Origin of the sequence: Cobetia amphilecti (genome assembly GCF_020217465.1) — a bacterium.
GTDB lineage: Bacteria > Pseudomonadota > Gammaproteobacteria > Pseudomonadales > Halomonadaceae > Cobetia > Cobetia amphilecti.
The window spans coordinates 3,048,514-3,106,184 of sequence record NZ_CP084115.1; the positions used below are offsets into that span (position 1 = coordinate 3,048,514).

Annotated in this window: 49 protein-coding genes (2 of these 49 only partly in view); 16 read left to right on the plus strand and 33 right to left on the minus strand. The window is 64.1% G+C overall.

The genetic code is table 11. The features are described from left to right. Nucleotides 1-543 carry the beginning of a Dol-P-Glc:Glc(2)Man(9)GlcNAc(2)-PP-Dol alpha-1,2-glucosyltransferase gene (locus tag LCW13_RS12820; protein WP_225347088.1) on the minus strand. The gene continues 891 nt to the left of window position 1, outside the view, so only the first 543 of its 1,434 coding nucleotides appear in the window; the start codon lies at nt 541-543; the stop codon falls past the left edge of the window. Nucleotides 544-808: 265 nt separating this feature from the next. Here LCW13_RS12820 and LCW13_RS12825 point away from each other — a divergent pair, with 265 nt between their 5' ends. Further along, nucleotides 809-2,539 (plus strand): proline--tRNA ligase, encoded by a 1,731-nt coding sequence (locus LCW13_RS12825; protein WP_225347089.1) that lies wholly within the window; start codon nt 809-811, stop codon nt 2,537-2,539. A gap of 175 nt (nt 2,540-2,714) precedes the next feature. Then, nucleotides 2,715-3,644: a lytic transglycosylase domain-containing protein gene (locus LCW13_RS17485; protein ID WP_318527662.1), complete on the plus strand. Its 930-nt coding sequence runs from the start codon at nt 2,715-2,717 to the stop codon at nt 3,642-3,644. Between the two features lie 132 nt (nt 3,645-3,776). Here the strand turns inward: LCW13_RS17485 and LCW13_RS12835 are convergent, their stop codons facing one another. The 4 genes from LCW13_RS12835 to yrfG form a co-directional block, all read right to left on the minus strand. Then, entirely contained in the window at nt 3,777-5,336 is a 1,560-nt protein-coding gene (locus LCW13_RS12835) for a phosphoenolpyruvate carboxykinase (protein WP_043331365.1), read from the minus strand. Between the two features lie 309 nt (nt 5,337-5,645). Further along, on the minus strand, nt 5,646-6,560 hold the full coding sequence (gene hslO / locus LCW13_RS12840) for an Hsp33 family molecular chaperone HslO (protein WP_052384283.1): 915 nt from the start codon (nt 6,558-6,560) through the stop codon (nt 5,646-5,648). A 154-nt stretch (nt 6,561-6,714) separates the two neighbouring features. Then, entirely contained in the window at nt 6,715-7,107 is a 393-nt protein-coding gene (locus LCW13_RS12845; protein WP_225347090.1) for an RNA-binding S4 domain-containing protein, read from the minus strand. Next, entirely contained in the window at nt 7,104-7,814 is a 711-nt protein-coding gene (gene yrfG, locus LCW13_RS12850) for a GMP/IMP nucleotidase (RefSeq protein ID WP_225347091.1), read from the minus strand. Before yrfG ends, LCW13_RS12845 begins: the two co-directional genes overlap by 4 nt. Before the next feature lie 201 nt (nt 7,815-8,015). On the opposite strand from yrfG, the gene nudE reads away from it, so the two are divergent. Then, a complete protein-coding gene (gene nudE / locus LCW13_RS12855; RefSeq protein WP_043331505.1) occupies nt 8,016-8,612 on the plus strand; it encodes an ADP compounds hydrolase NudE in 597 nt (198 codons plus the stop codon). A 237-nt stretch (nt 8,613-8,849) separates the two neighbouring features. On the opposite strand, the gene LCW13_RS12860 is transcribed toward nudE, so the two are convergent. Next, nucleotides 8,850-9,209, minus strand: a complete 360-nt coding sequence (locus LCW13_RS12860; protein WP_054555534.1) for a hypothetical protein — start codon at nt 9,207-9,209, stop codon at nt 8,850-8,852. Between the two features lie 647 nt (nt 9,210-9,856). Here LCW13_RS12860 and LCW13_RS12865 point away from each other — a divergent pair. Together LCW13_RS12865 and LCW13_RS12870 are read left to right on the plus strand one after the other, a co-directional pair. Further along, nucleotides 9,857-11,434, plus strand: a complete 1,578-nt coding sequence (locus tag LCW13_RS12865) for a helicase HerA-like domain-containing protein (RefSeq protein WP_225347092.1) — start codon at nt 9,857-9,859, stop codon at nt 11,432-11,434. An 830-nt stretch (nt 11,435-12,264) separates the two neighbouring features. After that, on the plus strand, nt 12,265-13,878 hold the full coding sequence (locus LCW13_RS12870) for a sensor domain-containing diguanylate cyclase (RefSeq protein WP_225347093.1): 1,614 nt from the start codon (nt 12,265-12,267) through the stop codon (nt 13,876-13,878). Nucleotides 13,879-14,081: 203 nt separating this feature from the next. Here the strand turns inward: LCW13_RS12870 and ilvD are convergent, their stop codons facing one another. Continuing rightward, entirely contained in the window at nt 14,082-15,926 is a 1,845-nt protein-coding gene (gene ilvD / locus LCW13_RS12875; RefSeq protein ID WP_225347094.1) for a dihydroxy-acid dehydratase, read from the minus strand. Nucleotides 15,927-16,356: 430 nt separating this feature from the next. On the opposite strand from ilvD, the gene LCW13_RS12880 reads away from it, so the two are divergent. After that, nucleotides 16,357-16,698, plus strand: coding sequence for a YegP family protein (locus tag LCW13_RS12880; RefSeq protein ID WP_043331370.1), 342 nt, complete (start codon nt 16,357-16,359; stop codon nt 16,696-16,698). 283 nt (nt 16,699-16,981) lie between these two features. On the opposite strand, the gene lon is transcribed toward LCW13_RS12880, so the two are convergent. The 9 genes from lon to nrdR form a co-directional block, all read right to left on the minus strand. Continuing rightward, the gene (gene lon, locus LCW13_RS12885) at nt 16,982-19,432 is read right to left on the minus strand and encodes an endopeptidase La (RefSeq protein WP_225347095.1); all 2,451 of its coding nucleotides are present in this window, start codon (nt 19,430-19,432) and stop codon (nt 16,982-16,984) included. A gap of 195 nt (nt 19,433-19,627) precedes the next feature. After that, nucleotides 19,628-20,908, minus strand: a complete 1,281-nt coding sequence (locus LCW13_RS12890) for a DUF945 family protein (RefSeq protein WP_043331371.1) — start codon at nt 20,906-20,908, stop codon at nt 19,628-19,630. A gap of 115 nt (nt 20,909-21,023) precedes the next feature. Next, on the minus strand, nt 21,024-21,497 hold the full coding sequence (locus LCW13_RS12895; RefSeq protein WP_043331372.1) for a phosphatidylglycerophosphatase A family protein: 474 nt from the start codon (nt 21,495-21,497) through the stop codon (nt 21,024-21,026). Next, nucleotides 21,494-22,582 carry a thiamine-phosphate kinase gene (gene thiL / locus LCW13_RS12900; protein ID WP_225347096.1) on the minus strand — a complete coding sequence of 363 codons (1,089 nt, stop codon included), beginning with the start codon at nt 22,580-22,582 and terminating at the stop codon, nt 21,494-21,496. The genes LCW13_RS12895 and thiL overlap by 4 nt, the downstream gene beginning before the upstream one ends. Nucleotide 22,583: 1 nt before the next feature. Further along, nucleotides 22,584-23,099: a transcription antitermination factor NusB gene (gene nusB / locus LCW13_RS12905; protein ID WP_054555539.1), complete on the minus strand. Its 516-nt coding sequence runs from the start codon at nt 23,097-23,099 to the stop codon at nt 22,584-22,586. Then, nucleotides 23,096-23,578: a 6,7-dimethyl-8-ribityllumazine synthase gene (gene ribH, locus LCW13_RS12910; RefSeq protein WP_043331374.1), complete on the minus strand. Its 483-nt coding sequence runs from the start codon at nt 23,576-23,578 to the stop codon at nt 23,096-23,098. The genes nusB and ribH overlap by 4 nt, the downstream gene beginning before the upstream one ends. 111 nt (nt 23,579-23,689) lie before the next feature. Then, a complete protein-coding gene (gene ribBA, locus LCW13_RS12915; RefSeq protein ID WP_054555540.1) occupies nt 23,690-24,844 on the minus strand; it encodes a bifunctional 3,4-dihydroxy-2-butanone-4-phosphate synthase/GTP cyclohydrolase II in 1,155 nt (384 codons plus the stop codon). Nucleotides 24,845-25,000: 156 nt separating this feature from the next. Then, entirely contained in the window at nt 25,001-26,155 is a 1,155-nt protein-coding gene (ribD, locus tag LCW13_RS12920) for a bifunctional diaminohydroxyphosphoribosylaminopyrimidine deaminase/5-amino-6-(5-phosphoribosylamino)uracil reductase RibD (protein WP_225348162.1), read from the minus strand. Between the two features lie 268 nt (nt 26,156-26,423). After that, on the minus strand, nt 26,424-26,912 hold the full coding sequence (gene nrdR, locus LCW13_RS12925) for a transcriptional regulator NrdR (RefSeq protein ID WP_043331377.1): 489 nt from the start codon (nt 26,910-26,912) through the stop codon (nt 26,424-26,426). A gap of 398 nt (nt 26,913-27,310) precedes the next feature. Here nrdR and LCW13_RS12930 point away from each other — a divergent pair, with 398 nt between their 5' ends. Further along, nucleotides 27,311-27,559 carry a GlsB/YeaQ/YmgE family stress response membrane protein gene (locus LCW13_RS12930; RefSeq protein ID WP_043331379.1) on the plus strand — a complete coding sequence of 83 codons (249 nt, stop codon included), beginning with the start codon at nt 27,311-27,313 and terminating at the stop codon, nt 27,557-27,559. Between the two features lie 363 nt (nt 27,560-27,922). Beyond that, nucleotides 27,923-29,821, plus strand: a complete 1,899-nt coding sequence (locus LCW13_RS12935; protein WP_225347097.1) for a sugar phosphorylase — start codon at nt 27,923-27,925, stop codon at nt 29,819-29,821. Nucleotides 29,822-29,909: 88 nt separating this feature from the next. On the opposite strand, the gene LCW13_RS12940 is transcribed toward LCW13_RS12935, so the two are convergent. The 10 genes from LCW13_RS12940 to LCW13_RS12985 form a co-directional block, all read right to left on the minus strand. Beyond that, nucleotides 29,910-31,121 (minus strand): glycosyltransferase family protein, encoded by a 1,212-nt coding sequence (locus LCW13_RS12940; RefSeq protein WP_107336217.1) that lies wholly within the window; start codon nt 31,119-31,121, stop codon nt 29,910-29,912. 41 nt (nt 31,122-31,162) lie between these two features. Further along, the gene (locus LCW13_RS12945) at nt 31,163-32,059 is read right to left on the minus strand and encodes an HAD-IIB family hydrolase (RefSeq protein WP_225347098.1); all 897 of its coding nucleotides are present in this window, start codon (nt 32,057-32,059) and stop codon (nt 31,163-31,165) included. Nucleotides 32,060-32,363: 304 nt separating this feature from the next. After that, entirely contained in the window at nt 32,364-33,665 is a 1,302-nt protein-coding gene (locus LCW13_RS12950) for a TRAP transporter large permease (RefSeq protein WP_043331381.1), read from the minus strand. Continuing rightward, nucleotides 33,665-34,321, minus strand: coding sequence for a TRAP transporter small permease subunit (locus tag LCW13_RS12955; RefSeq protein ID WP_225347099.1), 657 nt, complete (start codon nt 34,319-34,321; stop codon nt 33,665-33,667). The genes LCW13_RS12950 and LCW13_RS12955 overlap by 1 nt, the downstream gene beginning before the upstream one ends. Before the next feature lie 169 nt (nt 34,322-34,490). Next, complete coding sequence (locus LCW13_RS12960; RefSeq protein ID WP_225347100.1) at nt 34,491-35,573, minus strand: TRAP transporter substrate-binding protein; 1,083 nt, start codon at nt 35,571-35,573, stop codon at nt 34,491-34,493. Between the two features lie 92 nt (nt 35,574-35,665). After that, on the minus strand, nt 35,666-36,565 hold the full coding sequence (locus tag LCW13_RS12965; RefSeq protein ID WP_225347101.1) for a FadR/GntR family transcriptional regulator: 900 nt from the start codon (nt 36,563-36,565) through the stop codon (nt 35,666-35,668). A 222-nt stretch (nt 36,566-36,787) separates the two neighbouring features. Continuing rightward, nucleotides 36,788-37,069, minus strand: a complete 282-nt coding sequence (locus LCW13_RS12970; protein WP_153636358.1) for a DUF6506 family protein — start codon at nt 37,067-37,069, stop codon at nt 36,788-36,790. A gap of 277 nt (nt 37,070-37,346) precedes the next feature. After that, nucleotides 37,347-38,609, minus strand: a complete 1,263-nt coding sequence (gene glyA / locus LCW13_RS12975; protein WP_054555546.1) for a serine hydroxymethyltransferase — start codon at nt 38,607-38,609, stop codon at nt 37,347-37,349. Between the two features lie 232 nt (nt 38,610-38,841). Then, the gene (locus tag LCW13_RS12980; protein WP_225347102.1) at nt 38,842-41,565 is read right to left on the minus strand and encodes an ABC transporter permease; all 2,724 of its coding nucleotides are present in this window, start codon (nt 41,563-41,565) and stop codon (nt 38,842-38,844) included. After that, complete coding sequence (locus tag LCW13_RS12985; protein ID WP_054555547.1) at nt 41,558-42,361, minus strand: ABC transporter ATP-binding protein; 804 nt, start codon at nt 42,359-42,361, stop codon at nt 41,558-41,560. The genes LCW13_RS12980 and LCW13_RS12985 overlap by 8 nt, the downstream gene beginning before the upstream one ends. A gap of 92 nt (nt 42,362-42,453) precedes the next feature. On the opposite strand from LCW13_RS12985, the gene LCW13_RS12990 reads away from it, so the two are divergent. After that, entirely contained in the window at nt 42,454-43,194 is a 741-nt protein-coding gene (locus LCW13_RS12990) for an arylesterase (protein ID WP_225347103.1), read from the plus strand. Nucleotides 43,195-43,384: 190 nt separating this feature from the next. Beyond that, complete coding sequence (ppk2, locus tag LCW13_RS12995; RefSeq protein WP_225347104.1) at nt 43,385-44,305, plus strand: polyphosphate kinase 2; 921 nt, start codon at nt 43,385-43,387, stop codon at nt 44,303-44,305. 39 nt (nt 44,306-44,344) lie between these two features. Here the strand turns inward: ppk2 and LCW13_RS13000 are convergent, their stop codons facing one another. Beyond that, a complete protein-coding gene (locus LCW13_RS13000) occupies nt 44,345-45,265 on the minus strand; it encodes a DMT family transporter (RefSeq protein ID WP_043331386.1) in 921 nt (306 codons plus the stop codon). 144 nt (nt 45,266-45,409) lie between these two features. Between LCW13_RS13000 and LCW13_RS13005 the strand changes: the two genes are divergently transcribed. Further along, nucleotides 45,410-46,435 (plus strand): zinc transporter ZntB, encoded by a 1,026-nt coding sequence (locus tag LCW13_RS13005; protein WP_225347105.1) that lies wholly within the window; start codon nt 45,410-45,412, stop codon nt 46,433-46,435. A gap of 52 nt (nt 46,436-46,487) precedes the next feature. Here the strand turns inward: LCW13_RS13005 and LCW13_RS13010 are convergent, their stop codons facing one another. Then, nucleotides 46,488-46,811 carry a SelT/SelW/SelH family protein gene (locus LCW13_RS13010; protein WP_054555551.1) on the minus strand — a complete coding sequence of 108 codons (324 nt, stop codon included), beginning with the start codon at nt 46,809-46,811 and terminating at the stop codon, nt 46,488-46,490. A gap of 353 nt (nt 46,812-47,164) precedes the next feature. Between LCW13_RS13010 and LCW13_RS13015 the strand changes: the two genes are divergently transcribed. From LCW13_RS13015 to LCW13_RS13035, 5 genes are all read left to right on the plus strand, one after another. Next, nucleotides 47,165-48,472, plus strand: a complete 1,308-nt coding sequence (locus LCW13_RS13015; RefSeq protein WP_225348163.1) for an MFS transporter — start codon at nt 47,165-47,167, stop codon at nt 48,470-48,472. Nucleotides 48,473-48,735: 263 nt separating this feature from the next. Further along, the gene (locus tag LCW13_RS13020) at nt 48,736-49,176 is read left to right on the plus strand and encodes a PAS sensor domain-containing protein (RefSeq protein WP_043331389.1); all 441 of its coding nucleotides are present in this window, start codon (nt 48,736-48,738) and stop codon (nt 49,174-49,176) included. A 298-nt stretch (nt 49,177-49,474) separates the two neighbouring features. After that, nucleotides 49,475-49,720, plus strand: coding sequence for a PA3496 family putative envelope integrity protein (locus LCW13_RS13025; protein WP_225347106.1), 246 nt, complete (start codon nt 49,475-49,477; stop codon nt 49,718-49,720). Between the two features lie 193 nt (nt 49,721-49,913). Further along, entirely contained in the window at nt 49,914-51,575 is a 1,662-nt protein-coding gene (gene ettA / locus LCW13_RS13030) for an energy-dependent translational throttle protein EttA (RefSeq protein ID WP_043331392.1), read from the plus strand. A 343-nt stretch (nt 51,576-51,918) separates the two neighbouring features. Further along, nucleotides 51,919-53,268, plus strand: coding sequence for a DUF2254 domain-containing protein (locus LCW13_RS13035; RefSeq protein WP_225347107.1), 1,350 nt, complete (start codon nt 51,919-51,921; stop codon nt 53,266-53,268). Between the two features lie 157 nt (nt 53,269-53,425). Here the strand turns inward: LCW13_RS13035 and LCW13_RS13040 are convergent, their stop codons facing one another. From LCW13_RS13040 to LCW13_RS13060, 5 genes are all read right to left on the minus strand, one after another. After that, nucleotides 53,426-53,587, minus strand: coding sequence for a DUF1328 domain-containing protein (locus tag LCW13_RS13040; RefSeq protein ID WP_043331394.1), 162 nt, complete (start codon nt 53,585-53,587; stop codon nt 53,426-53,428). A 429-nt stretch (nt 53,588-54,016) separates the two neighbouring features. Then, nucleotides 54,017-54,400 carry a TlpA family protein disulfide reductase gene (locus LCW13_RS13045; RefSeq protein WP_225347108.1) on the minus strand — a complete coding sequence of 128 codons (384 nt, stop codon included), beginning with the start codon at nt 54,398-54,400 and terminating at the stop codon, nt 54,017-54,019. 8 nt (nt 54,401-54,408) lie between these two features. Then, nucleotides 54,409-55,326 carry an LpxL/LpxP family Kdo(2)-lipid IV(A) lauroyl/palmitoleoyl acyltransferase gene (gene lpxL / locus LCW13_RS13050; RefSeq protein WP_225347109.1) on the minus strand — a complete coding sequence of 306 codons (918 nt, stop codon included), beginning with the start codon at nt 55,324-55,326 and terminating at the stop codon, nt 54,409-54,411. 60 nt (nt 55,327-55,386) lie between these two features. After that, complete coding sequence (alr, locus tag LCW13_RS13055) at nt 55,387-56,538, minus strand: alanine racemase (protein WP_225347110.1); 1,152 nt, start codon at nt 56,536-56,538, stop codon at nt 55,387-55,389. A 379-nt stretch (nt 56,539-56,917) separates the two neighbouring features. Continuing rightward, nucleotides 56,918-57,671: the 3' portion of a TolC family outer membrane protein gene (locus tag LCW13_RS13060; protein ID WP_225347111.1), read on the minus strand. The gene runs 617 nt beyond the window's last position; only the last 754 of its 1,371 coding nucleotides appear in the window; its start codon lies beyond the right edge, outside the window; it ends in the stop codon at nt 56,918-56,920.

Sequence of the window (57,671 nt, forward strand, 5' to 3'; positions counted from 1 at the left end):
CCATGGGTCGGTATACACCAGCGCCAGATAGGGGAAGATGATCGGCAGCCATAACCACTGCCAGCTCTGACGATTCGCCTGTTGCTGGGCATCGCGCTCATCGAGCATGGGGGCCAGGCGCCGATAGACGCTCGGCAGCGCCCGCCAGACCATGCACGCCATGACACTGAAGCCGAGCAGCGACAGGCCCCGCACCCAGTTCACCGAGGGCATCTCAGGCCAGCGTCCGGCCAGGGTGTCAGCCGCGAGAGGAAGATTGAGCCACTCCCCCAACGCCTGGAGTGCCATCAGCGTCACCGCCATGCTGGCGTGATACAGGGTCAGGGTGGTCAGCTTGGGGTGCTGGCTCCAGTCGCCGGCGAGAAACTGGCGAATCTGTGCGAAATGCACTCCCTCATCGACGAAAGGGATCGGCAGGCGAAGGCTCACCAGCCACAGGGAGACGCTCAGGCACGCCCCCAATGCGAGCAACACAAGCCCCACCTTCAAGGGCCAGCGATGTCTGGCGCGCGCGTATCCCATGCGCTGATCGAGTGACGACATATCCTTGTCTCCTTGTCAGATCTCCCCGAGAAAGCCGTTCACGGCCCTCTCCAAAGGGAAATCCCGTGTCACCAGTATCGGCAGGCCGGCGCGGATTTTTCCAGTCTGGCCATGCACTTTGCCCCTCCAAGGCTCGCGGCAGTACAATGCGCACAGCCTGCTTCGTTGATACGCCTGCACAAGGCGTGCCGAAGACCTGCCTGTTCATGCTTCGCGACTGCGAAGCGTACCGATCAAAGCGACAAGTCGAGGGATCGCTGAGCCCATGCGTGCCAGTCAACTGCTGATTTCCACTCTCAAGGAAACCCCGTCCGACGCCGAAGTCGTCAGCCACCAGCTGATGCTGCGGGCCGGTTTCATCCGTCGCCTGACCTCCGGCCTCTACACCTGGATGCCACTGGGCCTGCGCACGCTGCGCAAGGTCGAGCGCATCGTGCGTGAAGAGATGGACCGCTCCGGTGCCCAGGAACTGCTGATGCCAGCCGTGCAGCCAGCCGAGCTGTGGCAGGAGTCCGGTCGCTGGGAGCAGTACGGCCCCGAGCTGCTGCGCGTGGTTGACCGTCACCAGCGCGACTACTGTGTCGGCCCGACCCACGAGGAAGTCATCACCGACCTCGCGCGTCGTGAGCTGAACAGCTACAAGCAGCTGCCGGCCAACTTCTACCAGGTCCAGACCAAGTTCCGCGACGAGATTCGTCCGCGCTTCGGTGTGATGCGCTCACGCGAGTTCGTGATGAAGGATGGTTACTCCTTCCACCTGGGCGAAGAATCCCTGAAAGAGACCTATCAGGTGATGTACGACACCTACGTGCGCATCTTCACGCGCCTGGGTCTCGACTTCCGCCCCGTCATCGCCGACAACGGCTCCATCGGTGGCACCGGCTCCCACGAATTCCACGTGCTGGCCGCCTCCGGTGAAGACGCCATCGCCTTCTCCACCGGCTCCGACTTCGCCGCCAACATCGAGAAGTGTGAAGCGCTGCCGGCACCGCTGGGCGAGACGCCTGAGCGCGCGGCACCGACCCAGGAGATGCAGCTGGTCGACACGCCGAACGCCAAGACCATCGCCGCGCTGGTCGAGCAGCACGGTCTGGACATCAAGAAGACCGTCAAGACGCTGATCGTCAAGGCGGCCGAAGGCGTCGAAGGTGGTCTGATCGCGCTGATGGTGCGTGGCGACCACGAGCTGAACGAGATCAAGGCCGAGCACTTGCCGCAGGTCGCCGAGCCGCTGACCATGGCCAGCGACGAGGAAGTGCGCGCCGCCGTCGGTGCCGGTTTCGGCTCCCTCGGTCCGGTCGGCCTCGAGATGCCGATCATCATCGATCGCAGTGTCGCGCTGATGAGCGATTTCGGTGCCGGTGCCAACATCGAAGGCAAGCACCACTTCGGCCTCAACTGGGAGCGCGATCTGCCGCTGCCGGAAATCGCCGATATCCGCAACGTCGTCGCCGGTGATCCGTCACCGGACGGCCAGGGCGTGATCGACATCGCACGCGGTATAGAGGTGGGTCACATCTTCCAGCTCGGCACCAAGTACTCCGAAGCCATGAACGCCACCGTGCTCGACGAGAACGGCAAGGCACAGCCGCTGTCCATGGGCTGCTACGGCATCGGCGTGACCCGCGTGGTCGCTGCTGCCATCGAGCAGGGCAACGACAAGGGCGGCATCGTGCTGCCGGAAGCCATCGCGCCCTTCCAGGTCGCCATCGTGCCGATGAACGCCCACAAGTCCGTGCGTGTCAGCGAGACCGCCGAGCGCGTCTATCAGGAGCTGACCGCCGCCGGTTACGACGTGCTGCTGGATGATCGTGATCTGCGCCCGGGCAACAAGTTCGCCGACGGCGAGCTGCTGGGCATTCCGCATCGCCTGGTGATCGGTGACCGCGGTCTCGACAATGGCGAGTACGAGTACAAGGGCCGCACCGACTCCGAAGCGACCATGATCGCCGTCGACAGCCTGCTGGACTTCCTGGCCGAGCGCAGCGCGAGCTGAACTCAAGCAGCCTGAGCCACTCGCTCACGGCTGACGCTATCGCAGTACCCAAGACAGCCCGTTCCTCTTCTCGAGGGGCGGGCTGTCTCGTTATCTGCCTTCCTTGAACATCCCATTACCGTCAACGCCGCGGTAACGGCATAATGGCGCCATGACTGATACGCAGGGACTGCGCATGACCATCTCATCGATTTCCCCTTCAGCGCCGCCCGTAAAAGGCGCTGCAGGCGACACCCCACACCGCCGCCTGCGCCCGTGGCTGGCCGCTGTCCTGCTGACGTTGAGCGCTGCGTCTACCGGACTGACAAGCCCACCGGTGCAGGCCGCCGCCGCGCCCCCCGAGCATGGGCTGTCGCCGGGGCTGCGTGACAGCCTGCGCGAGGCCTTGGCCGAGCCCGAGGCCTTCGAGGACCCCATCGATGCCCTGCACTGGGTATTGAGCATGCAGCAGCGTCTGGAGCGCTACATGCCCGACCGCGCCGCGCGCATCGACCTGCTGCGCAAGGTGCGCCGCGAAGCGACGCGCACAGGCCTGGCACCGGAGCTGATCCTGTCCGTCATCCAGGTAGAGAGCGCCTTCAAACCCACTGCTGTCTCCCACGCCGGTGCTCGCGGCCTGATGCAGGTCATGCCGTTCTGGAAGCGTGAGATCGGCGAACCCGACGACAATCTGCTCGATCAGGACACCAGCCTGCGTTACGGCGCCACCATCCTTGCCCACTATCTCAAACGCGAGAAAGGCGACATCACCGATGCGCTGGCACGCTACAACGGCAGCCTCGGCAAGACCTGGTACCCGGAGCGGGTGATGCGCGCCTGGACCACCCGCTGGTGGTATCAGGCGCCGGCGCCCTTCGTCGCCGAACGCTCGCCCGAAGGCCTTGTCGACACCGCCGACGAAGATGCGTCACGACGCGCCGAGACCAGCAGCACTGAGCCCGGCCAGTCCGAGCCACGCCACGGCCTCGAGCAAAGTGGTGGTGTTGAGCAAGGTGAGGGCATCGAGCAACATACCGGCGCTGCGCACGGCCAGGAACCGCTCGTCGCCGAGGACACCTTCGATGGCCCTGCCAACCGCTCGCTGGCCGCCGGTGGCAGTCCCTGACACGCCCTTACATGCCCGACAGCAGGTGATGACATCAGCTGTTGACGAGAAAAGCAGCAGACACGAAAAAGCCTCGCCCGGAACACCGGGCGAGGCTTTTTGCTTACCGCTTGCGATCAATCCCGCTGATCGTCAGACCAGGGTCGGGCCTGCCGCGATGATCGCCTCATCCACGCCGGCGAACTTCTTGAAGTTCTCGACGAACTTGGCTGACAGGTCACGCGCCTTGCTGTCGTAGGCAGCACGGTCTTCCCAGGTCTCACGCGGGTCGAGCAGGCTGGAATCGACGCCCGGCACGCGCACCGGCACATCCAGGTTGAGCACGTCGATGTGACGCGTCTCGATGTCCGCCAACGCACCGTTCTGGATCGCGCTGATGATGCCGCGCGTGGTCGGGATGGAGAAGCGTGAGCCGCCCTCACCGTAGGAGCCACCGGTCCAGCCGGTGTTGACCAGGTAGACACGTGAGCCGAAGGCATCGATGCGCTTGATCAGCAGGTCGGCGTATTCACGTGCCGGACGCGGGAAGAACGGCGCGCCGAAGCAGGTGGAGAAGGTGGCTTCGAGACCGGCGGTGGAGCCCATCTCGGTGGAGCCGACCTTGGCGGTGTAGCCGGACAGGAAGTGGTAGGCAGCGGCCTGCTTGCTGAGCACGGACACCGGCGGCAGCACGCCGGACATGTCGCAGGTCAGGAAGACGATGGCATTCGGCTCGCCGGCACGGTTTTCCGGCACGCGCTTCTCGATGTGCTCCAGCGGGTAGGCGGCACGCGAGTTCTGGCTCAGACGATCATCGCCGTAATCCGCGCCACGACGGTCATCCAGCACCACGTTTTCCAGCACGGCACCGAACTTGATCGCGTTCCAGATCACCGGCTCGTTCTTCTGGGACAGGTCGATGCACTTGGCGTAGCAGCCGCCTTCGATGTTGAAGACGGTACCTTCGCCCCAGCCATGCTCGTCATCACCGATCAGGTAACGCGCCGGGTCGGCGGACAGGGTGGTCTTGCCGGTGCCTGACAGGCCGAAGAACAGCGTGGTCTCGCCATCGTCACCGACGTTGGCGGAGCAGTGCATCGGCAGCACGTCCTTTTCCGGCAGCAGGAAGTTCTGCACCGAGAACATGGCCTTCTTCATCTCACCGGCGTAACGCATGCCCGCCAGCAGGACACGACGACGCGCGAAGTTGATCAGCACGACGCCGTCGGAGTTGGTGCCATCACGCTGCGGCTCGCAGGTGAAGTGCGGCGCGTTGAGGATGGTCCACTCACTCTTGTCCTTGGCATTGAAGCTGTCCGGACGCACGAACATGGTACGCGCGAACAGGTTGTGCCAGGCCGTCTCGGTGGTCACGCGGATCGGCAGGTAGTGCTCGAGGTCAGCGCCGACATGCAGCTCGGAGACGAAGCTGTCGCGCTCGCCGAGGTAGTCCTCGACGCGCTCCCACAGGGCGTCGAAACGCTCCGGGCTGAACGGGCGATTGACGCTGCCCCAGTCGATGGCGTCCGAGGTGGACGGCTCGTCGACGATGAAGCGGTCGTTCGGGGAGCGTCCACTACGGGCGCCCGTCTCCACGACCAGCGCGCCGTTGTCGGCCAGACGTCCTTCGCCGCGAGCCACTGCCAGCTCGATCAGCTCTGCGCTGCTGAGATTGGTGTGAGTGGTCACCGCACTGTCTTGATGCTTGCTCATTCGCGTCTCCGCGGCTCAGGGCCGCCCTCTCTCTTGATGGCTGAAGCCAGATGCCCGAGGTACATGCCACAGGCTTATTTTGTGATCGATCGTTGCTGCCCGATCGCGCATGACGGCATGCCATGACACCGTCGATACCACCAGCACAGGGCATCCGGCCCTGTGCTGGCAAGGCATTATGGCAAAAAGGGTGTCGGGCGGAAACGCCCATTGTTGCAACACTTTGGCGCAGTCGCCGTCGCCTGACGGACGACGATATGTCAGACAATCATCATCCCCGTGGCCAGCCGCCGGCGCGTCGGGAAATACTCAATGCACGACGGGGCTTTCGGCGTCAGGATCTTCGATGATCGCTTCCACTTCCGCGGCACTGAAGGAGTAGCGGGTATGGCAGAAGTGACACTGGGTGGCCAGCTCGCCCTGCTCGGCGACGATCTGACGCAGCTCGTCGGCGGCGATGCTGTGCAGGGCAGCGCCCAGACGCTCTCGTGAACAGGTGCAGCCGAAACGCAGCGCCTTGGGTTCATAGATGCGCACGGTTTCTTCGTGATAGAGACGATGCAGCACTTCCTGCTGGTCCAGCGTCAGTAGCTCCTCGGCCTTGAGGGTCTCGGCCAGGTGTACGACGCGCTCCCAGGCATCCGGGTCCTTGTTGGCGTCATCGTTGGGCAGCTGCTGCAGCATCACGCCGCCGGTGCGCTTGCCATCGGCCATCAGCCACAGACGGGTCGGCAGCTGCTCTGACTGGCTGAAGTAGCTCTCCAGACAACCGGCGAGGCTGTCCTGATCGATGGCCACGATGCCCTGATAGCGCTTGCCTTCACGCGGGTCGAGGGTGATCACGATCTGCCCCTGGCCGACCAGCTCCTGAAGGCTGGACTCTTCCGTCGGCAACACCGCTTCATCGCTGAGGCGTGCGATGGCGCGCAGCTCGCCGCCGGGGTTCGACTCGGCCATCAGCTGGCGCACGATACCGGTACCGCGCACTTCCAGCGTCATGGTGCCATCGAGCTTGATGGTCTCGGTCAGCAGCGCCACGGCCGCCAGCATCTCGCCCAGCTGGCGCGAGATGGCCTGCGGGTAGGAGTGACGATCGAGCACCTCGGCGTAGGCCTTGTCGAGTGTGACGATCTCGCCACGCACGTTGGTGGCATCGAACAGGAAGCGCTGGATCTGATCGAAGCTCGGCGCGGCCGCATCGTCAGTGGAATGGGAATCTTGCATGTCGTGTTCGCTCATTGAGGGACCTCAAGGCAGGCGTGAAGAGAGAGCGCACAAGCGCCCCCATGTCAGGCCGCCAACAACGATGTGCTGACACACATCGGTATGGAAATTGTGCCGGTCGGTGCAACGGCACCCGGCGGTGACTCGCGCTGGCTCAGCTATCGGCATCCTGGCGCTGGAAGCGATGGATGTTGCGACGCTGTTTCTTGTCAGGACGACCGGGAGGCGGCGTCATGCCCTGATTGCCGAGGCGACGCGTCTCGGCCTCACGCTCACGGCGCTCGCGGGACTCCTGCGTCTCCTGATAGAGCTTCTGGGCCTCGGGCGCGCCGCGGCGCTGGTCGCTGAGGGCCAGCACCTCGACGACGAGGCGATCCCAGCCCTGCGGCACCTCGATCAGGGCGCCGACCTCGACGGTCTTGGAGGTTTTCACCTTGCTGCCGTTGTACTGGATCTTGCCGCCTTCGATGGCTTTCTTGGCCATGCCACGCGTCTTGAAGAAGCGCGCCGCCCACAACCACTTGTCGATACGTACCTGATCGCTCATGACGCCTCCTTGCCCTCCCCGTCGCTCGAGACTCCGGCATTGGCCACCTCTGGGCCCACGCCCTCGGTCAGCACTGCAAAGCCGTCCAGGCCGTGCACACGCTCGAAATCACGCGCAGGGCGCTTCGAGTCCGGCTGACGCACGCCCAGCAGATGGGCAATGCCATAGGTGTGGGCGCTTTCCAGCACCTGCGGATTGTCATCGATGAACAGGGTACGCGCCGGATCGAAGGGCTCGATCTCGTTGAGCTTGTGCCAGAAGGCCTGCTCTTCCTTGGCGTGGCCCAGATCCGCGGACGACACCACGGCGTCGAAGTAGTCGCCCATGCCGGTCAGCGCGAACTTGAGATCGATGCCATGACGGTCGGCGTTGGTCGCCAGCACCACGCGTTGCGGCTGATCGCGCAGCCAGGCGAGGAAGTCCTCGGCCTCATGGCGATAGCCGATCAGATGCTGTACTTCACGCTTCAGGGCGACGACGTCGAGCTCGAGCTCACGGCTCCAGTAGTCGAGGCTGTACCAGTTGAGCGTGCCGGACTCGCTGATGATGCGCGCCTTGAGATCGGCCTGCAGCGCCTCATCGAGGCGATGCAGCTCGCAATAGCGCCTGGGCAGGTGTTCGAGCCAGAAGTGGCTGTCGAAGTGAAGGTCAAGCAGAGTGCCGTCCATGTCCAACAGCACGGTGTCGATAGTGTTCCAGTCAAGCATCGGATTCTGTCAGCCAGAGGGAAATTTGGCCTCATAGTGTAAAGCATGGCCCACGGGCGCGCATGTGCAACGAGGAGTGATGACGGCTTGTGATTGCCCCGCTCGCGGCGGCCTGCCACGATGAGCGACAGTGTTCTCTCTTCTCATACTGCCTCGCGAGGACTTGCGATGGATGATGCGCCAGATACCGTTCACCCGACCATGAGTCATTCAGACACCAGCCACACGCTGACGCCACCGCGGATCGACTCACGCCGCGAGGTCGCACGCTCGCGCCTGTTCGCCGTCGAAGCGCTGGAGTTGACCTTCTCCAATGGCGCCACCCGCAGCTTCGAGCGCCTCAAGAGCGGCGGTCACGGCGCAGTGATGATCGTCGCCATGCCCGACCCCGACCACGTGCTGCTGATCCGCGAATATGCCGCTGGCCCTGAGCAATATGTGCTGACCCTGCCCAAGGGCTTGATCGACCCGGGCGAGGACCCGGTGACCGCCGCCAATCGCGAATTGATGGAAGAATGCGGTTATGGCGCGCACAACATCGAGCCACTGGCCGAACTGAGCCTGGCGCCCAACTACATGGATCACCGCATGAACGTGATGCTGGCGCGCGATCTGTTCGAAAAGCGCCTGCCGGGCGATGAGCCGGAACCGCTGGTCGTCGAGCGCCACCGCCTCGATGAGCTACCGGCGCTGCTGGCGCGTGAGGACTTCCACGAGGCGCGCGCGATCGCGGCGCTGTTCATGGCACGCGAACGCCTGCTGGCCGGGGAAGATACCTACAGCCCTCGCTGGTGGTAGGGGCTTGATGACAGGCATTGGTGGCAAGCAACGATGACGAGCACCTGAGGGACCTGCCCCTTCTTTCCTGCCCCTCACCCCCAGCTTTACGTACTCCCATACGACGACAAGCCCCCGCCAATGGCGGGGGCTTGTCGTTTCACTCGCGATGCGCTCAAGCGGGTCGTGCTGGCGACTCGTTCAGGCACCGCAAGATCCATTGCGGGTCTGGTCGGAGACCAGACCGTCAAGACACGCTTATTCGGTCTTCATGCTGCCATCAGCGGTGTTGGACGAACCGGATTCCGGGCTGACGCCCATGTGGTCTTCGCCTTTATCCATGACCTTGCCGTGCTTGGCGGACTCGGACTGGGCCGTGCCACCTTCCACCATCATGGAATCCTTCTTGGTGTTGGCAGATCCACTCTCGGTATTGCGTTCGGCATCGTCATGCACCTTGCCATCTTCATGACCCGCAGCAGTACCGCCCTCTACCTTGGTGGAGTGGGCGCCAGTGTTGGCGGAACCGGTGTTGCTGGATTCGTGGTGCTCGGCAAAGGCAGCGGTGGTCGGCAGTGCCAGGGCAGTCGCGAAAAGTGCAGCAGTCAGCTTCTTCATGATCCATCCTCCAGTAGCGGTCTGTTGCAAGAGACGAGCAGATGATTCGCTCGGCCGTTGCCGGTAAGCCTTCAAGAACCCCGAGACTGGATGTCTCGAGTTCCAGGCTCCACAAGACGCTCCTAACTATCTCAACGACGTCTTGTGGTACTGCGTCAAATCTTTGCGGCGCATGTATCGAACACCCTCTAGCGCGTCGGCTACTTGTCGGAGCATTCTTCAAAAAACGTCACCAGAGTTGTACCCGAACCTGCTGATGTCATTCTTGACGAAAGCGCCAATCTGCCGAGGCGTGTTGCGTCACATGCGCCCTGATGCCTAAAGATATGGAACTACAGGGCCAGACTTTCAAGCAGAGAAGGGAAAGAAAAATATCTTTCTTCCAGATTTCCTATACAAGAGTGAGATATCGGCTCGCGTTTAATTAGCGCCCATATGGGCTGCTGGCCGCTCATCAGGCGGCTTGTCGCGCGTCGGTTGCCTGACGCCATGCGTCAAGTGGCGCAAGATGGCTTGCAGTATTTTACTCAACGAAACATTTTGTAACCCTATGACTCCACGACATCGCCCATCTCTGCGGTCATCGGCAGTGGTCGCCACACCTCCCTCTGCAAGCACCGCCATCACCTGAATGACAGGAGACTCACATGCCAGACGTGCTGATCGGGGGACTCGCAGGACAGGGACCCAAGGGCCACATCACGCTAGACGGGGCACTGGCCAATCGTCACGGCCTGGTCGCCGGTGCGACAGGTACCGGCAAGACCGTCACGTTGCAGGTGCTGGCAGAAGAGTTTTCGCGCATGGGAGTGCCGGTGTTCACCGCCGACGTCAAGGGTGACCTCTCCGGCATCGCCGCGGCGGGCGCCCCGCATCCGCGCGTCGATGAACGCCTCGCCAGCCTCGGCATCAATGACTGGCAGCCTCAGGCCGCGCCCGTCAGGCTGTGGGATCTGTTCGGCAAGAGCGGGCATGCGGTGCGCGCCAGCGTTGCTTCCATGGGGCCTGAGCTGATGTCGACCCTGCTGGAATTGAACGACACCCAGAGTGGCCTGATGCACCTGGCCTTCGATCATGCCGAGCGTGAAGGGCTGGAGCTGATCGACCTCAAGGACCTGATCAGCCTGCTCAAGCATATCGAGCGTGAACGCGAAGGCTTCGAGGAGCGCTATGGCAGTGTCAGCCCCCAGAGCCTCGGCGCCATGCTGCGCCGGGTGCATGTGCTGGCCACCCAGGGCGGCGAGCGCTTCTTCGCCGAACCAGCGCTCGACATCAATGACATGCTGGCGACCACGGGCGAGGGAGACCAGACACGCGGCTTCATCAATCTGCTCGATGGGCGTGAGTTGATGCAGAGTCCACGTCTCTATACCACCTTCCTGCTGTGGTTCCTGTCGACGCTCTTTCGCACCCTCCCCGAACGCGGCGATGCCGACCGCCCGGTGCTGGTGTTCTTCTTCGACGAGGCCCACCTGCTGTTCGATGCCGCTCCCAAGGCATTGCTTGAGCGCCTCGAGCAGACGGTGCGCCTGATTCGCTCCAAGGGGGTCGGCGTCTACTTCGTGACCCAATCCCCCGCCGACATCCCCGATGACGTGCTCGGCCAGCTGGGCAACCGGATCCAGCATGCCCTGCGCGCCTTCACTCCGCGCGACCAGAAGACCGTCAAGACCGCTGCCGAGACCTTCCGCCCCAATCCGGCCCTCGATACGGCTCAGGTGATCACGGAGCTGGGCGTGGGCGAGGCACTGGTCTCGGTGCTCGACAGCAAGGGCACGCCCACCCAGGTGGAGCGCACCTTGATCGCGCCGCCGCGGGGGCGGATCGGCCCGTTGAGTGACAGCGAGCGCACAGCGCTGCTGGCAAGCTCATCACTGGCCGGTCGCTATGATGAGGTGATAGATCGTGAATCGGCTCACGAGCGTCTCGAGGCGCAACTGACGAGCTCGGCGACGGCCCAGGTGCGTCCGGAGGAGACGCCAGCGGCAACGCCTGACACCCCGCCGCCTGCCGCAGAACCTGATGGAAGCGCTCAAGCCGCTGCCAGCGCTGCCCGCCGCGACACCGAGCACACAAGTCCGGTGGCCGAAAGCGCCCCACGCTCAGGCGGCAGACAGCGTCAGGGCGTCATGGAGACCCTGCTCAAGTCCGTGATGCGCGCCCTGGGGTCGCAGCTGGGACGGACGCTGATTCGCAGCCTGCTGCGCTCCTTCACTCGCCGCTGAGGCTCGCTCCTTTCAGTCTGACAACACGCCAACAGCCTGACGCCTCGCCAGCAGGCTGAAGCGCTCCTTGGCAAATAGAAGCTCCCCCCGGCAAGCAAGCTCTCGAGAATGAGAGACTCATCCTTCACGAAAAGCAGGACATCACCCATGGTCAAATGACCATGGGTGATGTCCTGCTTTCGCTATCCAAGGCTGCTGACATCATATCGTCGCGCAAACTTCATTCGCTCTCGGCAAGGAGACGCCATACTGATATTTGCTGCTTACCGGCAGCACACCATGACACACACGCGCTTGCCACTACTCTCGGGGAGACTTGACGATGTGCATGAGCAATGAAGCATTGGAATTGTGGCTGAACGACAACTGGTTCTCGATCGAACTGGCGTTGGAAGCCATCGATATGGAAGCGACAGCGGAACCTCAGCTGGCCGAAGCCGCCTGAGCCAACAACGATACGCATGACAACAGCGGGATCCTGCCTGCCCCACCGGTGACACCAGGTGTGAAACGGTACAGGACACGGATGACAGGACGAGCAGCACACAGACTCTGCCACGCATGACGACGCATCATGGTGGGCAGAGAAAGAACTTGTCGGGGAGGCCGTCGATCAGCCATCGACCGGCCTCCCCGTTTCTTTTGTACCACCACCAGAGTCATGGCCTGGCGCGTCTCGAATCCAGTCGCACCTCGAAAGGCCCCGTCAGTCTTACGTATATGAACAGTTGATTTTCTGCCCCAGTAAAACGCCCGTTCATCGCTCCCAGCAACCATACTCGTGTTTTGGTCATTCCCTCTCCCCGCAACATGCAAGATAAGGATGTCACATGCTGCCTACCCCGCCCGCGCGACCACCCTCTTCGGGGCACTCGAGTCCAGTTGATACCTCAGAGCTCTCGCCACAAGCCGCCGCCGCGACTGTCTTCCTCAATGAGAATCTCGGACCCGCCCAGCTGCAAGCGTTGTTTGCCCTGACACTCGCCCCTGCGGGAACCTTCAGCGAACAGCTCAGAGAGTACCTGGTGACCGCTTGCCGCCTGCTGGGGATGACCACCGGCATCCTCGGCCACGCTGAGGCCAATCGCTATGAAATCATGGCGGCGGTCAATCCGCCGCCCGGCAAGGTCGAGGGCGCGATCGCACCGCTGAACGAGACCTACTGCAATGAAGTCGTTGAGCAGGCAGGCTGCATCGCCTACGCCAATATCGCGACCACGCCAGCACTCGAGGCTCATCCGGCCCTCAAGTCGATGCCCTTCCAGAGCTACATCGCCGCCCCGGTATGGACCGAAGGCCGTCTGACCGGCACCGTCTGCTTCGGCGACAACTCACCGCGCGCGGCAGATTTCAGCGCCAGCGATCGTGCACTGGTCGAGACACTGGCCAGCCTGCTGGGAGGCTTGATCGATCGCGAGAATGCGCGCAAGCGGCTGACCAGTGAACTGAGCAACCTGCGCCTCGCCTACCAGGAGATGGAGCTGCTGTTCTCGCGCTGCCAGCTCCCGATGGCGATCATGGACTTCCATGGCCATTGGACACGTCTCAATCCGGCGCTGGCCCAACTGCTGGGGACGGAGAGGAGTGAACTGCAGCGTGGCGCGCTCGAGGATGTCTCCCACCCTGCTGACATGCAGGCCTGTCAGGAGGCGCTTCTGGCCATGCAGGCCGGCGAGATCACCCACTTCGAGCAGCCGCATCGCTATCTGGGCAGACAGGGGCAGATCATCGAAGTCATGCTGCATCTGGATGTGATCGACAGCCACTCCGGCGTCATTCTCAGCCAGCACCAGGACCTCAGCGAGCGACGCTCCCACGAGGAGAGCCTGGCCCGCATGCGGCACAAGCTGGCCAGCATGGCGCCCCCGGGCCCGGCCGTGCCGTCGGTGCTGGACAAGCTGTTGCCCACGGAGATCTTCGAGCAACAGCTGGATGGTGAGATCGCGCGCAGTGCACGCCACGGGCAGCCACTGTCGATCCTGCTGCTCAACGTGGATGCCTTTACCGACTTCAATCGCCAGTACGGCCGCGCCGCAGGAGACCGCGCACTGCAGCAGGTCTCCACCATCCTGCGCAACGCGACACGCAAGAGCGACCTGCTCAGCCAGCGCGATGATGGCTCGCTGATCGCAGTGCTGGGCCAGACGGATTCCAGCGGCGCCATCATCCTCGCCGAGCGCGTCCGTCATGCCACGGCAGAACTGCATGGACTCGACGGGCCGGTCACCTGCAGCATCGGGCTGACCTGCTATCACCCGGCGCCCGATACGCTCACGCTGGCCAACCGGCTCGAGCTCTGCGAGCGCGCCCAGCACGCACTCAAGAAAGCCAAACGCCAGGGACGCAATCGCGTGCGCTTCCTGGAGCTTGAGCCGGTCATCCCGACCGACACCTTCGCAAGCCCCCAGGCCCCGAGCGGCTTCCCCTCACCCGATCTGCCCTGAGTGGCGCCTTTCGTGTGTGCGGCCTGCCGCGGATGCCCTTCAGGCACCTCCCCATCAACGACAACGGCCACCCCAAGGGGTGGCCGTTGTCGTTTGACTCACTCAGCACTCACAAAGGATACATACAGGAGTCACACAGGCTTGCGCAGTGTCTCAGCGCAGAGGCCTGCTCAGAGACCGGGTCAGATATCTGAAGCCGATTCTCAGTCCAGCTTGCTCAGGTCGCGCACGGCGCCCTTGTCAGCGGAAGTCGCCAGTAAGGCATAGGCCTTGAGCGCGGCGGAGACACGACGGTTGCGCTGGATGCTTGGCTTCCAGGCATCCTTGCCGCGGGCATCCATCGCTTCACGGCGCTCATGCAGCTCGCTGTCGCTCAGCTTGACGTTGATGGTGCGGTTCGGGATGTCGATCAGGATGGTGTCGCCATGCTCGACCAGGCCGATGGCACCGCCCGCCGCCGCTTCCGGAGACGCGTGACCGATGGACAGGCCCGAGGTACCGCCGGAGAAACGACCGTCTGTGAGCAGCGCACACGCCTTGCCCAGCCCCTTGGACTTGAGATAGGACGTGGGGTAGAGCATTTCCTGCATGCCCGGACCACCCTTCGGCCCTTCGTAGCGGATGATCACGACGTCGCCTTCCTTGACCTTGTCGGCCAGGATGTCTTCCACCGCCTGATCCTGGGACTCACAGACGTAGGCACGGCCTTCGAAAACGAGGATGGAGTCATCGACGCCAGCGGTCTTCACCACGCAACCATCCAGTGCGATGTTGCCGTACAGCACGGCCAGGCCGCCCTGGGTGGAGAAGCAATGGTCGTAATCGCGGATACAGCCCTGGGCGCGATCACCATCCAGGCTCGGCCAGCGCGCGCTCTGCGAGAAGGCGGTCTGGGTCGGGATACCGCCCGGGCCGGCGCGATAGAACTCGACGACTTCATCAGTAGGCGAACGCATGATGTCCCACTCTTCCAGCGCCGCAGACAGCGAGTCGCCATAGACGGTCGGCACGGAGGTATCCAGCACGCCGGCACGATCCAGCTCGCCCAGGATCCCTATGATGCCGCCGGCACGATGGACATCCTCGATGTGATATTTCTGGGTATTCGGCGCCACCTTGCACATCTGCGGCACGCTGTGGGACAGCTTGTCGATGTCGGACATGGTGAAGTCGACACCGGCTTCCTGAGCGGCGGCCAGCAGGTGCAGGATGGTGTTGGTCGAGCCACCCATGGCGATATCCAGCGTCATCGCGTTGGCGAAGGCGGCGCGGGAGCCGATGGCACGCGGCAACAGGTGCTCTTCGTTGCCTTCGTAATAACGGCGCGCCAGCTCGACGATGCGATGCCCGGCGTTCTCGAACAGGCGACGACGATCGGAGTGCGTGGCCAGTACGGTGCCGTTGCCCGGCAATGCCAGACCCAGCGCTTCCATCAGGCAGTTCATGGAGTTGGCCGTGAACATGCCCGAGCAGCTGCCACAGGTCGGGCAGGCGCTGCGCTCGATCTCGGCGACCGTCTCGTCGTCGACGCTGTCATCGGCGGCGATGACCATGGCATCGACCAGATCGAGGCCGTGATCCAGCAGCTTGGTCTTGCCGGCTTCCATCGGGCCGCCGGAGACGAAGATGACCGGGATGTTGAGGCGCATGGCGGCCATCAGCATCCCCGGGGTGATCTTGTCACAGTTGGAGATGCACACCAGCGCATCCGCACAGTGGGCATTCACCATGTATTCGACGCTGTCGGCGATCAGGTCACGCGACGGCAGCGAATACAGCATGCCGTCGTGGCCCATGGCGATGCCATCATCGACCGCGATGGTGTTGAATTCCTTGGCGACGCCGCCGGCCTTCTCGATCTCGCGCGCGACCAGCTGCCCCATGTCCTTGAGGTGGACGTGGCCCGGCACGAACTGGGTGAAGGAGTTGGCAACGGCGATGATCGGCTTCTGGAAGTCGCCATCTTTCATGCCGGTGGCGCGCCACAGGGCGCGAGCGCCGGCCATGTTACGACCTGCGGTGGTCGTACGGGAGCGATACTCTGGCATGGTAAACCTCATTCAATGCTTGGCCGCTCTCCTGTGCGAAGAGGGACTGATTCATGGAATTGCGCCTGGCAGAGTCAGGAAATTGACGCCGCCCTTCTGCGCAATCCGCTGCAGAATCACTCCGCACGGGAGCGGCTTCTGTTTTGGTCAGGCGGCGCCCCGCTCGGGGTACGCACACCTGGTGTCCAGAGGAGACGCGTGCCTCTTGGGTCAACGCTGTCTGCCTAGGGTCAATTCTGTCATGTACCGGCCCCGCTTGCCTACCAGATAGCACCGCCCACGCCACCAGCAGCCCCGAAAGATGCCGACAAGCGCCGAAAGCGTTGAATGAAGCGGCCTCTAGCGTGGGCCTGCGGCGGGAGGCGCTGATTACACTGAAGGACGACACATCAGGCAATGCCAGACACCCCACAAGGAACAGGAGTCACCCATGGCCGGAAAATTCGTCATCACTCGGGGCAAGGACAGCAAGTTCTACTTTGCGCTGAAGGCAGGCAACGGCGAGAAGATCCTGCAGAGTCAGGGCTATGCCGACAAACGCGGCTGCCTGAACGGCGTGGAATCCGTACGCAAGAATGCCGTCGAGGAAAAACGCTTCACTCGGGAAGTCGCCAAGGACGGACGTTTCTATTTCACCTTGCTGGCCGCCAACAGCCAGCAGATCGGTCGCAGCCAGATGTACAAGTCGGAATCCGGCCGCGACAACGGCATCGCCAGCGTCGGGCGCAATGCCGCCGAGGCGGCCGTCCTCGAGCAACTCGACACCGCCTGAGCACGAGCTAGCCAGCCCAGCCCCTTTCTCGATCACCCTCTCGATCATTCTTCCAATCGCTCTCCCAGACTTTCCCGGAATCGACAGACAATCGACAGACCCAAGCACAGCAAGAAGAAAGCACAGCAAGAAGAAAGCACAGACAGCAGAAAGCACAGCAACGACAGAGGCCCCGCCAATTGGCGGGGCCTCTGTCATCTTGCAGCCGGCTTGGGGGCTGGCTGCGCTCAGCGCTTGCCACTCAGTGCTTGTCACTCAGGGCTCGCCGCTAATCACACACCACTCAATGACGCTGGGCGCTGTCACTGTCGAAGACCACACGCGAGACATCCGCGTAGCGCGCCGCGAAGTGCACGATCATGCCTTCCTTCAGGTATTCCGGCAGCTCATCGTAATCGCGCTGGTTGGCCTGCGGCAGAATCAGCTCGTAGATATCACTGCGCCGCGCCGCGATCACCTTCTCGCGGATGCCGCCCACCGGCAGCACCTGACCGGTCAAGGTCAGCTCACCGGTCATCGCCAGCCCCTTGCGCGGCGCCTGATGCTTGGCCAACGACATCAACGCCGTGGTCATGGTCACGCCGGCGCTGGGGCCGTCCTTGGGCGTCGCGCCTTCAGGCACGTGCAGGTGAATGAAGGACTCGTTGAAGAAGTCCGCCTCGGCATCGTAGGCCTCGAGATTGGCAAAAGTGTAGGAGTAGGCGATGTTGGCCGACTCCTGCATCACGTCGCCCAGCTTGCCGGTCAGCTTCAAGCCACGTGTCAGACCATGCACCCGGGTGGCTTCGATGGGCAGGGTCGCACCGCCCATGCTGGTCCAGGCAAGCCCGGTCACCACGCCTTCGCCGGCCAGGACCTTCTCGCGACGGAAGATCGGCGCACCGAGGAATTCCTCGAGGTTCTTGACCGAGACCTTCACGGTCGGCAGCTCCTCTTCCAGCAACTTCACCGCCGCCTTGCGCACGATGCGGTGCAGCTGTTTCTCCAGCTGGCGCACGCCGGCCTCACGCGCATAGCCCTCGATGACCTGACGCAGCGCGGCATCACTCAGATTGATGCGCTTCTTGGGGATGTTGTCGCGGGTCAGCAGCTTCGGCCACAGGTGGTGCTTGGCGATCGCCATCTTCTCCTCGGCGATGTAGCCGGAGAGGCGAATCTGCTCCATGCGGTCCAGCAGCGGGCCGGGGATGCTGTCCAGCGTATTGGCGGTACACACGAACAGCACCTTGGAGAGATCGAGGCGCACATCGAGGTAGTGATCGAGGAAGTCGACGTTCTGCTCCGGGTCCAGCACCTCGAGCAGCGCCGAGGCCGGGTCGCCCTGGAAGGACTGCCCCAGCTTGTCGATCTCATCGAGCATGATCACCGGATTCTCGACCTTGACCTCCTTGAGCGCCTGCACCAGCTTGCCGGGCATGGCGCCCACGTAGGTGCGGCGATGACCCTTGATCTCGGACTCATCGCGCATGCCGCCGATCGAGAAGCGATAGAACTCGCGTCCCAGCGCCTGGGCGATGGAGCGCCCGATGGAGGTCTTGCCCACGCCGGGCGGGCCGACCAGCAGCAGGATCGAGCCGCCGACATCGCCCTTGAAGGTGCCCTCGGCCAGAAACTCGACGATGCGTGACTTCACATCATCCAGCCCATCGTGATCGCGATTGAGCACGGTGCGCGCATGCGCCAGATTGAGCTGATCGGTGGAGGTGATGCCCCACGGCAGCGAGGTCAGCCAGTCAAGATAGTTGCGCGTGGTGCCGTATTCCGGCGAGCCGGTCTCCAGCACCGACAGCTTGTCGAGCTCATCATCGATGCGCGACTGGACGCGCTCCGGCACCTTGAGCTCGTCGAGGCGCGCGCGGAAGGTATCGACGTCGTTCTCGCGATCATCCTTGGAGATGCCCAGTTCACGCTGGATGACCTTGAGCTGTTCGCGCAGGAAGAATTCGCGCTGATGCTTCTCCATCTGCGCGTTGACCTGCTGGGAGATCTCGGTCTGCAGCTGTGCGACCTCGATTTCCTTGCGCAGCAGGGGCAGCACCTTCTGCATGCGCTCCATCACCGGCAGCGACTCCAGCACCTCCTGCAGCTCAGCGCCCTTGGCCGAGGTGATAGCGGCGGCGAAATCGGTCAGCGGGCCGGGCTCATGCGGGCTGAAGCGGTTGAGGTACTGCTTGAGCTCCTCGCCATACAGCGGGTTGATCGGCAGCAGCTCCTTGATGCCGTTGATCATCGCCATCGCGTAGGCGCGCGCCTCATCGCTCTCGGCATCGACCGGCTCGCGCGGATAGGTGACCTCGACCAGATAGGGAGGCTTGCGCGACAGCCAGCGCGTGATGCGGAAGCGGCGCAGTCCCTGGGCGATGAACTGTACCTGGTCATCGCCGTCTTCAGGCTTGTGGACGCGTACGGCAGAGCCGATCTCGGGGAAGTGCTCGACCCCCAGCTCATCGACCTCGACATCGCCGACGAAGGCCAGACCGACAGCATGATGCGGCGTATTGCCGACCAGCTGCATGGTCTCGGCCCAACGCTGCTTGTTGATCACCAGCGGCTGGACCTGGGCCGGGAAGAACGGGCGATTGTGAATCGGCAGCAGGTAGATGCGCTCCGGCAGCTGGTCACCACTCGGCACCAGCCCACCCGAGGCGGAAGAAGAAGGCTCTTGTGACTGGCTGTCATCCTCGAAGCCGGCAAGAATATCGTCGTTATCGGAAATCTCTTCGTGACGTGGCATGCAACCCTCATGAAACCAGGCCTCGGTTGAGGCGATCATCTCCCCCAATGCGGCCAGTGAGCCACTTTATCAAGGCAGGCTTGCCGCACCGGGGGCGCAACACTGCGTGTTCAGGGTGGCACCTGATGCGCCCCCTGGAAACGACAATGCCCGCCATGAGGCGGGCATTGTCGTTTCCAGCATACTGCGCGGCGCTCAGTAGATCGGGGTGCCGTTGATCTTCACGCTGTCACCGTCGATCTCGACCACGAGGTTGCGGTCGGCGGCCTGCGGAGAGACACCCGCCATCATGGCCATCATCGGCGGCACGTTGCGGAACTCGAAGCGCCCGCTCAGACGATTCAGGAAGGCCTGCTGACCCGGTACGGTCTGCAGCTCCTGGATGGTCAGATCGGTGATATCGGCACCATCGAGAATCATCTGGCCATCACCCTGCATGTCGACACCGAAGGCATCGCTCTTGGCATTCAGCGATTCCAGCGTCATGCGCGGAGAGGTGCTCAGCATGGTGAACAGCGGCGCTTCGACCTTCTCGAGGATGGCGACCTGCTGCTCTTCGCTCAGCTCCTCGAACGGCTTGCCCGCTTCTTCCAGCAAGCCCTGCAGCTGGGTGATGAAGTCATAGACGGCCGCACCCTGCAGACGGTCGATCGAGATGGACACGTCGCCGCTGGCCATCTGCTGATCACCCGCGCTGACATCCTGCACCGACAGCTTCATCAGATAGCGCAGCTCGGTCGGGTCCAGACGCGTTTCACCGCTGTAACGGATATCGCTGGCGACCACCGGCGGCTGACCGGTGCCGTTGTCGATGGTCAGGGTGTCCAGCACGATCTTGTCGTCCTGGCGGAAGTCATTGTCCGCCCCGCGATAGATGCCGTTGAGGCTCAGGGTGCCGACGCTGACCTTCTCGGCGCCATTGGTGATATCGAACGGCGTGATCTCGCCATCCACGGTGATTTCCGGCGTGTCACCGCCATCGTGGGAGGCCAGCAGCTCGCCGCCCTGGAAGTCGATGCGCGTGCCGCTCTCCGGGTCCTGCCAGTCAAAGGCCGGCAAGGTCAGGGTGGTGTCGCTGGCACCGCTGAAGTTGTCGACGCTGCCATCGAAGGCGATCGCCTTGCCATCGCCGAGCACTTCGGCGAAGACGTCGCGTGACGGCGTACCGTACAGCACCTTGACGTTGCCCTGCATGGTGGTCGACAGCAGGCCGTGGCCGGCTTCATAGGGCAATACGATGCGCATGGGACCTTCACCGTCCCCGGTGGCGAGTTCCATCTCTACCCGGCCCGTGGAGCCGAACCAGCCGCTGTCGACATCCTCACGGGTCGCCTTGATGTCGGAGCTCCTGTCGAGCTCTGCCACCATGCGGGCCATCTCATCTTCAAAGCGCTGGCTTGAGTAAGCCACGCCGCCGACATAGCCGGCTGCCCCGATGACGACCACTGCCGTCGCGGTTACCAGTCCCTTGCCCATCGCATTAACCCTTGTCCGTTATTGGAGCATCACACCGTCTGCGCGGTGCCTCTTGTCGCATCTGCTTCCATCAGTGAAACACGTGCGTGAGCCTCGCCGCCAAGGCAGCGAAGCGTCAGTGCAACCACAGCCACAGATGCATCGTCGACCAGGCATAGATACCGGCGAAGACGTCATCCAGCATGATGCCGAAGCCACCGGCAACCCGGCGGTCGGCCCAGCGAATCGGCCATGGCTTGAGAATATCGAAGACCCGGAAGACCACGAAGCCCCATAGCGCTGCCTGCCAAGAGAATGGCACGGCGGCCATCGTGATCCAATAGCCGACGAATTCGTCCCAGACGATCCCGGAGTGATCATGCACGCCGAGATCGCGCGAGGTGCGATCACAGATCCAGATCCCGACCAGCGACGCGACCAGCACGATGGCCAGATACGGCCACAGCGTGAGGTTGGTCATCAACCAGTAGAACGGGATTGCCGCGAGAGTACCGAAGGTGCCCGGTGCAAAGGGCGCGGTACCACTGCCCAACCCGAAGGCCAGGAAGTGCACGGGGCGCCGCCAGACACTGGCGGGAGCGCGATTCATGGTGCCACCCCGTTCGCGTTGCGTGGCGACGCATCGTCGCAGGAGCCGTCTGCCCCAGAAGCCTGCGTGACAGAAGCCTGCGAGGCAGAGAAATGCTGCCAGCTCTGGCCCGTCGCTGCCTGTTCAACGCCATTGTCCATCAGCATCACGCGCGGCACATCGCTGCCCGCCGCCTGCATGCGACCGATGACAGTCAAGGACAGGTTGAGCGAGCGCAGGGCAAGCCTGGCCGTCTCGAGGTTCTCTTGGGGCAGCGTGAGCAACAGCTCGTAATCGTCGCCGCCATTGAGGACCGCCTCGCGGGCGCCCTGCTCGCCAAGCGCCGTGATCAGCTCCGGCGCCAGCGGCAGTTCGCCAAGCTCCAGCGCCGCCGACAGCTGACTGGCACGACAGATGTGTGCCAGGTCGCCCATCACGCCATCGGAGACATCCAGGCCCGCACTGGCCAGCTCACGCAGCGCCAGCCCCGCATCGACCCGCGGTTCTGGTCGCAGGTAGGCCGCCAGGCAAGGATTCAGCACATCGCGTACGCCTCCCTGCCAGGCCTTGAGGCCAGCATGCGCCAGCCCCGGCAGGCCGGTGACCGCGATGAGATCCCCCTCACAGGCGCCGTCACGCCGCAGAATCGGGCGGGTCACGCTGTCGGCCTGCTGGGCAGGCTCGAGCACGCACGGCAGCTCGCCATGCACGGTGATCGTGATGGAGAGCGGGCCGCGCGTGACGTCGCCGCCTACCAGCGCGATGCCGTAGCGATCCGCCAGCGCGTGGAAACCGGCCGCAAAACCATGCAGCCAGTCTTCATCCACGTCCGGCAACGTCAGGGCCAGCAACGCCCAGCGCGGGGTCGCGCCCATCGCCGCCAGATCAGACAGATTCACGGCCAGGGCGCGATGGCCAATGGACGCCGCAGGCGCATCCGGCGGGAAGTGCACCCCCGCCACCGAGGTATCGACACTGACCGCCATCTGCATGCCATCACTGGCGGCAAGAAGTGCACAGTCGTCACCCGGCCCCAGCAACACGCCCGGTGCCCCGGACAGATCGCGCTGGAAGTAGCGGGCAATCAGCTCGAATTCACCTGGCATGTCAGCGCAGGCGGGCCTGGGTCACCTCGGCACTGCGCAGCTTGACTGCCAGCTTGTCGAGGATCCCGTTGACGTACTTGTGCCCGTCGGTGGCACCGAAGGTCTTGGCCAGTTCGACCCCTTCGTTGATCGCCACGCGATACGGCACTTCCATGCGCTTGGACAGCTCGTAGGCGCCCAGACGCAGGATGGCCAGCTCGATCTCGTCGAGATCCTGCAGGCGACGGTCGAGCAGCGGGCTGATGCTGGCATCCAGTTCTTTCTGGAAGCGCGGCACGTTGTGCAGCAGTTCGTGGAACAGGGCCTGGTCGGCGATGCGCATCACCTCGACCCAGTTTTCGTGCAGCTCGACGTCATCGTCGACCTTTTGACCACGGAACTCGGCTTCGATGGTGGTCATGTTCTTGCCGGTCATCTGCCACTGGTAGATGCCCTGCACGGCCAGCTCGCGAGCGGCGCGACGCGCCTGCTGCTGCTTGGACGGCTCGCGCTCGGTACGTTCCTTGCGTTCGCTCACGCGTCACCTCCCATGGCCTTGAGCAGGGAGACCATTTCCATCGCCGCCATGGCCGCTTCGGTACCCTTGTTGCCAGCCTTGGTGCCGGCACGCTCGATGGCCTGCTCGATGGAATTCACCGTCAGCACGCCATTGGCGACCGGGGTGTCGAATTCGAGCTGCAGACGCGACAGCGCGGAGTTGCACTCACCGGCGACATATTCGAAGTGCGGCGTACCACCGCGGATCACCGCGCCCAGCGTAATGACGGCGTGCGGCTTGACCTTGGCCAGCACGGCCTTGACGGCCAGCGGAATTTCCCAGGCACCCGGCACGTGGATCAGGTCGATGTTTTCCTCATCGACGCCGTGGCGTACGAGAGAATCGACCGCGCCTTCCACCAGGCTGTCGACGACATGGTGGTTGAAACGCCCGACGACGATGACGTAACGGCCATCGACATTGGTGAAAGTGCCTTCGAGTTGAGCAATCGGTTGCATGGTCAGTCCACAATGCTAGCGCCCCGGAGAACCGGGGCGGGGATATCAATCATACCGGGGAAGGCCGCCAGAATTGCGCGACCTCCCCCGCCATTTGGGGTGCCGAAGCGCTTACGCGCCCGCGGCGTCTGCGCCTGTCTCGCCTGCCGTGTCATCACTGCCGACCAGTTCGACCACTTCGAGGCCAAACCCGGACAGGGCAGAGAACTTCCACGGCGAGCTTAGCAGACGCATCCGGCCGACACCGAGATCCCGAAGGATCTGGGCACCGGTACCGGTGGTCAGATAATTGCCCGCACCATCGGATTCGTTGGTGCGCGGCGTACGACGTCGTCCGAGGAAGACATCGAGACGATCCTTGTAATCCATCGCGTCACTGCCGGTGTCCAGCAGTACCAGCACGCCGGCATCGGCGGCGGCGACTTCGGCGAGCGCATCATTGAGCGCCCAGCTGCTGCTGCCCGGCTGACGCAGGGTCAGCAGGTCGCGCATCGGGTCCTGCACGTGCACGCGTACGGTGGTCAGAGACTCGGCGTCCGGCGTGCCCTTGACCAGCGCCAGGTGGTGACGGCCCTGGATGCGATCGCTGAAGCAGTGCAGCGTCAGCTCGCCGAAGGCGGTCTCGACCTGCTCGCTGTCCAGCACTTCCACGGTCTGCTCATTGTGGATGCGATATTCGATCAGATCCGCAATGGTACCGACCTTGAGGTCGTGCTCGGCGGCGAAGCGCTCGAGCTCTTCACGACGCGCCATGCTGCCGTCGTCGTTCATGACCTCACAGATCACGCCGGTCGCGCCAAAGCCCGCCATGGACGCCAGGTCACAGGCCGCCTCGGTATGGCCGGCACGACGCAGCACGCCACCCGGTTCCGCCATCAGCGGGAAGATGTGCCCCGGCTGGACGATGTCCTGCGGGCGCGCATTGCGCGCGGCGGCAGCCTGCACGGTACGGGCGCGGTCAGCCGCCGAGATGCCGGTGGTGACGCCTTCGGTGGCCTCGATGGAGAGCGTGAACTTGGTGCCGAAGCCGGAACCGTTGGCCTGAACCATCAGTGGCAGCTGGAGCTGTTCGCAATGCTCACGCGACATCGGCATGCAGATCAAGCCACGCGCGTGGCGTGCCATGAAGTTGATGTGCTCGGCTGTCACGGCTTCCGCGGCGATGATGATGTCGCCTTCATTCTCACGATCCTCGTCATCCATGAGGATGACCATCTTGCCTTGCCGGATATCCTCGACGAGTGCTGCGATGCCTGATAGCGCCATGCTTGCTCCACTTTACGGGCTGCGCCGGCCCATGCCGGGCCCACGCGTATTATCAAAAAGTCGGGCGTCAGGGTACCCCGCCACCCCGTTTTGCGCCAGCACCCAGCGACGCCGCTGTCGCCAGACGGCGGCAAGTGCTTGCGTGACAAGAAGAAATCAGTCGCCGCTCTCCTGCGGGTCTGGCGATGCTACTGGCACTGCGGTGATGCGCCAATCACGCCCCACCGCCCGGATATCGCGAATCTCGACCCGGCGCTGCTGCGCCATGTGATCCAGCCCCGGCAGCGCTAGCAGCGGGCGAGCCTCGCCGCCCAGCAGCGTCGGTGCCATGAAGAGCTGCATCTCATCGACCAGCCCCGCATTAATCATGGCCCCGGCCAGCACCGCACCGGTTTCCAGCAGCACTTCGTTGGCCTGCTCGTGCTCGGCCAGATAGCGCAGCAGGGCCTCGAGGTCCACGCGGCCATCCGCGCCGGCCGGCAGCGCCAACACTTCGGCACCGGCCGCCTCCAACAAGGTACGTCGCTCAGCCAGCGCCGCTGTCTCATCCGCGACACATACCAGCAGCGTACGACCGGATTGCGCCAGAATGCGCGCCGCCAGCGGCAGACGCAGATGGCTGTCCACCACCACGCGCAACGGCTGACGCGCCACCAGCGCCTCGAGCCCCAGCGGATGGTCTTCGAGCCCGAGCTGGTCGGCGCGCACATTGAGGCGCGAATCATCGAAGATGACCGACTCGATGCCGCTCATCACCACGCTGGAGCGCGCACGCAGACGCTGCACGGCACTGCGCGCTTCGGGGCCGGTGATCCACTGGGATTCGCCGGAAGCCATCGCCGTGCGCCCGTCCAGACTCATGGCCTGCTTGAGGCGCACGAAGGGCCGACCGCGCTCCATGCGGGACAGGAAGCCGGGGTTGAGCGCTCGCGCCTCCTGCTCCATCACCCCGACCGTCACCGCGATGCCCGCGCCCTGTAGCAGCGCGATGCCGCGCCCGGCGACCTGCGGGTTCGGATCACGCATCGCGATCACCACCCGCGAGACGCCCGCCGCGATCAGCGCCAGCGAGCAAGGGCCGGTACGCCCGGTGTGGGAGCAGGGCTCCAACGTCACATAGGCCACGCAGCCCAGCGCGCGCTCGCCCGCCTCTGCCAGCGCATTGACCTCGGCATGCCCTTCCCCGGCACGCACGTGAAAGCCGCTCGCGATCACCTCGTCGGTCTCGGCCTCAACCAGCACACAACCGACACGCGGATTGGGCTGCGTCGTGTAGCTGCCCAGTCGCGCCAGGCGCAGGGCGTGGGCCATGTGGCGCGCATCACGCGCCGAGGGAGCACTGCGGTCGCGAGAGTGGCTGTCACGAGAATGGCTGTCACGGGGAGCATGAGAAGCATGAGGAGAAAGAGACATGCGATACCTTGGCGTGAAACGAGAGAAGGTCAGGCGTAGCCCAGGCGGTGGTCAATACTTCGATGCCTGAGGCCTGAGGCCTGAGGTCTGAGCCACGCAGCGTGACGCGACAGGACCAGCAGGCGCAGGCCTCGAGGTCATCTGCAAGGATGACCGTGTCGAGACATCAGGGCCGCGCGTCTTCCTCGCCCGGCAGGAAGCTGGGCTCCTGGGCGAGACGGTCGATCTCGGCGCGGAACTCATCAAGATCCTGGAAGCGACGATAGACCGAAGCGAAGCGGATATAGGCGACCTGATCCAGCCGCTTGAGCTGCTGCATGACCTCATCACCGATGCGCCGCGCCTCGATCTCACGCTCGCCGGTGGCACGCAGACGCTGACGAATGCGCTCCACCGCGGCCTCGATCAGCTCGGAAGAAACCGGGCGCTTTTCCAGCGCGCGCAGCATGCCGGCACGCAGCTTGTGCTCATCGAAGCTCTCACGCGAACCGTCGCCCTTGACCACGCGCGGCATGACCAGCTCCGCCGTTTCGTAGGTCGTGAAACGCTCACCGCAGGCCGCGCACTGGCGACGCCGCCGCACCTGGTCACCCTCGACCACCAGTCGGGAATCCGTGACCTTGGTTTCATGAGTTCCACAGAAGGGACAGTGCATGTTGGAGAGCCTGCTTGGGTGCGAGGTGGCTGCGGCCTCGCGCGAAGCACAGCGAGGAAGTGGCGCAGCGCAGCCGAATGACAGCGAATGGCGGGTATTGTAACCGTTAAGGCCCCGCCACGGGAGCCTATGTCAGCCTCGACATGACTGAACTAGCCTTGGGGAGCGCCCAAGGGGCGACAGGGGTTTCCTGCATTGTCGCCCCGGGTGGCGGACACCGCGGCGAAAGCGTCAATCAACCTGCCCGGCAGGCTTGAAATCCCCGCCCGATAACCGAAAGATGACATCAGGGTGCAGCGCCTCACAAGGACGCTTGCCCGAGCCGTGAAATCCTTTCACGACTGGCGGCGGATGATCTCTGCCGCGAGATTGATCACGATGACGCAAGGAGCTGCGACATGGGAATCATTGCATGGATCATATTCGGTCTTATTGCCGGCATCATCGCCAAGGTGATCGTGCCCGGCAAGGACCCGGGTGGCATCATCGTCACCAGCATCATCGGCATCCTGGGTGCCGTGGTCGGTGGCTGGGTCGGCACCCTGATGGGCTTCGGTGAAGTGACGGGATTCAATCTGGCCAGCTTTGTCATCGCCGTGCTCGGCGCCGTCATTCTGCTGATTCTGTATCGCGTGCTGCGCAAGTAAAGCATGTCATGAAGCGCAGTGGCGTCAGCTGGCCGCAGGCCACATGACGCCAGACAGGACGGCCAGCCGGCACATGCAGGCTGGCCGTCCTGCCTTGCAGGCTTGACGAATCTGGCCCGAGGCGTGCATGACTCATGAGTAAAGGCGCCAGGCCGTCACCCACGGGCGCCGCTGAGCGATGCGCGATTCAGGGATTTCACCAAACGACGGCCAGCCGACTTCATCTGATATGTGATTTCCAGTCTTGCCACCGGCCCCGCAGGATTGCGCCGGCGGGCTTCCCGAAGATCACCCGCGACACGCTCTGCCCATTGCGGCTCACGAGGCAGAGTCTGACCGCTTTTGCTGCCACGAGGATTGCCCATGTCCGATACGTCATCTCCCGATCACTCGACATCCACTGCCTCCGATCCTGCGCCGAGCGAGGGCAGCGCCAGGCCACGCGCCAGAGTCTCTCCCGCCAAACGTCTCTCGCAAGCTGATTTCCAAGCGCATGCCACACGCCTGCTCGCCGAGATCTACCCACAGCGTCATGAGGAAGTCCTCAGACGCCTGGAGACGGTGCTGGATTTCCATCGCACGCGCCTCACCCCCCGCGTACCGGAAGGCGAGCCGCTCTGGAGCGAGCGCGACCAGTGGCTGATCACCTACGGCGACAGCCTGCAGCAGGAAGGCGAGGCGCCACTGGCGACCCTGCACGACTTCCTCGCCAGCCGACTGGACGACAGCCTGTCCGGTGTCCACGTGCTGCCCTTCTTCCCATGGAGCAGCGATGACGGCTTCAGCGTCATCCACTATCGCGAGGTCAATCCGGTCCTCGGCGACTGGCAGGACATCCGGCGCCTGAGCGAGCAGCGCGACCTGATGGCAGACCTGGTCATCAATCACTGCTCGCGCGAGTCACTGTGGTTCGCCGATTATCTGGCCGGCGTGCAGCCCGGCCGCGACTACTTCATCGAGATGGACCCCGACACCGATGTCTCCGAGGTCGTGCGCCCGCGCCCGTCTGCCCTGCTCACGCCGGTGCATACCCGTCGTGGCCTGCGCCATCTTTGGGCAACCTTCTCCGATGACCAGATCGACCTGAACTTCGCCAATCCCGATGTGCTGCTCGAATTCATCGGCATACTGCTTTACTACCTCGAGCAGGGCGCGGGCATCATCCGCCTCGATGCAGTGGCCTTCCTGTGGAAACGCCAGGGCACCTCCTGCATCCACCTGCCGGAGACACACGCCGTGGTGCGCCTGCTGCGCGCCATCGTCGACCATCTGGCGCCGGGCAGCCTGCTGATCACCGAGACCAACGTGCCCCACGCCGAGAACATGTCCTACTTCGGGCTCGATCGTCTGTCACAGCACGACCTCACCGCCATCGAGGGCAGCGCCCAGGCCGATGAAGCGCACCTGATCTATCAGTTCACATTGCCGCCGCTGACGCTGCACACCCTGACCTCCGGCGATGCCAGCGCCCTGACCCAGTGGGCCACCAGCCTGCCGTCCCTGCCTTCCGGCTGCAGCTACTTCAACTTCACCGCCAGTCACGACGGTATCGGCGTTCGCGCCCTTGAGGGCCTGCTGCCCGACCACGAGCGCGACACCCTGGTGCGACTGGTGCATGACTTCGGTGGCTACGTCAGCATGCGCGCCAACCCCGGGCGCGCCGACACCCCCTATGAGCTCAACATCAGCTACTTCGATGCGCTCAAGGGCACGCGGCGCGGCCAGGACCCGTGGCAGATCGAGCGCTTCATCGCCAGTCAGACCCTGATGCTGAGCCTGCAGGGCATCCCGGGGCTATACATCCACTCGCTGACCGCGACCCCCAACCACCAGGAAGGCGTCGAGCGCGATGGCCATCTGCGCGCCATCAACCGCCGCAAATGGCAGCGCGATGAACTGGAAGCTCTGCTGGCAAGCCCCAACACCGCGACCCATGAGGTATTCCACGCCCTCAAGCGCCGCATGGCACTGCGCCGCAACGAACCCTGCTTCCACCCGGATGCCGACCAGAATGTCTTCGATGTCGGCCCGGATTTCTTCGTCTTCGAGCGCGTCACCCATGAAGGGCGCCGCCTGCTGTTCGCCCTCAATGTCACCGATCAGCCGCGCGTGCTGCCGCTGCCGGAAAGCTGGCAAGGCGTCGCGCTGACCGACCACCTGTGCCATGACAAGACCTACGACCCCACCATGGCTCGCCGTCCCTATCAGGCGGCCTGGCTGATGGAGCAAGCCGTACGCCCGCCGGCCATCGAGGTCGTCTGACGCCCTCTTTTTCTCCTCCTGCCAACGACAACGGGGCTGCCACTGGCAGCCCCGTTGTCGTTGGTCTTGCTGTTTCCCGCCGCGAGCCTTACTGGTTGTCCAGCTCCACCGCTTCGTGCATGCGCTCGAGCAGGTCCGGCACGGCTGACTGCACCCGGTTCCAGCTCGGGATGAAGGGCTTGTCGCGCGGATTGTCGAGGAAGGCGCTGCCGGCATCCATGATGTTGGAGGCGAACAGCTCCACCGCCGCTTCCTCGCTGTGGCGGTCCACCGTCAGGCCATTCATGACGGCATCGTTGTAGTAGGTCTCGATCAGGTCCAGCGCGATACGGTAGTAGGTGGCCTTGATGGTGCGGAAGGTCTCGCCGTGCATCTCCACGCCCAGCGTGGCCAGCTTGCGATACATGGCCTTGGCGATGTCCAGACTCATGCGATTCAAGCCGCCCAGCGCATCTTCCTCGGACAGTGGCTGGTGCTTGTGATCGTAGGCATCGGCGATATCCACCTGACAAAGACGCTTGGTGGAATAGTTGCGGTGGACCTCGGACAGCACGCCGATCTCCAGCCCCCAGTCACTGGGAATGCGGATGTCCGCCAGCACGTCGGTGCGCATCGAGAACTCGCCGGACAGCGGATAGCGATAGCTGTCGAGATAATCCAGGTACGGCAGCGGGCCATAGACCTTCTTGAGCGCACGGATCAGCGGCGTGACCATCAGGCGCGCCACGCGGCCGTTCAGCTTGCCCTGGGCGATGCGCGAGTAGTAGCCCTTGCAGAACTCGTAGTTGAACTGCGGATGGGCCACCGGGTAGATCAGGCGCGCCAGCAGGCCGCGATCATAGGTGACGATATCGCAGTCATGCAGTGCCACCGCCTCGGCGATGCCCGAGGCCTGCACATAGCCTGAGCAGTACCAGACATTGCGCCCCTTGCCGGCCTCCATCGGCGCCAGGCCATGCTCGGTCAGCTCCTCATCCAGTGCCCGCAGACGCGGGCCATCGTTCCACAGGATGCGGTGATGCTGCGGCAGATGTGAGAAGAACTCCTTGGCATGCTCGAACTGGTCACGGTCGGCGCGGTCCAGCCCGATCACGATCTCGCTGAGGTAGGGCACTTGGGCCAGCTCCTCGACGATATGCTTGAGCGCCGGGCCTTCCAGCTCGGAATACAGCGACGGCAGAATCAGGCTCATCGGTCGCTTGCGGGAGAAGCGCATCAGGTCCGCTTCGAGATCTTCCACCGGACGATCGGTCAGGTTATGGAAGTTGGTGATGATGCCATTCTGGTAAAAATCGCTCATGTCAGCTCCTTGTCATGCCGAAGACACGCATCAGGCAGGCGTCAGGCGCCCAGACCTCTGGATGTCCATTCTTCCGGCTGGCCATTGGCCAGCCAGTGACGCAATCCCTCGACCCATCCCTGCGGTCCGGGGAGATTGGCGCGAAAACAGCGGCGCTCATCCGCCAGTAGCGGATAATCGGCAAGCTCCCGATCACGCTGAGAGGTATTACCGACGCCGGGGATCAGCACAGCGTTGTCGACGGCGGCCAGCAGTGGCAGGTCATTGGCGCCATCACCGAAGCCCAGCGTCCAGGGACGCACCCGCTCGCAGAGCCGGTAGCGGGCGATCAGATAGCGCGCTGCCACGCCCTTGTCGCTGTCCCCGGTCACATGGTGAAAGCGCCCACCACGTGTCAGCTTGAGGCCATGGCCGGCCAGACGCATGCGAAAGTCCTCGAGACGCTCCGGCGCGTCGCGCCACACCAGCGGTTCACTGGCATCACGCTGTCCCGCCAGGGCCGCGTCGCCCTCCCCCAGCCCCGTCAACTCACTGATTCTCGCCACCGACATCGAGGCGAAGCCCTCGAAGGCGAATTCCTCGCTCAGCGCCGAGAGCACCGCGAGAATCCTGTCGCGGGGCATCGCCACCGCGATACGACACAGGCCGTGTGCGTCCGGGGCGCTGGCCTCTTCCAGCGGGTAGGCGCTCAGCCAATCGGCCGGCAGCGCCACCACGCCGCCGTTCTCGGCGATCCACGGCTGGCCCGCCAAGCCCAGCGAGTCCATCAGCGGTGCCAGTTCGGCCGCCGTCTTGGAGGTGTTGGGGACGACCCAGGCACCGCGCGCGCGCAGGCGGGTCAGCCAGCTGCGCGCCGGCCCCGGCGAGTAATCGTGGTGATCCAGCAGCGAGCCATCCAGATCGGTCAGCAACAACAGCGGTGCTTGAGTCTCTGACATGTGAACTCTCCTCGTGAAGTGCTGCAGCGTGTCGGGGGTCACCTCGACAGGATCTCGTGGCACCGGACAGGCATTGCAAGAGCATTGCAGGGAATGTGCCAAGATGGTGCAGCTGCCATGACAGCCTGACCCTTCTCACCGTGACTGTGTTTGCGTGCCCGTTCATTTGCACCATAAAAGAGCACAAAGCCTGCCTTGCATGATGCCTCGCCACACGACGAAGCAAATCTTTCGTCATCAACGACGACGCCCTCGCATCTGCGAGGGCGTCGAGTCTTGGGCAAGCGGGCAACGTCTATTGAGCCTAGACCAGCCACAGCGACAGTTGCGGCCACAGCAGCAACATCGCCAGCACGCACAGCTGGATGGCGATGAACGGCAGCAGCGAGACGAAGATATCCTTGAGACTGATGCCTTCCGGTGCCACGCCTTTCAGATAGAAGGCGGCAGGCCCGAAGGGTGGCGACAGGAAGGACACCTGCATGTTGACCGCGAACAGCACACCGAACCATACCGGGTCGTAGCCGAGCTGAACGATGATCGGCACGAAGATCGGCAGGGTCAGCATCGCGATGCCGATCCAGTCGAGGAACAGCCCCAGCAGCAGCAGGATCGCCATCATCACCATGATGATCGCCAGCGGCGGGATATCCAGGCCGAGAATCATGCTCGACACGAAGCGGTTGCCGCCCATCAGGTTGTAGACCCCGACCAGTGCCGCCGCGCCGATACCGATCCAGATGATCATGCCGCAGGTGTTCATGGTCTGGGACAGCGCACGCTGCATCAGGGTGATGGAGAACTCGCCGCGCAGCATCACCGCCACCAGCACGCCGAAGCTGCCCATCGCCGCGGCTTCGGTCACCGAGGCCACGCCACCGTAGATGGAGCCCAGCACCAGCCCCGCGATGACTGCCGGCACGCCGATGGCCTTGAGCAGCTCACGCTTGCTCTGGAAGCTGGCGCGGCGCTCCTCCTCGGGCATCACCGGCCCCAGCGAAGGGTTGCGCAGACAGCGGATCAGCACGTAGATGATGTAGCTTGCCATCAGCACGATGGCCGGGGTGATCGCCGCGGTGAACAGGTCCGCGATCGACTGGTTGGCGATCAGGCCATAGATGATCAGCACGATGGAGGGCGGCATCATGGTGCCCAGCGAGCCGCCGGCACACACCACGCCGATGGCGATGTGCTTGTCGTAGCCGAGTCTGAGCATCTGCGGCAGCGCCAGAATCCCAAGCAGCACGATCTCGCCGCCGATGATGCCGGACATCGCGGCGAGGAAGAACGCCACCACGATGGTCTGGATCGCCACGCCGCCGGGCAGGCGCCCCGCCATCACGCGCATGGCATTGAACAGGTCCTTGGCGATGCCTGAGCGATCGAGCAGCGAGGCCATCAACACGAACATCGGCACCGCCACCAGCGAATACTCGGTGACGAAGCCATAGACACGACTGGTGACCAGCGGCAGCGCCATCGGTCCGAACCAGCCGAAGGTGTAGGCCAGCGCGACCAGGCCGGTGACGAAGGCCAGCGGCAGGCCGGTGACCAGCAGCGCGAAGATGCCGCCGACCAGCAGCATCGTAGCCGTTGCGATATCCATCAGCGCGGCTCCTTGTGGTCAACTGTGGCGTCGGGAGCGTCATCGGGAGTGGCGTCGGATGCGCCACTTCCCTCACTGCCACCCTCGGGCGGGCGGGGCGAGAAGAAGGTCTGGTAGAGATGCCACAGCGCCTGCAGGGTCATCACCGCCAGCGCGAACAGGATCACGCCCTTGGTCAGCGCCGGAAACGGCGGATTCCATGAGGTACCGGATCGCTCCAGCTGCCACTCGCCCAGCGGACTGTGCGAGGCACGCCAGAACATCACCCAGCCCGCATAGCTCATCGCCAGACAGAAGACGAACGTCATCACGTCATTGAAACAGTCCAGCACGTAGCGAAAGCGCGTGCCGACCAGGTCGTAGAGCACACGCACGCGAATATGGCGATTGTTGGCCAGGGCTGCCGGGCCGCCCAGCGCGAAGCTGGTCGCGACCAGGAAGATCACCGTCTCGTGCACCCAGGAGGTCGGCGAATCGAGGCCGTAGCGCATCACCACCTCGAACACGCTGATCGCCATCGCCAGCAATACCAGCCACGCCGCGGCGCGCGTGCCCTTGCCCACCAGGCGGTCCAGCGGCGTCCGCGTGCCCAGATTCGGGTCGTGGTCATCCGACGCCTCGGGTAGCCCCGGCGACGCCACATCATGTTCTGCCATATCGAATTCCTTGCTGACTCGCTGCCTCAAGGAGAATCGGCGCGCCCAGTGAGCACGCCGACCTTGATCTCCCGCGTCTTTATCGTTCTGCGATCGTGTCGCCAAAAGCGTGGTTAGCTGATGCCTCTTGCCACACGGCGGCTGGCGCCCATCCCGCGCGCCAGCCGGCTCACATCAGGTTGCGGTCGGTCAGGAAGCTGACCACGGACTCGTAGACCTTGCCGGTCAGCTCATTCTTCTCGGCCCACACCTTCCACTCCTGCTGCGCGATGCGACGGAACTTGGCGCGCTCCTCCGGCGCCATGTCGATCACCTCGATATCCGGATTGGCACGCGCCGCGCTCACCGCCTTGATGTCACGCGCCTTGAGGGTGAAGACCATGTCGTAGGCCATCGCGTCGGTGGCGGTCTCCATGATCGCCTTGAGATCCGCCGGCAGGCCGTCCCAGATGCCCTTGTTCATCGACACCGCCACCATCGGCAAGGAGTGGAAGCCCGGATAGGACGGGTACTTGGCGAAGCTGTGCAGCCCCTGGTCATCATTGGTGGCGAAGACGGTGTAATCCGCCGCGTCGATCACGCCCTTCTCCAGACCGGTGTAGACCTCGGAGCCCGGCAGGTTGACGGGCGCCGCGCCGGCCTTCTGGAAGATGTTGTAGACCATGCCTTCCGGAGCACGCACCTTGAGGCCCTTGAGGTCATCGACGGTGCGTACCGGCTTCTTGGAGACAAAGGACTCAAGCCCGGTGGCGCCCGCGCCGATCAGGTGCACGCCGTAGGGCTCGACCAGCTCGTTGTAGAGCTCCTCACCGCCGCCGTGCTGCATGTACTCGAGATATTCCAGCGGGTCACCCCAGGCACCCACCAGGTTGCCCAGCATGCCGAAGGCCGGATTCTGGCCCGAGAAGTAGGACGGATCGGTCAGATGGCCCTGCAGGATGCCGGCGCTGACGGCGTCCAGCGTCTGGTTGGCCTGCACCACGGCATTGACCGGCAGGATCTCGATGGCGATACGGCCATCCGACATGGTCTTGATGCTGTCGGCCCAGGCCTTCTTGACCTCGAACTGCGGCTCCCCGGCCGTCTCGGAGGTCTGGAAGGTCCATTCATACTCGGCGGCCCAGCTCGGTGTGGCGATCAGCGTGGCGGCCACGGCGGTGGACAGAGCCAGCGCCTTGAGCGTGACACGGGCGGGAGCGGCAGTGGTGCGCGGCGAGGTAGTGGTGAGCGACGAGATAGTGGAACGCGGCATGGTGAAACTCCTGGCTTGTTGTTATGACGTTCTAGGGTCAGTGGAAGACGTGCTGGCACTTCCCGGCGTGGCGAAACGCCGCGAGGTGACGTTCACTCGCTTGATAGCGGTGCAGACAGGCTGGGCAGCTGGCCGAAGCGGCGCAGCAGCTCCAGCGGTTCCTGGGCGCGCCCGGCAGGATGGCTGCTTTCAGAAGCCGCAGGCATGGCAAGCCCGAGGTCCTGACCAGTGCGGTCCAGCACATGCAGGGTCGCGGCGTGGGCGGCATCGGGCTGGCGCAGACGAATCGCCTCCATCACCGCACGATGACGGCCGAGGCTGTCACCCAGCTCCGAGGCATTGTGATTGGAAGTCGCCACCAGCAGGCTGATCGACGGCTTGAGCACATGGCCAAGCTGCGCCCAGATGACGTTGTGGGTCGCGGCGAAGATGGCGTCGTGGAAGGCGATATCGGCGCGGTCGAACTCCTCCATGGCGCTGCCGCCATGCACCGCTGCGGCCATGCCGTCGTAGGCCTGCTCGATGGCGGACAGGTCCTGGGCGGTGGCCTCGGTGGCTGCCAGAGCGGCGACGAAGGGTTCGATGGAGATACGGAAGGCGTAGATGTCCCGCGCCAGCTGCGGATGCGGCATCGCGTAGCGCGTCATCCAGCCGGTCACGCGCGGATCGAGCAGATGCCACTCGCTGAGCGGATTGACGCGGGTGCCCTGGCCGGTGGTGCGGGTGAGAATCCCGGCATTGACCAGGCTCTGGATCGCGGTGCGCACGGTGGCGCGGCTCTGGGCGTGCTGATCACACAGGTCCAGCTCACGAGGAATCAGGCTGCCCGGCGGGTAGCGATTCTCGAAGATGGCCTGCGCCAGCCATTCGGCGACATCGACACGCGCGGTCGAGGTGTCTCCAGCTGAGGCAGACGCTGTGGATACGGGCGTTGAAGAAGAGGCATTGGTGCGCGGGCTGCCGCCAGCGGCACTCGTGGGAGGCGTGGTCATGATCGAACGTTCCTTGATGGCGTGGCGCGTCATTTGTAGCTCGCGCACATCCTTCATGGGATGCATCGCGGCGCGCTCTTGTCCGTCAAGGAATAGCCCATGTCAGACATGCCAACAAGACACCCTAGACCAAGGGTGGGACCCGACTTTGGTCACACCTTTACGCAAATCCCTGTTGCGAAAGGGCTATTCAGGTACTGGCAATTCCCCCGTGTGCTGGCGTCAGGCCGTGAATCGCACGCGGCCGATCGACACCGTACGCTCGGCACCGCTGTCTGCCACCACCGTTCTCAGCGCTGCCTCGCCTGCCGCGCCGAAGCTGGCCGACAGCTCGATCTGGCTGACGCCCTGGGCGACCAGCTCACTGACCAGCCGCTCGGCCGCCCTCAGCGTCCCCAGCGTGGCGACGGAAATGCGGACCTCGCCGCTGCCCTGACTGCTCAGTGAGGTATTGCCGCTGTTCTCGACCAGGATCAGAAAGGCATGGTGCTGCATGACGGCCATGAAAGCCTCCTTGCACGAAGATGAGCAGAGTGTGTCCGGCATCGAGAATAGCGTAGCGCGTCCGCTCCCGGGCACAGGCTGATCTTTCTGAGCGCTGGTTGACCACTCTCCCACCCCGCTGCGCACCACACCGCTCGGACTCGTCTGGCCGTGGTGCGGGCACAAAAAAACGCCTGCCGCTTGCGCGACAGGCGTTTCTTATCTGGTGCATGACAGCGTTACGCCTCTGTCAGCACTGCTACGGTGAGGGCCAGCCGGGCTGGCACCTCGTCACGCCTCAGGCGTAGACCGGCAGACGTGCACAGACGGCGGAGACCTTGGCCTGCACCTCGGCTTCGGCAGCGGCGGAATCGCCGGCGACCATCGCATCGAGGATATCGCAGATCCAGCCGGCCAGTTCCAAACACTCCTGCTCCTGGAAGCCACGCGTGGTGACGGCCGGGGTACCGATACGCAGACCGGAGGTGACGAACGGCGACTGCGGGTCACCCGGTACGGCGTTCTTGTTGACGGTGATGTGGGCACGGCCCAGCGCAGCGTCAGCGTCCTTGCCGGTCAGGCCCTGCTTGACCAGAGACAGCAGGAACAGGTGGTCTTCGGTGCCGCCGGAGACGACTTCGAAGCCGCGCTCCAGGAACACGGACGCCATCGCCTTGGCGTTCTTGACCACTTGCTTCTGGTAAGTGGTGAAGGCCGGGTCCATCGCTTCCTTGAAGCAGACCGCCTTGGCCGCGATGACGTGCATCAGCGGACCACCCTGGCCGCCCGGGAAGACAGCGGAGTTCAGCTTCTTCTCGATGTCGGCATTGCCTTCGGCGGACAGGATCAGGCCGCCACGCGGACCGCGCAGGGTCTTGTGCGTGGTGGTGGTGACGACGTGGGCGTGGGGCAGCGGGCTCGGGTAGACGCCAGCGGCGACCAGACCGGCCACGTGGGCCATATCGACCAGCAGGTAGGCACCCACTTCGTCGGCGATCTTGCGGAACTCGGCCCAGTCGATGATCTGGGAGTAAGCGGAGAAGCCGGCGATGATCATCTTCGGCTTGTGCTCACGCGCCAGACGCGCGACTTCGGCGTAGTCGATCAGGCCGTTCTCGCCCAGACCGTACTGCACGGCGTTGTAGTGCTTGCCGGAGAAGTTCGGACGTGCACCGTGAGTCAGGTGACCCCCCGCGTCCAGGCTCATGCCCAGAATGGTGTCACCCGGCGAGACCAGCGCCTGGAAGACGGCACTGTTGGCCTGGGAACCGGCGTGCGGCTGAACGTTGGCGTAGGTGGCACCGAACAGTTCGCAGGCACGATCGATGGCCAGCTGCTCGACCTTGTCGACGAACTCGCAACCGCCGTAGTAACGCTTGCCCGGGTAGCCTTCCGCGTACTTGTTGGTCAGCTGGGAGCCTTGCGCCTGGATGACGCGGGGGCTGGCGTAGTTCTCGGAGGCGATCAGCTCGATGTGAGCTTCCTGGCGAACGACTTCGTCGTCCATGGCGCTCAGGAGCGCATCATCAAAACCGGCAATCTGCATGTCACGGGTGAACATCGGGTGTCCTCGCCTGAAGGGTGATGACGACAGCGAATTCCGGCGCGGCCGGCTCGCCATCTGGGGGTAAGATCAGGACCAGCATGATACCTCAGCCAGCGGTCCGATTCACATGAATCAGCATCATTGTTAACGCAAGACGGCCCCATGACCGAGACAACGATCATGAGGCCGCAGGTTGAGGTCGTCAGGTGCCATCATCCGGCGCTGCGATGACGAGGCCTGATGGCGCTCACTGCAGGGCGCGCAGCCCCGCCATCGGCGGCTGACGCCTCACTTCTCTCGACAGCCAGAAGCCCAGCCCGCCGATCAGCACGCCACCCGTCAGCGGCAGCAGCACCCACAGCCACGGATGCAGCACCACCGGCAGCCCCAGCCAGCCGGAATAGAGTCCGACCGCCGCGCCTTCGGCGAGCATCGCCGCCAGCAGCCCACTGAGCAGGCCGAGCAGCACGAACTCAGCGGCCTGCAGGCGGGCCAGCAGCCCCTGACCGGCGCCGAACACCTTGTACAGCGCGCCTTCGTGCTCACGTGCCGGACGACTGGCTACCAGCGCCGCGTAGAGCACGCTGGCCCCCGCCAGCAGCACCAGCCCCAGAATCAGCTCCACCGCGCGCGACACCTGGGCGATCAGCTCCTGCACACGGGTCAGGATGGCGTCGATATTGATCAACGACACGCTGGGGTAGTCGCGCACCAGCGGCGCCAGCTTGCGCTCGTCCTCGAGATGAAACGCCGTCATGTAGCTGTGGGCGAAGCTCTCGAGCGCGCCGGGCGGAAAGATGACGTAGAAGTTGGGCAGGAAGCTGTCCCAGTCGACATGGCGCAGATTGACCACCTGGGCCTTGACGGTCTCGCTGCCGATGGTGAACGACAGGCTGTCACCGATGACCAGCCCCATGCGCTCGGCAAGCTCCTCCTCCATCGACACCGGCACACCCTGAGTGGCGGCGCGGCGACTGCGCGCCTCGCTGTCTGCATCGGCGAAGTCACTGATCGGCGTCCACTCGCCCGCCGACAGGCGGTTGTGGTCCGGCAGATCACGATGCCAGGTCAGGTTCAGCTCACGCTGCGGGACGCCCTGCTGCTCACCGTCCCCCTCGTCGCTGCGCCCTTCCTGCATGCCGCCTGCCGCCGGCTGATCCGACTGGGCTGCCTGCAGGCGCTGCTGGGAGCGTCCCAGCAGGGATTCGCCCTTGAGCGCCGTGATACGACCACGCACCATCGGGTAGAGCTCGCTCTGGCTGTCACCGGCCTGCTCATCCACCATCGCGGTCAGCTGCTCACCGAAGGCCTGCTGCTCTCCGGGCTGGATATTGATCGCGAAGTGATTGGGCGCATCGGTCGGGATCTGCGCCTGCCAGCGGATGATCAGGTCACCGCGTACCAGCGCGATCAACGCCATCGCCGCGAAGGTCACGGCAAAGGCGACCAGCTGGCCGAGGCTGGCACCGCGCCGCCTGGCCAGCATGCCGCCGGCGAGGCGAATCGGCCGGCTCCAGCCGCCCTGACCGCGCATGCGCGCCACCACCTTGAGCATCAGCGACAGCAGCAGTTGCCCCACAACCATCAGCAGGCCCAGCGCGATGATGCCACCGACCAGCAGGCCGGCCGCCAGCATGAGGTCACCCGAGTAAAGCCACATCAGGGCGCCGAACACCAGACTGGCGATCGCCACCACCACCCACGCCGAGGCAGGCAGCGGGGCCAGTTCACGCCGCAGCACCTTGAGCGCACTGACCTGACGCAGACGCAGCAGCATCGGGCCGGCGAAGCCGACCAGTACCGCCAGCGCCGTCAGAATCCCTAACGCCAGCGGCAGCGGCCCGGGTGCGGGCAGCTCCAGCGGCAGGAAGCGCTCCAGCAGCGCCACCAGCCCCATCTGCCCCAGCAGGCCCAGCACCGCACCCCCGGTACTCGCCAGCAGGGCCAACCAGCCAAGCTGGGCCGCGAACAGCCGTGACAGTTGACGCTGAGAGGCACCGAAGCAGCGCCACAGTGCGGCGCTATCCAGATGCCGCTCCACATAGCGGCGCGTCGACATCGCCACCGCGACCCCGGCCAGCAGCACCGCCACCAGCCCGGCCAGACTCAGGTACTTGTCGGCACGCTCCAGTGAGCGCCCCAGACGCGGGCGGTCTTCGCGCACGTCCTTGAGCCGCACCTCGGCGTTGTCGGCACTCGCCAGCAGCGGCGCGATGGCATCACGCGCCTGCTGAACCGCCGCCGGATCGCCCGCCGCCAGCAGGCGATATTCCATCCGCGAGCCGGGCTGGATCAGACCGGTGGCGTCGAGATCTTCCATGTTGAACATCAGGCGCGGACTGAACTCGGAAAAGCCGCCCTGCTGATCAGGCTCACGCGTGATCAGGCCACTGATGGTGAGCTGCTTGCGTCCGACCGTCAGGGTATCGCCGACCTCGGCCGACAGCGCCATGGCCAGGCGCGGCACGATCCACGCCTCGCCCGGCGGCGGAATCTCCGCGCGTGAACTGGTGCCTGGCGCCTGAGCCTCCTCGCCCGTGGCATCCGACTCCAGCTCCACCCGGCCGGCGAGCGGATAGCCCGGCGACACCGCCTTGAGACTCGACAGCACGAAGCTGTCGCCGTGCGAGGCCATCGAGACCATGCCCAGCTGCGGCGACATCTCAAGCCCCGCTGCGCGGAAGGCCTCGGCAAAACGCGGGTCGAGCGGGTTGCTGGACTCCAGCACCAGGTCCCCGCCGAGCAGCTGGCTCGCCTGGCGATTGAGCCCACGGTCGAGACGGTCCAGGAAGAAGCCGATCATGGTGGTCGCGGCGACCGCCAGCATCAGCGCCAGAAAGAGCGCACGCACATCACTGGCGCGCAGGTCACGCAGCAGGCCACGCAGCGCCAGCGGCAGGCGCGCCCCACGCGGGCGCTGCGCGTTGGCGGAAGATGTCGCCGCGCGGTCAGACACCCGGGACTCAGACATCGTCGCCTCCTTGTGGCGTCGCCACGGCCGGCGCACTCGCCTCATCCTTCCACTCCACCAGCTTGCCGGCCTCGAGATTCAGGCAGCGATCACAGCGCCTGGCCAGCGTCAAATCATGGGTGACCAGAATCAGCGTGGTACCCCGCTCACGGTTGAGGGTGAACAGCAGCTCCGCGATGCGCTCGCCGGTGGCGGTATCCAGATTGCCGGTCGGCTCATCGGCGAACACCAGCCCCGGCCCCGCGACGAAGGCGCGCGCGATGGCCACGCGCTGCTGCTCGCCGCCGGACAGATGACGCGGCAGGTGATCGAGTCGCTCTCCCAGCCCGACCCGCGTCAGCCAGTCACGCGCCTGCGCCTCGATATCGCCCTGCGGGGCCAGCTCCAGCGGCATCAGCACGTTCTCCAGCGCCGTCAGCGTCGGCAGCAGCTGGAAGTTCTGGAACACGAAGCCGACCTGCCCCGCGCGCAGCGCCGCACGGCCATCCTCATCAAGCCCCGCAAGCGAGCTTCCGAACAGGCGGATATCACCCTCGCTCGGGCTGTCCAGACCCGCCAGCAGACCCAGCAGCGTCGACTTGCCGGAACCGCTGGCCCCGATGATGGCGACGCTTTCTCCGGCCTGCACGGCAAGCTCCAGGTCCTCGAGGATGGTCAGGCGCCCTTCGCCACTGGTCACCCGCTGCGCCAGCCCGCTCACTTCCAGCACCGGCGCAGGCGTTGCGCTGGCCTGCGCGTCTGACGAGGTTTGATCCGACGCAGGGGTCGCGTCGTTAATGGAGGCGTTATGTGACATCGTGTCTGCTCGCTTATGGTAGAGAACGGGGTGGGCACGAACTCCAGACCCCGAAACGGGTATGAATAGTGTGCAGATGATGGAGATGATGAATGCAGAAATGGCTAGTGAATCGGCGTGACACCCAGCGCCTGGCGCGCGGTGGCAAAGCCCCCGACACGCCGGGACTCAAGCGGCTGCGCAATGCCCTCGCCAGTTCGGCACTGGCCCTCGTGGCCGTGCTGACGCCTCAGGTGGCGCTGGCCGATGCGCCGGCCCCGTGGCTGGTGGTCGGCGACTCCATCTCGGCCGGCTACGGCATCGACAGCAGCCAGGGCTGGGTCGCGCTGCTTGACGAGCGCCTCGAGGACAGCCTGGGCAGCGATGCGCCTGAGGTCATCAATGCCAGCATCAGCGGCGACACGACCGAAGGCGGCCTCAACCGTCTGCCGGCCCTGCTCGCGCGACACGACCCTTCACTGGTGATGATCGAACTGGGCGGCAACGACGGCCTGCGTGGCCTGCCCCCCGCCCGCATGCAGGCCAATCTGGCCAGCATGATCGAGGCCGTGGAGGACGCCGATGCCCAGCCCGTGCTGCTCGGCATCGAGATTCCGCCCAATTACGGCCCGGCCTACACCGATGCCTTCCGTCAGGTCTACCGGGACCTGGCCGACGAATATTCCGTGCCGCTGGTGCCCTTCATCCTCGAAGGCATCGCCACGGCCCCAGCCAGCGAGAAGCTGATGCAGCAGGACCGCATTCACCCCACCGCCAAGGCGCAACCGCAGCTGCTCGACACCATCTGGCCGACACTCGCACCACTGGCGCAACAAGCGGCGTCAGCGGAGTGATCAATATCAGGCGCGGCGCATGTCACGACAGCTTGCATGCGCCTACCTTGCCGCGAGATGACAATCCGCGCCTGCCTGATCAGTGCCTGTCAGGCAGGCCATCTGGGCCATGAGGCCTTGCAGCGCTGACGTCATCAGCCCGGGTCGTCGGTCGTCGGGGCCAGGCCCCATCCTCACAGGGAGTACTGCCATGAGTAAATCCAACAACAGGAAGGCGGATGCCGGCAAGGCGCATTCGAAGGCCAGGGATGCCAAGCGCAAGGACGCCAAGGGCAAGGCCAGCAAGAAGCACGCCACTGGCGATGCCCCGCGCATGACGCTGGGGCCGGTCTCCAGTGACGCCTACCCCTACGACGAGCGCCTCAAGCGCAAGGTCTATGAGGCCGAGAAGCGCGCGCTGCAGATCGAGCTGCTCAAGGTGCAGCATTGGCTGCGTGACAGCGGCGGGCGTCTGGCCATCGTGTTCGAGGGGCGTGACGCCGCCGGCAAGGGCGGCACCATCAAGCGCTTCATGGAGTATCTCAATCCGCGTTTCGCGCGCATCGTCGCCCTCGACAAGCCCAACGAGACGGAAAAAGGCCAGTGGTATTTCCAGCGCTATGTCTCGCGCTTCCCCACCAGTGGCGAAATCGTGCTGTTCGATCGCAGCTGGTACAACCGCGCGGGGGTCGAGGCGGTGATGGGCTTCGCCACGCCGGAAGAAGTCGAACGATTTCTGGTGCAGGTGCCCCAGCAGGAGCGCCTGTGGGTCGAGGATGGCCTGCACCTGGTCAAGCTGTACTTCTCGGTGTCCCGCGAGGAGCAATCGATCCGCTTCGCCAAGCGCGCCGCCGACCCGCTGACCCACTGGAAGCTGTCACCGATGGACGCCGTGGCGCAGAAGAAATGGGATGAGTACACCAATGCCGCCGAGGCGATGTTCGCACGTACGCACAGCGATCATGCGCCCTGGACGCTGATCCGCTCCGACGACAAGCGCCGGGCCCGTATCGGCGCGCTGCGCCATGTGCTCAGTCAGCTCGACTACCCCGGCAAGGACAAGAAGATGATCGGCACCCCGGACCCGCTGATCGTGGTGGATGCCGATCGCCTCATCCTGCCCGACGACTGACGAGCGAGTGGCGGGCGGTGCGCTGACGGCGCGGCTCGCTCAGGTCGATTGTGACAGCTCCGCCGGCGCCTTCTGCAGCTGCTGCAGGCCGAGTCCGGCCAGAATCAGCACCAGCCCCGCCAGCGTCGAGGTCAGGATCGGCTCGCCGACGATGAAGTGCAGAAGCGTCAATGAGATGGGCGGCGACAGGAAGATCAGGTTGGAGACCTTGGCGGTGCGCGACACCTTGTGCACCGCCAGCTGCCAGAGCACGAAGGCGATACCCATCTCGCACAGGCCGACATAGATGCCCGCCGTCAGCGCCTGGGGGTTGGCGCTTGCGCCGATGAAGTTGCCGAAGCCCGGCCCGAAGGCCACCAGCAGCGTCAGCACCGGCAAGGCGATGCTGAAGTTCTGCCACTGGGCGACCAGCGGCGCGCGCGGGTCACGCGCATTGAGCAACCAGTAGAGCGCCCACAGCAGGGTCGAGCCCAGCGCCAGCCCGACGCCCAGCGGGTCGGCGAAGGCGACATTGAATATCTCGCCTCGCGTGGCGATGGTCCACACACCGGCGTAGGCGATCAGCCCCGCCGCGACATCGATGCGCGTCAGTCGCTGCGCGAGGATCGGCACGGCGAGAAAGGCCATCGCCAGCGCCCAGGTGTAATTGAGCGCCATCGCCTCCTGGCCCGGCAGCCGCGCGTAGGCGCCGAACAGCACCAGATAGTAGCCGACCGGATTCATCAGTCCGGCCCAGAGTGCCGTACGCCAGCCGCCGCGCCAGCCGGTGGTGAGCGCTTCGCGCAGCTTGCCCTGACGCCACATCAGCACGCCGATCAACAGCCACGACACCAGTGCCGCCAGCCATACCAGCTCCAGCGGCGACATCTGCTCAAGCGCCAGCTTGAAGGCGGTCGCCACCGTCGACCACAAGGCCACGGCGCCCAGACCGTAGAGCATGGCTTCCCTATCCTGACTCATGGCATCCTTCCTCGCATTTCGGGTATCGCCTTCCTGGCGATGAGTGTCATGGCGATGGCACCGACAATGCCCACGGCCTGACATTCGAGCATCGCGTGCCCTGCCCGCTGCTGCAAGCCGCGCCACCAAAAAGGAATTTCGTGAATGACTGATGCCACCGATCCGCAAGCCTCGCCGGCACCCGCGCCCTCTGCGGGAGATGCCCCGACCACGGCACTGGTCAGCGCCTATCGCCTGGATGGCAAGGGCGGCGCCAGCCTGCTCGATGACGACAGCCTGCGCGAGCAATGGCAGGACCCCGACGCGCTGATCTGGATGCACCTCGATTACACCCGCGGCGACGTCAATGACTACCTGGACGACCTTGCCCAGCTGGATGAGCCGAGCATCGAGGCCCTGACCGAGCTGGATACCCGCCCGCGCGTAGCGCGCTTCGGCGGCGGCATGGTCACCACGCTGCGCGGCATCAACCTCAATCCCGGCGCCGCGCCGGAGGACCTGCTGTCACTGCGCCTGTGGATGAGCCCGACCCGTCTGATCACCCTGCGCCGCCGGCCATTCCAGTCGATCACTCAGGTGCGTGAGCAACTGGAAGCCGGCCAGGGCGCGGAAAGCATCTCCTGGCTGCTGGCGATGCTCAGCGATGCGCTGGTCGATCGCGTGGCGGAGCTCAGCCATCGCCTCGATGAGCAGCTCGCCATCATCGAGGAAGACCAGCTCAATGATGTCGAGATCGACCCCGATGACATTACCCGCCTGCGGCGCCCCCTGATCACCCTGCGACGCTTCATGGGGCCGCAGCGCGACTGTCTGGCACAACTCTCCCAGGGGCCGTTGTGGATCGATGAACAGGCGCGTCTGGACCTGCGCGAGATCGCCAACCAGCTGTCGCGCTACGTGGAGGATTTCCAGGCCATGCAGGAGCGCGCGCTGATCATCCATGAACAGCGCATGAGCGAGCACAACGAGCAGCTCAACCAGCGTATGTATCTGTTGTCGGTCATCACCGCCGTCTTCCTGCCGCTGGGCTTTCTCACCGGCCTGCTGGGGGTCAACGTCGGTGGCATACCGGGCAGCGACAGCCAGTGGGGCTTCGCTGCCTTCGTCGGCATCACGCTGGGCGTGGTGGCGATGCAGATGTGGCTACTCAAGCGCAAGAAGTGGTGGTGAACGCGCCCATGGCGTAGCGGAGCTGCTTGCAAGCACTGCTTACAAGCGCTGCTTACGAGCCCTGCTCACGACTGGCGCGGTCGATATGGCCCAGATCGCGCTCAGGGTCGAGCACATCACGCACGCGCTGCTTGAGGTCACGACTGTCGGGGAAGCCGCCGTCGCGCTTGCGCTCCCACAGTACCAGCCACTCCGAATCTGGGGTGGCCTGGCACAGCACCTCGAAATGGCCCCCGTGACTCGGCGCCAAGGCCACCTCACCGAGGTCTTCTCCGAAGGTGGACAGCAGTTCCTGTGCATACCAGGCCGCACGCAACAGCCAGTTGCAGCCGGTGCAGTAGTGAATCCGGACTTTCAGCGTGGATGCCTGATCCATGGTGGTGCCTACTCCAATCAATGATGTAATGATCACTTCACTGCACTGTCGCGCAATGGTCAACACCAAAACCTACACACAAACTGTACATAAACTATACTCGGCGCAGTCATTCCTTCAGTTGACGTCGCACTGCGATCGATCCTTCTTCAACCGGCGGCACGGGCGTGATCTGCATCACGACTTCCCGTACACGACGCCGATAGCGGAGCCCTGGCCACATGTCACCCCTGTCTTCCTCTACCGAGGCCTCCTCACCGTCAGACGCTCAAGACCGCGAGGCTGAGCGGGAGTCTGCAGACAAAGCCCACGAGAGGCCGTCGGGCAGCGGTCAGAGTCGCTTCTTCGAGCGCATGACCGGCGATGAAGATTCGCGCATGTGCAAGGACATCTCCGAGGATGCCTGCCACCAGCAACCCGGCAATTTCTGGCGTCATCTGCTGGCCTCGCTGGGTACCAAACTGGCCGACGAGATGGCCAGTGCGCGGCTGGTGCTGCCGTGGCTATTGGGGTTGATCGGGGCGCCGGTGTGGATGGTGGGGCTGCTGGTGCCGATTCGCGAGGCCGGCGCCCTGCTGCCTCAGCTGCTGGTGGCAGGCTTCATTCGCCCACTGCCGCAACGCAAGTGGGTGTGGGTCGCCGGGGCCTCCATCCAGGCGCTGATGGCACTGGGGCTGGTGATGATCAGCCTGCTTGCCGAGGGCAACTTCGCCACGCGTCACGGACTCGATGGCACCCTCGCGGGCAGCCTGGTACTGATCCTGTTGATCCTGCTGTCGCTCGGGCGCGGGGTGGCCTCCATCGCCACCAAGGACGTGCTGGGCAAGACCATCGCCAAGAAGCGCCGCGGGCGCCTGATGGGCTGGAGTGGCAGTGTGGCGGGGGCGATGACCCTGCTGGCCGGCGTCGCCTTGATGCTGCTGGGCGAGCAGCCCGGGCAGCAGGTGCTGGCGATACTGATGGCCATCGCGGCGCTGGGCTGGACACTCAATGCCCTGTGCGCCGCCATGATCCGCGAGGACAGCGGTGCCACCAGCGGCGGCGCCAATGCCTGGGAGACAGTGCGCGACGGGGTCATCCAGCTCAAGCATGACGCCGCCTTCCGCAACTTCAATCTGGCACGCGCCCTGCTGCTCTCAAGCGCGCTGGCACTACCGTATATCGCCTTGCTCGGCCAGCAGCAGAGCGGTGAGAGCCTGGGCGGACTGGGCGTGCTGGTGGTGGTGTCAGGACTGGCCGGCATGCTGGCCAGCCCCATCTGGGGCAGGCTGGCCGACACCTCCAGCCGCCGCGTGATGCGCAACGCAGGGGCCGGCGCTGCCGTCTGCTGCGCCCTGGCCGGCAGCATGGCCTGGTGGCCACAGGCGCTGGCCGACAACATCTGGAGCTACGCGCTGGTCTACGGGCTGCTGGTGATCGCCCACGCCGGTATCCGCCTGGGACGCAAGACCTACGTGGTCGATCTCGCCACCTCTGACAACCGCGCCCTCTACGTCGCGCTCTCCAACACCCTGACCGGCGTGCTTATGCTGGTACTGGGGTTGTTGATCGGCGGGCTCGCCCAGTGGCTGGGCAGTGAATGGTTGCTGATGATTCTGGCGGTCGTCGCGGCCTGTGCCGCGCTCTGCGCGCAGCGCCTGCCGGAGGTGGAGGACGAATGAACATCCGGGGCAGGCATGACGGCCCCCCTGTTACTCCCCTTTCTCCCCCTTCTCTATCTGATCGACTCTCACGCTGACAGGGCCTGACAACGATGTCGGGCCCTGTCACATTAGCGGCTGCGATTGCATAAGCCGCGTCTCCCCGCCATAGTGAAACCGATCATGGTGCTGGAATGTCCGGGCACACGGACAGGCACCCTATACCCGTACTCTCGGGCTCGGTCTTCAGGGCCGGGTTCTTAAGCCGCAAGGATCAGAGTCAGATGAAAAGACCCCACATGATCAGCCCCGAGCTGCTCGAGAGAGTCGTGAATGCCTCGGACGATGGCATCGTGGTGGCGGAACAGGAAGGCGATGAGAACATCCTGATCTACGTGAATCAGGGCTTCGAGCGCCTCACCGGTTACAGCGCCGACGAGATTCTCTACCGCGATTGCCGCTTCCTGCAGAATGATGACCGCGATCAGCCGCAGCTGGACAACATCCGTGCCGCGCTGCGCGACAAGCGCCCGTGCCGCGAGATACTGCGCAACTATCGCAAGGATGGCAGCCTGTTCTGGAATGAACTTTCCATGACACCGGTCTTCGATGAGCATGACAACCTGCAGTATTTCGTTGGTGTCCAGAAGGATGTCACCGGCCTGATGACCGCCAAGGAAGAGCTGGAACGCCTGCGCGCGGAGCATCCCAGCGAGTCCAACTGAGCGCCGGACGCTCAAGGCCGCTGAGTGAAGAACGGTCACTGAAGAACAGTCACTGAAAATCAGTGCCGCATTGCACCATCAACGCCCACCCCACCGGTGGGCGTTGTCGTTGTGGGCCTCTCGCCTTTGGCAGTTGGCGAAAGCCCTGACAGGTTGAGCGAAAGGCTTGTCATCCTCGTCAACGGGCGGTATATAGCCAGAGAGCCTTCGGCGCATCGCCGCTGGCGGTGCCCGGTGTCACAGGCCAGTCCAGGCGCTGGATATCGGGCAGGTCGTTCCAAGATCGTGAGGTCCGCCCATGGCCCGTGAACAATTCCTCGATGATATCGATGCCACGGCACTCGCCGAAGACAGCCCCACCGATGTGGACTTCGAGCTGTCGTCCTCCAGCTCACCTGCCAAGCCACAACGCAATGACTCCCGCCAACGTCTTGAAGCCCTGCTCGAGGAGCGCGCTCTGGCTCGCTCCATCCGTGAAGGCTGGGACGATGAAGCCGACGACGATGATCTGATCGACGCCAGTGACTGGGGCGAAGAGGAGTAAGCTTGCCACCAGCGGCGTGCAGGGGAAGGGATACCAGGGAGCGGACAGGCCATGGAAGGGGTCGACGTCAGGACAGGGAATGTCATGCAGTGAGTCGCCGCGCTCGCCTGGCACAGGCTGCCCGGCTGGCCAAGCGTGACGCCGGGCACTATCATCTGCGCGTCATTCCATTCTCCAACCAAATTGGGATTCCATGGCGCAATACGTCTATACCATGAACCGGGTGGGCAAGGTCGTTCCCCCGAAGCGCGAGATTCTCAAGGACATCTCGCTGTCCTTCTTCCCGGGTGCCAAGATCGGTGTGCTCGGTCTCAACGGCTCGGGCAAGTCCTCGCTGCTGCGCATCATGGCCGGCGTCGATCAGGACTACAACGGCGAAGCACGTCCCATGCCGGGTCTGAATGTCGGCTACCTTCCCCAGGAGCCGGAACTGGATGATTCCAAGAACGTGCGCGAGTGCGTGGAAGAATCCCTGGCTCACATCAAGAACGCCCAGACCGAACTTGATGAAGTCTATGCCGCCTACGCCGAGCCGGACGCCGATTTCGACGCCCTCGCCGCGCGTCAGGCCAAGCTGGAAGACCTGATCCAGGCCTCTGACGCCCACAACCTCGAGCGCAAGCTGGAAGTGGCCGCCGAAGCACTGCGCCTGCCGCCGTGGGATGCCAATGTCGGCGTGCTGTCCGGGGGTGAGCGCCGCCGTGTCGCACTGTGCCGTCTGCTGCTCTCGAGCCCGGACATGCTGCTGCTGGACGAGCCGACCAACCACCTGGACGCCGAATCCGTCGCCTGGCTGGAACGTTTCCTGCACGACTACTCCGGCACCGTGGTCGCCATCACCCACGACCGCTACTTCCTCGACAACGTCGCCGGCTGGATTCTCGAGCTGGACCGTGGCCAGGGCATTCCCTTCGAAGGCAACTATTCCTCGTGGCTCGAGCAGAAGGACGCTCGCCTGCAGCAGGAAGCCAAGCAGGAAGCCTCGCGCAACAAGGCCATCCAGCAGGAGCTCGAGTGGGTTCGTCAGAATCCCAAGGGCCGTCAGGCCAAGAGCAAGGCGCGTCTCAACCGCTTCGAGGAAATGCAGTCCGGTGATTTCCAGAAGCGCAACGAGACCAACGAGATCTACATTCCGCCGGGACCGCGCCTGGGCGACAAGGTCATCGAGCTGCACAACGTCACCAAGCGTTTCGACGACAAGCTGCTGTTCGATGATCTGTCCTTCACCATTCCACAGGGTGCCATCGTCGGTATCGTCGGCGGCAACGGTGCGGGCAAGTCCACGCTGTTCAAGCTGGTGACCGGCAAGGACACCCCGGACAGCGGCGAAGTCGTGCTGGGCGAGACCGTCAAGGTCGCCTACGTCGAGCAGCTGCGTGATGGCCTGGAAGACAATCAGACCGTCTGGGAAGCTGTCTCCGGCGGTCAGGACATGCTCAACATCAATGGTCATGAAGTCTCGTCGCGCGCCTATGTCGGCCGCTTCAACTTCAAGGGCACTGACCAGCAGAAGCGTCTGTCTGATCTGTCCGGTGGTGAGCGTGGCCGTCTGCAGCTGGCCCAGACCCTGAAGCAGGCTGCCAACGTGCTGCTGCTGGATGAGCCGTCCAACGACCTGGACATCGAGACCCTGCGTGCCCTCGAAGAGGCCCTGCTGGCCTTCCCGGGCTGCGCGATGGTCATCTCGCACGACCGCTGGTTCCTGGATCGCATCGCGACCCACATCCTCGCCTACGAGGGTGACTCCAACGTGGTGTTCTTCGAAGGCAGCTATACCGAGTACGAAGCGGACTATCACGCGCGTGTCGGCAACGATGCACCCAAGCGCATGAAGTACAAGCGTATCGACGCCTGATGAGCCGGCGGGGTCAGCCACGCTGATCGACGCAAGCCGCTAGACGCCCTCACCGGTCACCGGTGGGGGCGTCTTGCCATCGGGCCCTGCTGTTCGTTCCAGTCTGCCCGCTCTGTCCGCCTCGTTCGGTTCCGCCCGCTCTTGTCTGCCCTGCTCGGTTCTGCCCGCACTGTCCGCCTTGTTCAGCCCTGTTCTGCTTCTTTCCTCCCCTCCTCACCTCCTGCCCCCCTCCTGCCAGCACGTCACGCTGACTTGCAGTGCTCGGCGCGAGCCGTCATAACAGGAACTTGCCAATCCATCCGCTCGGGAATCGTCTATGAATCGCTGGCTACAGCAACCCCTCATGTGGCTGCGAACCTGGACCACCAGCATCGCCTATCTCCCCAGCATGCTGGCCATGGTCTATACCCTGCTGGGACTGATCTCGGTGATGCCCTCCGGGCTGCCGGACCCTTCCTCGCTGCCCAATAGCGACTTTTTCGAAGCACTGACCTTCAAGCAACATGACACCCCGCGCACCTTGCTGGCGGCGTTGGTCGGCGGCCTGATCTCGCTGATGGTCTTCAGTTTCACCATGGTGATGAGCGTGCTCACCCAGGCCGGCGCGCAGTTCTCCCACAAGCTGCTGCTGGGCCTGGTGACCGAGCGCCACCACCAGCTGGTACTCGGCCACTACCTGGGCAGCCTGCTGTTCCTGCTGGTCAACCTGATGGTGCCCAATACGGGCGACTCCCCGACCCTGTGGCGCTCGCTGGCGGTCTATCTCGGCGTGCTGATGATGGTCAATTGCCTAGGGATGTTCGTCTACTTCATCCATCAGGTCTCGCAGTCGGTGCAGATCAACGCCGTCGCGCGGCGACTGTCCGGCCGCACCCGCCTCTCGCTGGAGCGCCTACGTCAGCGCAATCGGGACGATGGCTTCTGCGAGCGCGAGGTCAGCCGTGACGACGACCAGTGCCAACTGCTGCGGGCACGCCGGCGCGGCTACATCCAGCAGGTCGACTTCTCGGCGCTGCGCCAGCTGGCCATCAAGCATGACATGGTGGTGCATCTGGATTTCGCGCTGGGCGCCTTCATCGTCAGCGGCATGCCCTTGATGCGCATCGAGTGGCCCAACGGCCTGCCAGAGGGTGCGACGGCTGGGGAAGAACTCGATGAAGAACAGCAGGCCGAGTTGATCAAGAACCTGCGTGCCGCGCTTGGCTATCTGGATGGGGAGTCCGTCGAGGACCTGCACGAGCACGGCCTGACCCAGCTGATGGAAGTCGCCATCAAGGCGCTGTCGCCCGGCATCAATGACCCCGGCACGGCACGGCTGTGCATGCACCAGCTGACGGAGCTGCTCAGCGAGCGCATGTCAGTGCCGCTGTGCAATTGTTGCGTGGATGATCACAAGTCCGTTCGCGTCAGCTGGCAGATGGAGTCCTTCGCAAGCCTCCTCTACCGCTCCATCACTCCGATTCTGCATTATGGCCGTGATGACCTCTCGATCTGTCTGGCCCTGCTGGAGCTGTTGAAGACCCTGTCGCTGATGGGCGCGCAATACGGCCATCTGGTGCTGCTGCAACAGCATGCCGACAAGGTGGTGGAGGCGATTCTCGCCCAGGCCGAATTCGAGGTGGATCGTCGCTTCATCGAACACGGCCTGCAGGCCGGTCACCATCGTCTGAACCTGCCCAGCCCTCAGTGGTGAAAAGGCCAGCGCCTGAACGAGCAACGCCCGCGACGGTCGATCACCATCGCGGGCGTTGCAGTCTGTGAGCCGTACCATTTCTGAATCGTACTATCCGATCACATGACGGCTTGCGGCCTGTTGCCGTCAGTCTGACTCGTGGCAGGGAATCAGAGCCTTACGGCTTGCGGCGGCTCTTGAAGAAGGACACCAGGAACAGCACCAGGAAGATCACGAACAGGACCTTGGCGATGGTCGCTGCGGTGCCGGCGATGCCGCCGAAGCCCAGTACGGCGGCAATGACAGCGACGATCAGAAAGATGATGGCGTAGTTGAGCATGTCAATTCCTTATGTCATGTGAGAATTGTCGCGGCGGAGTCAGCCCCTGACGGATGACGCCTCAGGCGCACTCCAGGGTACTGAAAGCGGCGATCAGGAGGCGCGTCTGCCACCTGACTCGTTATTGCCAAGATGGTAATAAACTAAAGCTTTGTCAACATGATGTCGCACTTCAGTAAAAGAATTTGCCTCAGCCCTTGTGATGGGTTGAAAGCCTGCTCCGTCATCCGCACGTCTTGTCATAGGCACACGATAGGCGGCACTCGGTTGACCGCACGCATGCAGCTCGGACAGGTGATGTTGCTTGTCGGGTGCCGCTTTACACAGCAAAGACCCCCGTTCGGCGAGATGCCGAACGGGGGTCTTTGCTGTGCATCACTCGCGTCATCTCCCTGACAGTAGCGGGAGATCGATGCCGGGGGTGTCGGTCTACAGCGCGGCGATCAAGGCCTCGGCGTAGGCGACGAGATCGGGCTCGCTCATCACCTCGACGCGGTTCAATCCACTGTCGAGACTCGCCGGCTGGCCGTGGCGAACCAGCAAGGTGCGTGGATAGCCCGCACCGCCGATACGCTCACTCAGCTGTGCATGAGCATCGCTGAGATAGACCCCACGGGTCTGCTGCACGCACAGGGTCACCAGTGGCAGACCGCCACGGGCAAGCGCCGCCTCGAAGGCAGGCAATGCCGGACGCTGACGCTGGGTGCAATCCGGGCACCATTCCGCGACCTGATTGAGCACGAAGGTATCGCCAGCGGCCAACCGCGCTTCCACCTCGGCCAGGGTGACGTGAGAAGAGATGTCGTTGCTCATGGTTCACCTCAGTACAGGGACGGATCGGTTTTCTCGGGACGTGTCTTGAAGCGACGGTGCAGCCACAGATACTGCTCGGGATGCTTGCGGATCGCCCCTTCGATGAAGGCGTTGATGCGCGTGGCATCGGCGACGTCATCGCCACTCGGGAAGTTGTCCAGCGCCGGCAGATACTCCAGCGTATAGGTACGATTGTCCGGATTGCGATGGAACATCAAGGGCATCACCGGCGCGCCCGTCATGCGGGCGATCTTGGCCGTCAACTTGATGGAGGCGGCATCGATGCCGAAGAACGGCGCGAATACGCTGACCTCGCGGCCGAAGTCCTGATCCGGTGAATACCACACGCCATGGCCGCTCTTGATGCGACGTACCACGCCCCGCAGGTCGTGACGATCGATGGCGGTGCCGAAGATGCCATTGCGCGCACGGGTCATGAAGCGCTCGAACAGCGGGTTGTCGTGGGGGCGATAGACGACATCGGCCGGGAAGAACAGCGAGTGCAGTGCGCCGCCCAGATCCAGGGTCGAGAAGTGGATGCCCACGATGAGCGCCCCCTTGCCCTGGGCCATGGCGCGCTCCATGTGCTCCTGCCCCTTGAAGGTCACGCGATCACGCATGTGCTCAGGATCACGACACCAGCCGGTGGCCGTCTCGAAGATACCGATGCCGTTGGCGTGGAAGGTCTTGCGCACCTGACGCGCGCGCTCCGCCTCACTCCACTCAGGAAAGCACAGCTTGAGATTGGTGTCGGTGATGTGACGACGACGCTTGCCGAAGCGCCATGCCAGCTCACCAAGGCCACGCCCCAGCCACAACTTGGCGCACCAGGGCAGATAGGCCGAAGCCTTCATGGCACCGATGCCCAGCCAGGTCAGCCAGTAGCAGGGGTGTGCAAAACTCTCGGGATAGCTCTTCTTGGCCATGACTCTCTCGTTCGACGGGCAACGGCGGCCATTGTAGACCGCGCGAGCCTTGCCGTCAGGTCAGGCGTGCGTATCCAGCGGCTGAGCGCTGGCCAACTGCGCAACACCCTTGTCGTCCGCCACACTGCCAACGCCGCCATGATAGTGTCTGGGCACGCGCGGCAGCAGCCCCGTCAGCAGTGTATAGCTGATGGTGTCGCAGCTGGCGGCGACGCGATTGACCTCAAGCCCCTCGCCCCACAGCACCACACGAGAACCGACACCCGCCTCGGGCAGGTCCGTGATATCCACCGTCAGCATGTCCATCGACACCTTGCCGGCCAGCACCGTTTCCTGACCATCCACCAGCACTGGCGTACCATCCACGGCGTGGCGATCATAGCCATCACCATAACCGCAGGCGACGACACCGATACGCGTCGGACGCGTGGCCACGAAGCGCCCCGAGTACCCTACAGGCTCGCCGATGGCGATCTCACGCACGGCGATGATGGCCGAAGACAGCGTCATCACCGGCTTCAGGCGCCGACTGGCGTCATTGGCGCCTTCCAGCGGGTCTGCTCCGTAGAGCATGATTCCCGGGCGGTTCCAGGCCGCATGCGTCTCTGGCCAGGCAAGCGTCGCCGGAGAGTTGGCCAGACACAGCGGCAGCTCTGCCTCGGCCGCCAAGGCCGTCACCGCCGCCATCTGCTGCTGGAAGTAGTCTGGTGTCAGGCTGTCAGCGCTGGCGAAGTGCGTCATCAGGTGCAGGTCACGCGCCTTGCCACACGCCTCGAGGCGCGCCTTGGCGTCCAGCACCTGCTCGACCGTGAAGCCGAGACGATGCATGCCTGAGTCGAACTTGATCCAGCAGGACAAGGGCTGCGCAAGCTCACTCTGTTCGAGGGCCGCCAACTGCCATTCGCTGTGGATGGCGCACCAGAAGTCATGCTCGGCCGCCAAGGCATACTCCGCGGCCTCGAACACCCCCTCAAGCAGCACGATCGGATGAGAGATGCCGCCCGCCCGCAGCGCCAGCGCCTCCTCTATCGTGGCCACCGCAAAGGCGGGGGCGAGGTCCGCCAGTGCCTGCGCGCACGCCACCGCACCATGCCCGTAGGCGTCCGCCTTGATCACGGCCAGGGCGCGCGAATGCGGCGCCAGCTCGCAGGCCAGCTGATAGTTGTGACGCAGTGCATCGAGATCAATATCAGCGCGCAGTGGGCGGGACATGAGGGGACTCCAGGGTGATCGGTGAAAATGACAGACAGCAGAGCAAGCCCCTCAATTATTTTCCATCATCGCCGTCAGGTCACGCTGAAAAACACCAAACTTTCCCCAAATCACCGATAGAAACCACTGCCTTTTAAAACACATGCAGGATTTTCGACCAATACCACCACGAAACTGCCTGCCTCGAGGCCGCGCTGCCCTTGCGCGCTGCTTTTTCGGCACCTCCTGTCTGGCCATCACTTGCCTGATGAACACATGCCTGACGATCAGTGACCTGACCAACTGATGCCCTCAAACGCATGCCCCAAAACGCATGCACCCCCGCAGGCAGAGCCTGCGGGGGTGCATGCAGCACGTGGCGTAAGCCAGCGCGGGACGATCAGGGCGTCACGTTTTCCAGCTCGTCGGAGCTCTCATCATTCAGCACCAGGGACACCTGACGATCTGCCTTGAGGCTCTCGTTGAGGTCACGCACGCTGTTGATATCGATGATACCTGCCGCCTGACGCAGGTTGAGCAGGTCGAGCACATAGGTGTAACGCGAAGAGGCGTAGTCCGCCAGCGCCTGATACAGGGCCTGCTCGGCGTCCAGCACATCGACGATGTTACGGGTGCCGACTTCATAACCGGAGCGAGTCGCTTCCAGTGCGCTGCGGCTGGAGACGATCGCCTGCTTGCGCGCCTTGACGGTCAGGACGTCGCTGCGCACCTGGCTGTAGAGCGAGCGCACGCTCTGGGTAGTGGAGCGCTGCTGATCGAGCAGGTCGTACTGGCTCTGCTCGAGCAGATGGGTGCTCTGACGTACCTGGGCGGAGGTGCGGCCACCGGTATAGATCGGCAGGGAGGCCTGGATACCGATCTGGTTGTATTCCTGATACCCCCCGGCAGTATCGATGTCGGTTTCATCGTAGGAGTAGGTCGCGAAGGCGCCGACTTCCGGCAGGTGGCCTGCGCGGGAGGTCTTCACATCGCCTCTGGCGACATCGACACCCTTCTGGGCAGCACCGATCAGCGGGTTGTTGGACAATGCCATCTCGACCCACTTGTCGCGGCTGGCCGGCACCGGCGCTTCGATCGCCAGATCTTCTTCCAGACCATCGATGGAATCGTACTGCTGGCCCGTCAGCTGCTGC

Coding starts and splice junctions, on each gene's coding strand:
- LCW13_RS13025 (WP_225347106.1), top strand. CDS start 49,475: ATGGCCCGTGAACAATTCCTCGATGATATCGATGCCACGGCACTCGCC.
- LCW13_RS12880 (WP_043331370.1), top strand. CDS start 16,357: ATGGCCGGAAAATTCGTCATCACTCGGGGCAAGGACAGCAAGTTCTAC.
- LCW13_RS12890 (WP_043331371.1), bottom strand. CDS start 20,908: ATGGGCAAGGGACTGGTAACCGCGACGGCAGTGGTCGTCATCGGGGCA.
- nrdR (WP_043331377.1), bottom strand. CDS start 26,912: ATGCACTGTCCCTTCTGTGGAACTCATGAAACCAAGGTCACGGATTCC.
- glyA (WP_054555546.1), bottom strand. CDS start 38,609: ATGTTCACCCGTGACATGCAGATTGCCGGTTTTGATGATGCGCTCCTG.
- LCW13_RS12895 (WP_043331372.1), bottom strand. CDS start 21,497: ATGAATCGCGCTCCCGCCAGTGTCTGGCGGCGCCCCGTGCACTTCCTG.
- LCW13_RS12935 (WP_225347097.1), top strand. CDS start 27,923: ATGTCCGATACGTCATCTCCCGATCACTCGACATCCACTGCCTCCGAT.
- ilvD (WP_225347094.1), bottom strand. CDS start 15,926: ATGCCAGAGTATCGCTCCCGTACGACCACCGCAGGTCGTAACATGGCC.
- thiL (WP_225347096.1), bottom strand. CDS start 22,582: ATGCCAGGTGAATTCGAGCTGATTGCCCGCTACTTCCAGCGCGATCTG.
- LCW13_RS12990 (WP_225347103.1), top strand. CDS start 42,454: ATGCAGAAATGGCTAGTGAATCGGCGTGACACCCAGCGCCTGGCGCGC.
- LCW13_RS12870 (WP_225347093.1), top strand. CDS start 12,265: ATGCTGCCTACCCCGCCCGCGCGACCACCCTCTTCGGGGCACTCGAGT.
- ribH (WP_043331374.1), bottom strand. CDS start 23,578: ATGCAACCGATTGCTCAACTCGAAGGCACTTTCACCAATGTCGATGGC.
- yrfG (WP_225347091.1), bottom strand. CDS start 7,814: ATGCTTGACTGGAACACTATCGACACCGTGCTGTTGGACATGGACGGC.
- LCW13_RS12985 (WP_054555547.1), bottom strand. CDS start 42,361: ATGTCACATAACGCCTCCATTAACGACGCGACCCCTGCGTCGGATCAA.
- ribBA (WP_054555540.1), bottom strand. CDS start 24,844: ATGGCGCTATCAGGCATCGCAGCACTCGTCGAGGATATCCGGCAAGGC.
- LCW13_RS13040 (WP_043331394.1), bottom strand. CDS start 53,587: ATGCTCAACTACGCCATCATCTTTCTGATCGTCGCTGTCATTGCCGCC.
- LCW13_RS12955 (WP_225347099.1), bottom strand. CDS start 34,321: ATGGCAGAACATGATGTGGCGTCGCCGGGGCTACCCGAGGCGTCGGAT.
- LCW13_RS17485 (WP_318527662.1), top strand. CDS start 2,715: ATGACCATCTCATCGATTTCCCCTTCAGCGCCGCCCGTAAAAGGCGCT.
- hslO (WP_052384283.1), bottom strand. CDS start 6,560: ATGCAAGATTCCCATTCCACTGACGATGCGGCCGCGCCGAGCTTCGAT.
- ribD (WP_225348162.1), bottom strand. CDS start 26,155: ATGGCCCACGCCCTGCGCCTGGCGCGACTGGGCAGCTACACGACGCAG.
- lpxL (WP_225347109.1), bottom strand. CDS start 55,326: ATGGCCAAGAAGAGCTATCCCGAGAGTTTTGCACACCCCTGCTACTGG.
- lon (WP_225347095.1), bottom strand. CDS start 19,432: ATGCCACGTCACGAAGAGATTTCCGATAACGACGATATTCTTGCCGGC.
- LCW13_RS13010 (WP_054555551.1), bottom strand. CDS start 46,811: ATGGATCAGGCATCCACGCTGAAAGTCCGGATTCACTACTGCACCGGC.
- alr (WP_225347110.1), bottom strand. CDS start 56,538: ATGTCCCGCCCACTGCGCGCTGATATTGATCTCGATGCACTGCGTCAC.
- LCW13_RS12965 (WP_225347101.1), bottom strand. CDS start 36,565: ATGACCACGCCTCCCACGAGTGCCGCTGGCGGCAGCCCGCGCACCAAT.
- nudE (WP_043331505.1), top strand. CDS start 8,016: ATGAGTCATTCAGACACCAGCCACACGCTGACGCCACCGCGGATCGAC.
- LCW13_RS12940 (WP_107336217.1), bottom strand. CDS start 31,121: ATGAGCGATTTTTACCAGAATGGCATCATCACCAACTTCCATAACCTG.
- ettA (WP_043331392.1), top strand. CDS start 49,914: ATGGCGCAATACGTCTATACCATGAACCGGGTGGGCAAGGTCGTTCCC.
- LCW13_RS13045 (WP_225347108.1), bottom strand. CDS start 54,400: ATGAGCAACGACATCTCTTCTCACGTCACCCTGGCCGAGGTGGAAGCG.
- LCW13_RS13005 (WP_225347105.1), top strand. CDS start 45,410: ATGACTGATGCCACCGATCCGCAAGCCTCGCCGGCACCCGCGCCCTCT.
- LCW13_RS12860 (WP_054555534.1), bottom strand. CDS start 9,209: ATGAAGAAGCTGACTGCTGCACTTTTCGCGACTGCCCTGGCACTGCCG.
- LCW13_RS12930 (WP_043331379.1), top strand. CDS start 27,311: ATGGGAATCATTGCATGGATCATATTCGGTCTTATTGCCGGCATCATC.
- LCW13_RS12825 (WP_225347089.1), top strand. CDS start 809: ATGCGTGCCAGTCAACTGCTGATTTCCACTCTCAAGGAAACCCCGTCC.
- LCW13_RS13000 (WP_043331386.1), bottom strand. CDS start 45,265: ATGAGTCAGGATAGGGAAGCCATGCTCTACGGTCTGGGCGCCGTGGCC.
- LCW13_RS12945 (WP_225347098.1), bottom strand. CDS start 32,059: ATGTCAGAGACTCAAGCACCGCTGTTGTTGCTGACCGATCTGGATGGC.
- LCW13_RS12835 (WP_043331365.1), bottom strand. CDS start 5,336: ATGAGCAAGCATCAAGACAGTGCGGTGACCACTCACACCAATCTCAGC.
- LCW13_RS13035 (WP_225347107.1), top strand. CDS start 51,919: ATGTGGCTGCGAACCTGGACCACCAGCATCGCCTATCTCCCCAGCATG.
- LCW13_RS12845 (WP_225347090.1), bottom strand. CDS start 7,107: ATGAGCGATCAGGTACGTATCGACAAGTGGTTGTGGGCGGCGCGCTTC.
- LCW13_RS13020 (WP_043331389.1), top strand. CDS start 48,736: ATGAAAAGACCCCACATGATCAGCCCCGAGCTGCTCGAGAGAGTCGTG.
- LCW13_RS13015 (WP_225348163.1), top strand. CDS start 47,165: ATGACCGGCGATGAAGATTCGCGCATGTGCAAGGACATCTCCGAGGAT.
- LCW13_RS12950 (WP_043331381.1), bottom strand. CDS start 33,665: ATGGATATCGCAACGGCTACGATGCTGCTGGTCGGCGGCATCTTCGCG.
- LCW13_RS12960 (WP_225347100.1), bottom strand. CDS start 35,573: ATGCCGCGTTCCACTATCTCGTCGCTCACCACTACCTCGCCGCGCACC.
- ppk2 (WP_225347104.1), top strand. CDS start 43,385: ATGAGTAAATCCAACAACAGGAAGGCGGATGCCGGCAAGGCGCATTCG.
- LCW13_RS12865 (WP_225347092.1), top strand. CDS start 9,857: ATGCCAGACGTGCTGATCGGGGGACTCGCAGGACAGGGACCCAAGGGC.
- LCW13_RS12970 (WP_153636358.1), bottom strand. CDS start 37,069: ATGGCCGTCATGCAGCACCATGCCTTTCTGATCCTGGTCGAGAACAGC.
- LCW13_RS12980 (WP_225347102.1), bottom strand. CDS start 41,565: ATGTCTGAGTCCCGGGTGTCTGACCGCGCGGCGACATCTTCCGCCAAC.